A 57,671-nucleotide genomic window follows, 5' to 3' on the forward strand; every position below is an offset into this window, starting at 1 on the left:
CGCTGTTCCTTCGTTGAATACAGGAGTGGCACTCTTGTACACTCCGTCCTCAGCTACTCCTGTAATGGTAGGCGGGGTCCTGTCGATCGTGAAGTTTACCGTCGTTTCATTCCCCGCTGCATCCGTGACGACTAGCGTGTATGCACCTTCAGTTACAATAACAGTGCCGCTTATAAATGCTACCGTATTCAACTTCACCGTTCCTTCGTTGAATACAGGAGTGGCACTCTTGTACACTCCGCCCTCATCTACTCCAGTAATCGTAGGCGGGGTCTTATCGATTGTGAAGTTTAACGTCGTTTCATTCCCCGCTGCATCCGTGACGACTAGCGTGTATGCACCTTCAGTTACAATTACAGTGCCACTAGTAAATGCTACCGTATTCAAGTTCGCTGTTCCTTCGTTGAATACAGGAGTTGCACTCTTGTACACTCCGTCCTCAGTTACTCCAGTAACGTTAGGTGGGGTCTTATCAATCGTAAAGTTTACCGTCGTTTCATTCCCCGCTGCATCCGTGACGACTAGCGTGTATGCACCTTCAGTTACAATAGCAGTGCCGCTTGTAAATGCTACCGTATTCAACTTCGCCGTTCCTTCGTTAAATACAGGAGTTGCACTCTTATACACTCCGCCCTCATCTACTCCAGTAATCGTAGGCGGGGTCTTATCGATCGTAAAGTTTACCGTTGCATTATTGCCTGCTAGATCGGTGACGATTAATGTATACGTTCCATCCTGTGTGATATTTGTGCCACTGGTATAAGGGCTCCCATTAAGCAATCCGCTACCTTCAGTAAACATAGGATTAACTGTGCTATTATATACGTTGTTATTCACTACATTCGTAATAACAGGAGCTATTGTATCTACTGTAATTGATTTGCTAATTGCAGAACTTAAATTACCGACTCTATCTTTATATTGTACATATACGGTTTTGACTCCCTGTCCAGCCGGTAGAACCCATAAAAGCCCATTCAAGTCAGCGATATTAAACCAAGCGGTATCCCAAATACCGTTGGTATTGGAGAGACGTGCCTGCTCAACTCCTGAGCCGCTACCATCTGTATAGGTTCCTTTCAAAGTGACAATGTCTGATTGCGTCCATGCAGCACCATTATTAATACTCAGTGTACCTGTCGGGGCTGTCTGATCCAATAGAATGGTCTGAGAATAATTGGCTGAGACCCCACTGTTAGAATCCCGCAACTGCATATAGATGGTCTTCGCCCCATCCCCTCCACTTAGACTGAATGTTGCTGTATTGCTGAAAGGCAGCCAAGATGCCGCCGATAAATTGGCAGCGCTATCGGCAAATCTCATATGGGTAACATTATCGCCTACATCAGAATCAGATCCTGCAACAGATAAATTTACGGTGCTGACGCTTGTTGCTGCTCCATCCGCAATTGTAAAAGAGCCCGTAGGCGGGGTATTAACCGGTCCAGTCTCATAAGTAACGACTAGCATCGGACGGAATGCAGCATTCGAAGCTTCAACGGAATAAAATAAAAATCTCCCGCTATCTGGATCTGCTTCATTGCCGTTAAGTGTAAAAGTTACTTTGCGGTCAGAACCATCCGTAAAGGCATCGACAGCACTCTTCACGTTGAGTGTAATCGTTTGATTCTCAAGATAAGTGCCCATCGGCACTTCCGCAGTGCTTTTCGCCGTAAATTTATCTGCATAAGGGCTATTTGTATCTATGGAGGGGAAGGTGCCATTAAAATTATGGTCCAAACTATTCGCAGCAGAGCCCCTTACCTCCATGTACAGATTGTGGTTTGGAGCTCTTAATACAGTAGCAACCGTTACGACCAGCTCTGCTGAGACAATAGGCCCATCTGGAGCGCCTATATTGAAAGATGCGGCCATTCTATTGCGCACATTGACGAAGCCGTTATTATTGTTCATGCCGACATAGAGAAATCCATTGCCGTCATTATCGTAGATTCCGTTATATTCCGCTTGACCATTTAATTCCATCGTATCAGCAGTTGCTGTAAAGGTCTTTGTAACTATTCCAACTGCTGCTTCAACTCTACTAGGTACCAACCCCGGTGTAATTATCGTGAATACAATAGCAAAATTCATTAAAAGAATAAGAATTCTTTGTTTCACTACTTCTCCCCATTTCTTCAAAACTATTAATTCGCTATTTCTTTAGCATATTCCTCAAATATTTACATGTCAATTTTTATTAGATATCAATACTATAATGAATATACCCGCCTATCGCACAGTATGAGGAAGTTACAAGCTTCAATCTCACACGTCCCTAATTATTCGTTGTTACATCTGAATATCATCATTATGCCATCAGCTCCTGTCGCATATGCTTATTAGAAGTTAAGAGAATAAACTCTAAATTCAGTAGACAGCAAAAACCCCTTCCTCACGAGGAAGGGATTCTACATTGGGTAAAAGCAAACCGTGACTGTTTAAAACCACTAATGCGGTTGTGGATTTACATGGTGGAGGGGAACCTCGCCTTTGCAAAACCACAATTCGTTACTTCAGATTACCTCCAAAGCGTAACCACAATTAGCCTTCCACATATTGCGCATCAAAATGCTCTGCTATTTCTAACATTTTCTGAAAAATGATCTCGTGCGATACGGCTACATACAGATCACCCTCATAATATCGGAATGGAATTGTCGCTTCTCCTAGATGCCAAAGAAAAAATTCACCCGGAATTGTCATTGTCGTATCAGCCGATCGGAAAGAATACTGCTCTGCATATTCAAAGTCCGGCTGCGTTTTAAAATAGCCTTTAAATTCATCTAAAGACATAGCTTGATCAAGACTATTGCCTTCAGCATTCCTCGTAATTCGATATCTAGTATTCATTTAATACCCCCACTGCATTTAATATATTAAACCTATTGTATACGATGCAGTAAGAAAGTGCACAGCCTATCATCTTTGATTTTAAATAAAGCAAAAACCCAACCTCTCGCGGTTGAGTTTTACATAGTGGAGAAGAAGCGTGGCTGTGCAAAACCACATGAGGCGTTATATTAATTTGTATTTATTAGACCGTTCTATAAATCTTTCCCCTATCAGAAAATAAGAAATGATCTTAGGTCAATGACCCAAGATCATAATTTAGTATTTCCACTATTTTCCTTGAAATCTTTTCTTCAACATTTCCAACTTCTGATCCATATCCAGACCATCCTCATTAGCCTGACCCTGCAACGCTTCGACTTGGGTCTGGGTCTTGGTTGCCGATTGCTGTTTTGGATTTTCTGTAAATCTTTTCGGAACAGGACGTTCCTCGAATAATTTTACACTACGGTTTTCTGCACGAAGTCCATCGAGAGAGAACCCGAATTTAAACTGTACGTCCTTGCCATTATGTATACTTCCTAATTTAGGTGATGTTTCGGAAGGCTTCACGAAAATGATAAATTGCAATTGCTTACCAAACTTATCGTAAGGGATTATATAACTTCCAGAGTCCTCTTTAAATTGAAATCGTCCTTTTATATACGCCAACTCATCATTTTTCCAAATATCCTTTCGATCAGCCAACCTGTTTCTACTTATGAGCCTTCGGATACCGTGCTCAACTCCATAAAACTCATAAGAACGCGTTCTTCCTGGTAATTGCCTTGAACTTTTACTACAATCGTCAATGTAATTTTTCGCTTTTTCTTTTGAATTGAAATCACCCTCGAACGCCATCAAAACTTGTATCATATACCGGTATAGTTTGACTTGGTGATTCTTTGGGTTTACACTGTGTAACCAATCTACAAACGACTCAATAGAGCTCAATGTACGGCTACCAGAATAACGAGCCACTTTGAACCACAATTTTAAATCCCGCTCATTATCCGGGTTTTTGTATAAACTGGATTCAAATAAACCGATAAACTCATCCAATTTCTTGGGAGGCACATTATGCAATCCGTCATAATTGAGTTCATATAAGTACACCATTCGTCGGCAGGCGTGTAAACAACGGGAGGTATCATCAATTTGCTTAGCCTTATCATATTCATTTCGCCATTCCATCAAAGACTTGGGAATATCGCCGAAGAACTCTTTCAACTCGATGCGAAAATTTGCAATTTGACGTAGTTTATCCTCTGCCACGTTATAAATAGCATACTCCTCCATCTCGTCGATCAATTCCCCGGCAGTATTGATGAAGATGTCAATCCACTCCGCACCAATCATTCCAAATTTTCGCGCCTCATTCAACACCTTCATATACATTTGCAAACTAGACAAGCAAGCATATTCCTTATTATTGATTTTGCCATGTAGGCTTGTCTTATCAAAAAAACTTTTACTTTCCGCTACCAATTCCATCACATTAGCCCAGAAATCACCTGACAAGTCGTCTTCTCGATTTTCACGGAACAAATCGTACAACTCTTGTCGGACGCACATACCTAATATATGATATAAGTTTGGATCGGGAGAATCATCCCTTTCCTGTATATCAATCGCTTGTTTTGCATAATACCTGGCCTGCTTATAATCACGCTTTACATACGCAAAATATCGCGCCGTATGCCCAAAGAAATGTGCGTCGTTGGGAAACAAAGCCATCAGTTGTTCAAATATCGGGTAAACATTCTCGTCATGCAAAATAAGAATCCCCATCAAAGGAGAAAATTGCTTATGGATTTTTCTCTTATCATCAGCAACAACATCATCGGTTTCATATGGAGCTATTCCTTCTTTTACATCGATAAACAATTGTTGCAACAAACGGCGCGCCGTTTCTTTCTCTCCCATATACTCATACACCGCATTAATTAGCTCATTACAATAAGCCGGAAGCCGTCTCACCCACTGGCCGTCGTACCGTTTCGCAGTCAATAACCACTGAAGCAGTTCTTTCGCAAGCAAGTAATGTCGAATGCTGTAATAGGTCAGGTTTTTTTTTGTAAACTTGTAGCTGAGTCCCTCATACGCAATCGGGAATAACTCCCCTCTATGATCCTTTCCGAACATTAACCGTGAGAGAAACGACTTAGGAAGACCAGAATCAATAAAATAATTGGAAAGGGCAAGAAAAACGAACGCTGACTCCTGTGCCCCATCGAATGTATCAATAAACTCCTTGACATAGTCCTTAACTCCAATAAATTCATCTTTGTAGATACTTAATCCGACTAAAAACGGACATATATCATTACGGTCATACTTGTTGTTGATGAGTTCGCTGAGTTCGTCATCATTCATATCCAGCAAGCGACGCGTTCCGCCCATTTCATCGTACGATAAAAAAAGTCGATAATGGTTTATAAAAGATAAGATATCGTCCTTGGTATAGTAGAATAGTTTTAATGTGTTCGGGCCGCTAGTATTGTCTTCCCTCCTACCTATAAATAGCAACACTATAGGCAACGTTGAAGCAAACACCTCAGTACGGATTGACTCGATCTGCGCATTGTTCACATACTCTTCATCAATGACGATAAGTAGTCTTTTACTACTACTGGCATAAATATTTCGCACCGTTATCATAAAGTAATTAGGATCATAATGCTTGAGATAGAGCACAGGATACTTCGTATGAATATCCCAAGCAATCACTTTGGCGGCTGTCGTTCCTCCGAATCCAGGACGGTGTTTTATGTAAAACTCACCTGCGGTTTGTCCATCTTTGCCACCATTTTGTAAATACATTAGAATTTCTTTCCCAAATCTCCGAACAGGTTCCGTCTTGACGACATCTCCATTGGCAATAATGTGCCAATCGACTTCACCGCCCTTTAAAAATTCTGTACGCAGACCTTTATAGTCGATATTCTCAGTTGGATCAATAAAATCAAAATGTAACACATCAAAAAAAGCGGAGGCTTCCTTGTATACAATGGCAGTAATTTTCCCATCGTTCGCTGTTCCCTCCAAATACGGTATACGATATTCTTCCGTCGACTTGTTCAAGGCAGTTATTTCCGTATATTCACATAATACTTGCAGAACGTGCTGGAGTTGCCCTTCAACGACCACCAATGTTCCGTCTACAGTCCGCTCGGCTTTCATGCGTAACAATTGGCTATTATTAAGATTGACAAATACGATTTTATAAACTATCCCGCTTCGACGGAAAATTCCAGATATACTAGCAAAGAAATCCTCGTCGTAATCCATTAAATAAACGATAGTCATTTCGACGTCTCTCCCGTTAATGAAACGGTTTACGATGGTTTCAAGCTGATTTTCCCCGGAATGAAGTGTTCTATTTCTTGCCGACCACTCCCCAAAGCGGCTTGAAAGTTCATTGTTACTGTACCTTGGCGCCATATTATTGGAGTTGCCGTCTGCAAAATAATAGACTAGGGGCTTCACCATAAGGTCACTCGTTTGAACAACACTCAACATTTCCGGAGAAAAATCAGCAATATTATCCTCTTCCACTCGGAATGCTTCCCGCAAACCTCGTTGTTCGGATTGGCAATCAAAATCGATAACGATATTCCATGGCAGTCGCGTTAGAGCCTCTAGTTCCGCCTTGCTACAATCGTGCATCGGACCTGTTATTAAGACAAATGTGTGGTCGACAAACTGAAATCCTTCATTGCATTCCGCTAGAAATTTATGCAGGTCAAAAGATTCATCGATATTCGGGAACTCAACTAGTTGGGTCTGCGCGTCGATATATGTGCGAATAAAGCGCCTTGTGTTTAGAATTAGACGAGGAATGGGGTCAACATCGGGAAAGTTGTAATTATGAACCATCTTGTTCCGTGTATCTCTATATTTCAATATAAATTGTAAATCGATTCCGGCTTCCAGTGGACTTGGTGTTAAATGTCGCAACGACAACTCGATCAATTGGTGGAATTGTAAATGCTGATCCGTGATTATCCCATCACGAATCAACGGAACTTTCAAAAGCGCTTCAATAGCAGTAAACAGCTGGTTTGCTTGATTGAACTTCTGGATTTTGGAGGCTGCGTTTGGGTCGATATTCGTGAGTCTACGAATTCCTATGTATTCTTGAATAGAATTGTTGAATAATTCTATAATATCTTTAACATTCTGATTCATATCCCATCTCCTATAATCTATTAAATTAAAACGTTCGAACCAAGTAATACAATATTTCCAGCTGAGGCTACTACATACAATAAGTCTTTTGAAATAATATATACGACAAAATCCTCCATTATCCTTTTTATGAGAAAAGTCTCCACATTACTTAGTTTTCTTACAATCCCATAATCGCGTATATATCAAATTAGTGGCCATTGAAACTAAGCACTCCCTTCTTCTTTTTATCGCTTTTTATGATACTGGAAAAATTAATTACTATAATATATTAGCAAAAACCACAACCTCTTGCGGTTGTGGTTTTACACAGTTGAGGCGAGGGGAGTCAAACCCCTGTCCGAAAATCACGCCACACGGCTTTCTACGGGTGTAGTCACAGACTTGATGTCACCAACAAAAAAAGCGACCTTGATAGGTCGCAGGCAAAGATATAATTCGTTTGGATGCATTGATTTATTCCACCAATTCTCCATTAATAAACGTCATCGATTTATCTTTGAATTCTAGGATGAAAGAGTGTTGATAATCAGGATCGCTACTGATCTGTGTCCCTAGCATATACTCGTTACCGACATTATCAAAAGGGTTATAAAGCACACCTTTAGGGGTGTATCTTGATTCATAACAAATGACATTACCATTTTGATCATAAATAAATTTACCTTTTCCCGTAACTAGCAATTCCTTGCCGTTCTTCAAAGTTAAATGAACCTCAAGATTACCATTGCTCTTATCATAAACGATATTTACATCCTCAGATGACACTCTAGTCCCAATAGCGAAGAGCCAAATAACAGCTACAGCAAGTAAGAGCACCGCAGATATAGAGAGAATAATTATCCTTTTGTTCATTTTTTTCACTTTTTTTAAGTAATTAAGTTTTTCAGCCTCATCTTTATCAACTAAGGGCATACAGAGACCTGCTTCCTCAGTCATTTCTCGATGAAACTGGCGGCATGCCTCGCATGATTCCAAATGTTTATCGATTTCTTCATTACTGTTTGAAGAAGTTAGCCTTTCAATATAGGAAGGCAACAGATCCCGTATTATATCACACTTCATGACGGTCTTCCTTTCATCAATTTTTGTTTTCCTCGGTAAAAGGTAACTCTTGCCCACGTTTCATCTCTACCGAGAATTTCTCCTATCTCTCGAAAGCTAAACTCTCCGGTCAAACGCAGGTACAATACTTCTTTAGTATTCGGATCGAGTAAATGAAGCCGTTTGAATAAGTCCATTTTGTTCTGAGCCAAAATAAACTGTGATTCTGTGGAATTTGAATCAGTAGAGGAAGGATCCCCTTCTAATAGGTCAGAGGGCCTCTTCCGCTGCTTGTCCAGCTCTTGGTACCAAACATGCTTAGCAATCTGACAAAGCCAAACGTATACTTTACAGCTTCCATCGTATCTATGTATCGACTTTATTGCTCTATAAAAGGTTTCTTGGGTGATCTCTTCTGCCAACAAGTGATTATGACAAAAGCTGAATACGAATTTATATACTTGGGTCGAATATGTCCTGTATAATTCCTCGGTGTCCTGCAACTGTTCACCTCCTCAAGTTATATATCCATGAATGATGATAAACGTTACAACATATTTTTGAAATCATCCTATTTTTCTAAACAACTTCAATTTTCCTTATACATGTGACAAATTTCGTTATAAACATATCTAAAACTTTGAATAATGAAGATAGACAATATTTGCTGTTAATATATATTTTGCCGCGAGGTTGAGTAAATGGATTGATAAAAATTACCTGTTTTGGGTTATGTCACCAGCATGTCCTATAAACCCCGTCACAACAAGTTTCTTTACCCAAATTTTACCTTCAATGAACCCAAAAAAATGAAAAAAGACCACCTCGCGAGGTGGTCTCACTGATAGTATTGGTAAAGGGGAGGGTAGTCGTATCCTATTAAATGCAGAACGATTTTCTTACACTAGTATAATATGCATTATTCTAGAGAACCAAATATGGATGTTCACGCTACTCCCACAGCTATTGAACAATTAATTTAAATATCTACTCCCTCAAATGAATCCCTGTCACCTTACTCGCCAGGTCCACCTGTTCATGATTAAGCTCCACCTTAACAACACCTCTCCGACGCTTTTCACGCCATATTGCAAGATCCTCATCTGAATCTAACATTAACTCAGCAATTTCTAAAGCACGGTCAAATATATACTTAGACGTGTATAGAAGCGAATAAATACCCCTACCTCCTGGAATAATCGCGCTTTCCCGCTTGAGCCATTCCTGTACCGTAAACTTTACATATAGCTTCTCTTCCGCACCTCTTCTTGCTGGTCGTTCCAATATCTCCTTACGTCGTAACACTTTCCAATTAACTACTTTGCCGTACCAGTTTACACCCACTTCTCCACGTGCAAGAAACAGATTCCGTGATTGGTACATTGCTACGTATTCGATCTGTGTTAATAAGGATTGATCAGCAATGTTTTCCAATGGTACATGATAATATTTGTACTTCAATGCATCTTCTAGCTGCGAAACTTCCCTAAGCGATCCTACCAGAACATTTTTACCGGACAATTTGTTACGATAATATTCCTTCGTTCCTCTTGGACGAATTGAACGTTCATAAGCTTTTTCTGGACTATCTAAAATTATCTCATCCAAGAAACTTTCCATCAGCGAGGTAGAGTTAGGCAAGAATGGAAATGCACCTATGTTAATTAATTCAATACTCTTATAAAACCGGTGCTCCCGGAATTGCTCCTCATTATGATATGGAAACAATACAAATGCACCAAACATACTTCGTTCGAGCTCACGACTTTGGGTTTCCGTATAGACAATAGCATCACGGTACCTATGCATTGTGTTAATATCATCTTCTTCTGGCCCTGGTATCTTGTACTTTTCTTGGTATAAAGTACCTTCATATGCTGGATTTAAGCGATACTTGGCATCAAATATATACTTATATTCCGCCTCAGAATCATTCTTCTTAAGTGTAAGCACATTATCTGGCCTTTGACCCAAGGTCTCACAATGATCACCTTTAGGAAGCGCATTATAATAAAGTGTGAAAATCTCCCCGTTCTTAGGGTTCCGGTAAACCATTTTAGCTTGCTGTGACTTATCCAATGTAACGAATATGCCTGTACGATTCACCTTAATAATATCTTGCTTCAGCAGTTCATATTTTCGCGCAAGGAGGTCGTGGATTTTAAGAAAACACCAATATTCGTACAACTGCGCTAAATCTTTCATGGATAATCGGAACAGATCACTTTGAATTGTTAAACCCTTCATCAGCATCAAGTAATTTCGATAAACTTCTCGATAACCCGGAGCCATATGTAAAACAAGCGATACTGATATCTGACTCATGTCACCAACATTCAAGAAATCCAATTTTAATAATCGCTGAATTTGCGTTTGCATAAAATTTAAACGTTTTTCCAAAATAGGATCCTGTTCACGTTTTTTTTGGGATAAACGAGTTTTTAAACTTTTAAGTTTAGTGGTGATACGCAACAACACCCATCGAACAAAACGATTTTCCATCGTGTCGTAATTAACTTGTCGTTTTGGTTCCAACACATGACTCGGGTAAAATAATTTCCCCTTCAGAGAAATGCTTCCGAGCTTCTCATCAGGAGCAAGGAGATGTGGACGCTTTGACAAAAAGTTTATATTGTCTCTACCTACCTTCTTAGCCCTTGCCGCTTCCACTACTCGCTTCTCGCACCCAAGCTTGGAATGAGGCGCAGAGTTGATTCGCTCAACAGCCTGGACCAGTTGGCCGAACACATGTTGGAGGATAGTGAAAAATTCGGTTAAACTTTGTTGCTTTGTTTCTCTAACCCCGGTGAGACTATAGGTTTTTCGTAGAAAATCAAAGGACAAATTATAGATCTGTTCATTCACATCACGTAAAATCATTTGATAGTCATGCTTATAGTCGATTTTTGAAGGGAAAATCTCGAGTTGCAATTGAAAGATGGGTTGCCCGTTTAATCGAAGTTCTATTTCTGTAAGCCCGACTTCATTCTGGAATTTTAACAAGCCGGATAAAATCATTTTTCCTAATGGTTTAATTGCCTGTCTCAGATATACATTTTCATGGTGAAATGTTAATGCTACATCTTCTTTTTTCTCGATTACTAATTCATAATTCTGCGTTTCAAAAAAAATCGGAAAGCTCTGGTTTCCGATTTTCCAGAGATATAATTCTCTGACCTCAGGATTAAACACAGAAATACTTTCAATCGTTAGGTATGAAGACAGAGTGGATACCTGTAATCCAGCATCCACCCATGCCTCTTCATTTGTTCGATGCAACTGCAAAGACTCCACCGTTGGATGAAACGGTTTGCCTTGAATATATAAATTAAATAAGTTCGTCTCTACGCGAAGGAGCTCAACACTTTGACTAAGAGAGCCAATATGAGGTGAAGCCATCTTCCTCCAACCTCCGTAACATAAACGCAATTTTCCGAGCGGTTTGCGGATGCTGCGCTTCTTCTACCGTTTGGTTTGAACTCCATCTCATATATACAACCGAGGCATCCTCCATTAGCTCTGAAATCGGCAATGTACTTCCTAGTGCAACCTGCATAAGCTGTAGTAATACACGTTTTACAGAAAAACTACTTCCTTGAACACGCGGTAATATCTTTTGAAGCAGTTGTTGATCAAATGCCGCATCCTCGCTCAGTAACTGAAACCTTTTATTATAAATAATGTAAAAGCAGACCGCATCCCGAATTCGAAAGCCGACTTGAGAATGGATTTCTTCTAGAACACTATTAATCTTTACAAGCTTTTCAGTTGTTCTATGTATCAAATCACGGTGGTCTTGATATACATCGACTAACTGCAAATACTCGCTCCGCAAGAAGAAGTTATCTGCTGGAATAGCCCCTACATCATTTGAAGAATCAAACTCAGTATCTGGAAACTGACTTAAGCAGATGTAGTTAAATTCAATCGCGTTCGCACGGTCGAGCACTTTTTTACTGAAAGGATGTGTAGTCTCATCCATGTTCACAGTGCCAACCAAATAGACATTATCCGATAGGGCCAAGTTTCCATACAACTTTTGATCCTCTGAGCTTAGGGATTCTGAAAAGATTAAAGGTGCCGTCACTATGCGATTATTTTTCCATTCTTGGGTCTCAATGATACTGAGTACATCACTGAAATAATGCTCTACTCTGGCTAAATTCATTTCATCTAAACAAATAAAATAGGGTTTGTGATAATTTTCTGCTTTTGAAGCCTCTATCAGAACGTTCGCCAACTGTCCAGGGCGAAAAACTCCTGATAAATCTTTATATCCGAGTAGATCCGATGGATCGCTCCAATCTGGTCTTACTGGTATAAGTGAAAACTGCTTATTTTCGATTGTGGCACCAAGAGCCTCTGCAAATAACTTAACAAGCTTGGTTTTCCCCGTTCCTGAAATACCAGCCAGAATGACAAAGGGTTTAGTCTTTAATGATAAATAGAGGTTCTCAATTAACGATCCTGGATAGTGAAAGCCCTTCTGATTAATGTATGTCTTAATTCCCTCTATCCGTTCAGGTATCGTTAGAGTATCCAAAGGTTCATTCTCCTTATTTGGGCTCGTTACTGTCTCTGCGTAAAGCTTATAGTTCGACACCATATTTTCTAGATCAGAAATAAGTTGATTCTCCTCAGGAATATTGTCCCTCTCGTAACGAATGTACGCGACAGTCGATACTTGGTAATCACGTCCCAGACCGCTGGATGTTAAATGAATATTATCATCCTTTTGCATGTATTCAAGCGGTAGTAACTCTCTCATTTCTCTTACTTTCTGCTCGAGGTATTGGTACCCCTCCTTCCTGCCCCGATCTCTAAGCGGTAATGTAACGCCCTGAGCCAATGTCAAATAAACCGAGTTCATATCCTCAGCAAATAAGTACACTACGTATTCTCCGTATTGCGTAGTTTCAGTTATTCGCTTATCTAGAATCGCAAGCCATGGGATATTCGCCCAGTTCCCTTGTCCGATTGAACCCTGTACTTTATACTTTTCATCAATGAAGGATAGCCTCTTAATATTTGTTGGTAGAGTCTGCCTGAGCAAAGCACCCAGTGAATGATTAGTAAACACTTGAGTTTTAGCATTTACGTAACTATTCATAATCTGTGTAATAGATTGTTTGAGCGATATGGGTGCAGCCAAATTGTTATTATAGTTGTCCAATTCTGTTAAGGCATATCTATGCAATTCCTCCATCATACTCTCGTTCATATAATCCCAGATAGTCGATTTAAATGAAAGTGTCTGTCCTTCGCTATTCTCCTCTAGTATAGATGACAACGCTTTAATTGGTGTGTAAAGTAACGATTTGGTTTGACTCAATGTAAACTCTGACCAATTCGAAGCTATTCCACTTGGTGGGCTATCTACTCTTTTACCATCTATAATACTGCTCTGATAATAAGCTAGGAATCGTCTAACGACATTATCTAGTAAAATAGCTTTATTAAGGGTAACTCGATACTCATCTATTATGGAAAGGATAAGAACCATTTTATAAGACTTCTGCTTATTTCTAAATATTGAGGATAACTCCATGGGCAGTGGCATTTATGTTTCCTCCATGACTATGAATTCGTATTAGTCCTATTATACTATAAACAGAAATTCCCTTGGGATTTGATCTTGTTATAACGTCAATATTTTATAGATATACACCTCTAATATAGTTCATGGTCATCAATAGTACACATCGGTAAACACGGTTGGGCCTTTAAAGTATTGAATGAAACCACTTTGTTGGTTTGATGCTTGAGAAACCATTTAATACATCCCGTAATGTCTATTCTTGTTTTAGTAATTTAAACTTCTGATCCCTTGTTCTTTCTTTTAATAAAAGAGAAGGTCAGTCAACCTTCTCATCCTTTAGAACACGAAAAAAAGCGACCTAACACGGTCGCTTTTTTCATAATTTGGTGGAGGCGAGGGGATTTGAACCCCTGTCCGAAGATCACGCCACGCGGCTTTCTACGGGTGTAGCTGCAGTTTTGATGTCACCTAAGGAGTCCCCCTGCAACGCGGTGCTCTATAGGTCAGCCTGATTATCTTCTTCAGCACACCCCAGGCGGAGATGTGACAGCGTATCCCACTAAAGTTGGGCCCTCATCCCGGTACATGGGCGATACAGAGCGAGAGCACGCGAGCAGGTTATTAAGCTGCTACAGCGTAGTTTGTTTGTTGTTTGCCATTTAATTGGCTTTAGCGTTGATGAAGCAGACGACTCCCTGCTACCCGCTGGCACGCGCTCGTCCAATCCCCGTCGAATCCATAAACGCCCCCGTATGGCATAAACGTTGCGTATGCTCTAGCTGCTCGCATCACTGCGAACACCGAACAACCAACGATTAGCACAACAATCGGGAACTCTGGATTGAGGCGATGCAGACTGCACGAGACAGTTACATCTGAAGCAGCAACCATCAATCATTGCCGCCAGCAATCAGTTGCTTTCAGTTTCACCTAAAAACGCAACCTTCATGCTTATTCAATCTTTGGCAACCCACCGTTGCCGTAAAACAAGTATACCACGTTCATCAAGCGATTGCCTCAGTTTGTTGCTGGCAACACTGCTCATTCCACCCATGGAATCAACGGCTTATCTTACCAGCTTCTTCATCAGCTTATCTTGCCACCTTCTGCTTCTCCCGAAGCACACGCTGGATATCGCGCTGCGCATCGCGCTTGGCGGCCGTTTCACGCTTGTCGTATTGCTTTTTACCTTTGCCGAGTCCGATTAGCAGCTTCGCATAACCGTTGCGCACATAAATCTTAAGCGGCACAATCGAGTAGCCTTCCTGCTTCGACAATCCCAGCAGCTTGTGAATCTGCGCCTTATGCAAGAGCAGCTTGCGAGCCCGGGTCGGATCGGTCGGGTTATGAATATTGCCTTGCTCAAAAGGACTGATGTGCATGTTATGAATAAAAATTTCGCCGTTGCGAATCGTCGCGAATGCATCGCTTATATTCGCCCTGCCGTTACGCAGCGACTTGATTTCCGTCCCCAGCAGCACCATGCCTGCCTCGAAGGTCTCCTCAATGAAATAGTCATGGGAGGCCTTTTTATTTTGGGCGAGCTGCTTGCCGTCATTTTTTTTAGCGCCCACGCTAGTTCACCTCGTTTCCTGTATCTTCAAGACCAGCGTCTGTTGGTTCATTGTAGCAACTTTACATTTGAAAAGCAACATTTGCCCAAGGTACATTTCCTTTTAAAATGTACTCCACCCGCAGCCTCCAAAACGATCCCCGCCGCAAGCTTAAAATAAGCAAAAGACCGCCACCGACACGAGGTCGGGGACGGTCTCAACGGGGTTAAGCTACTACAGCTTAACTACGTTTTCAGCTTGTGGTCCGCGGTTGCCTTGAACAACGTTGAACTCAACGCGTTGGCCTTCTTCAAGAGTTTTGAAACCTTCGCCAACGATTGCGGAGAAGTGTACGAATACGTCGTTTCCGCCTTCAACTTCGATGAAGCCGAAACCTTTCTCAGCGTTAAACCATTTAACTGTACCTTGTTGCATGTGGAATTACCTCCAAAAAGTTATTAATATGCGCCTGTTTCGTTAATAAACAAAAAATTCACACATTGGAAAGGGTTTCATGACTCTAATGACACCCTTTTCAATACGTGAATTCAGGTTCATATCATCGATTGCCTTGAGTATACTATTCCAGCCGCCAAAAAGCAAGCGACAAGCTTAAATATATTTTCCCATTATCCCCAGAAGGCGGTACCTTCAACCATTTCGGCAAAAGAAAGAAGGTAACGCCTTGCAATTTCCTTATCTAGAAATACGCTCCACATAAAAGCTCTTAAGCATAAGCTTTATGCCAAGCTTCACAACAACAGCAAGTCTTATACAGCTCCTCTTAACATCAACCCTACTACCGCTTTTTGCGAACAAAAGCTGCAGTGGCGTTATTCAAATCGCCTTTTTTCTTGCGCTTTTTCTTTTTGGCAGCTCCGCCTTCGCCGCTCGAAGCTCCTCCGGCCTCGCCGCTTGCGTTAAATACTCCGCTAGTCGTCGTATTTTTACGACGCCCATCGCCGCCCTTACCTCCGGAGCCGCCACCGCTGCGTTTGGCACCGCCGTGGCGGTTGCCGCCGGCATGGCCCTCACGTCCACCCTCAGAGCCGCCTCTTCCGCGTCCATCCCTGCGCTCATCGCTGGATGAGCCGCCGCCGCTGCGGATCGGCAGTCCCCACATGTCCTTGCGCACAGCCTTTCCATCAGCCTCAAGCTCAGCTGCACGCTTATCAATCCATGAGCTATCGTCGATAACATCGCTTCCGCCCCACGGATTGCCGTTTCCGCCTCCGCTTGCTCCCTCAGACTGTCCACGCTTGAACCTGCCGGGTCTATCGTTACCACCGCGTGAAGAAGCGCCCCCGTGCTGACGTCCACCAGCTTGCTCACCCGCTTGCGAACGACCTCCGGCTCCGCCTTGGCCGCCACGACCAGAGCCGCCACGCTGATCTCCAGCCCGGCCTCTTCCTCTGCCTGCATCGCCCGTACCGTTTCCACGGCCGCCTTTCCCGCCGGGACCGCCACGTCCTTCCGCTCCCTCTTTACCGGCTCCGCTGCGTCCAACTGCACCATCTCTGCCGGCTCCGCTACGTCCGGCCGAGCCATTTCTGCCAGCTCCACCGCGCCCTGAAGCGCCGCCGCTGTCTCCGCTGCGCCCGCCAAATCCGCCGCCGGAGCCGGGGCGTCCGCCACGGTTGCCGTATCCTCCCCGCTTGCGGCCTACGCCGAAGCCCGCATCCGCGACGCCCTTATAGCTGCCGCGAGGCTTCATATCGACCATCTCAAAGTCCATATTGTACTCATCCATGTCGACGCGTGCGACACGAATTTTGACCTCGTCGCCAATGCGGTAAACCTTCGAAGTACGCTCACCGATTAGCACCATATGCAGCTCGTGGAAATGGTAATAGTCATCCGTCAAATCGCTGAGGCGGATAAGCCCTTCCACCGTATTTTCCAGCTCGATGAACATCCCGAAGCTCGTTACGCTGCTAATAATGCCGTCAAATTCTTCACCGACTTTATCCAGCATAAATTCGCATTTTTTCAGCTTTTCCGTATCGCGCTCAGCATCGACCGCCACACGTTCCCGCTCCGAGGAATGTTGAGCGACATCCGGCATACGAGCCGTCAGCGCCTCATGCCGGGCCTCCGTCAAAGCGCCCCCACCCTCGATAACCTCGCGAATTACACGATGAATCACAAGATCGGGGTAACGTCTGATAGGAGAAGTGAAGTGGGAATAAAACTCCGCTGCAAGGCCGAAGTGGCCGAGGCTTTCCGCATCGTACTTCGCCTGCTTCATCGAACGAAGCATCATCGTCGAGATGACCGTACCTTCCTTCGTTCCTTGAATCTCATCCAGCAGCGTCTGCAAAGCCCGAGGATGAACTGAGTTGCCTTTGCCGCCCTTCACCACATACCCAAAGTTAGCCGCAAACTGCATAAAGTTCAGCAGCTTCTCTTGGTCCGGGTCTTCGTGAATCCGATACAAAAACGGCACGCGCAGCCAGTGAAAATGCTCGGCAACCGTCTCGTTCGCCACAAGCATAAACTCTTCAATGATTTGCTCCGCCACGGAACGCTCACGCTTGACGATATCGACGGCTTTGCCGTTTTCGTCCACAATAATTTTCGATTCCTGAAAATCAAAGTCGATCGCACCGCGCTTCATCCGCTTGGAACGCAGCCTCATCGCCAGCTTTTCCATCAATTCGAACATTGGAAGCAGCTCGGCATAACGCTCCTTCAGCTCCGTTTCGGGCTCCTCTTCCGTTGCCTTCAAAATACGACGCACATTCGTATACGTCATCCGCTCTTTCGTGCGAATTACACTCGTAAAAACATCATGTTTGACCCGCTTGAGCGTCTTCGCATCAAACTCCATCTCACAAGAAAGCGTCAACCGGTCCACCTGCGGATTCAAGGAACAAATCCCGTTCGACAGCCGGTGCGGCAGCATGGGAATGACCCGGTCCGTCAAATAAACGCTGCATCCTCTGCGGAACGCCTCTTGATCCAGCGCGGACCTCTCCCGCACATAATAGCCGACATCCGCAATATGAACGCCAAGCAGGAAGTTGCCGTTGTCCAGCACCTTCACATGTACAGCATCGTCCAAATCTTTGGCATCTTCGCCGTCAATCGTCACGATGACTTCATCGCGCAAATCGCGCCGTCCCTGCTCTTTAATCTCTGCCTCTGTAATAACGTCAGGCGCTTCCTCCGCCTCAGCCATCACTTCATCCGGAAATCCTTCCGGCAGCTGGTGCTTGCGGATAATAGACAAAATATCGACGCCGGGATCATTTTTGTGGCCCAATATTTCCAAAATCTCGCCTTCCGCCGCGCTCCGCCCCTCAGGATAAGTCACAATGCGAATGACTACCTTCTGCCCGGTAACCGCTCCTCTGAAACCGCCCTTCGGGATAAAAATATCCCGGTTAATCCGTTTGTCATCCGGAATGACAAATCCGTACGCCTCATGGTTTTCAAAGGTGCCGACGATCTGCGTCACCGCACGCTGCACGATGCGGACAACCTCGCCTTCCATCCGTCCGCCGCCTTCGCTTTTGGACGTAATGCGAACGAGCACGATATCCCCATTCATTGCGCTCTTCAAATCGTTGGCGTGGATATAAACATCGGGATGCTCTTTTTCATCGGGCAGCAAAAAAGCAAAGCCCTTAGCATGAGCCTGCAACTTGCCGCGCAGCAAATTCATCCGTTCTGGAACGCCATAGCGTTCATTGCGCGTACGGATGATTTTCCCTTCGTCCTCCAGCTTATTGAGCAGCTTCAAAAAATCCTTGAACTCTGCCGCTCCCTCGATGCCGAAGTGTCCCTCCAGCTCTTGGTACGTCATTGGCTTATAAGCCGTCTCTCTCATAAAATCAAGCAGTTCCTGCTCGTGATTTATCATTAATCCGCTTTCTCCTCAAATACCGCCCACTATGACCAAAAAAACGGCGGTTGATAGATTACCATATACCATGTAGTATACACGAATTGAAAACATCACATCCGTATTTCTGCAAAATCAAACGGGCGCCCACTCGCCCCTAAATCTGCTTACCCGCGAGTGCGATGGAATAACCACCAAATCGCACAAACAGCCAGCGAGATTGGAAGCATAAACCAGACTCCGGCCAGCCTGTAGCCCGCGACAAGCGACCAAACCGTAATATGCGGAAGCAGCAGCCAAAAGCGCGACAGACGAACGGCTTTTACAGACGAGGCATACTCCCAGCGAAATTGGCCGATAAACTCTTCCTTATACCACTGTTCCCACTGCATGCGCAGCCAAGATACTCCCATAATCAAAAATCCGGCGATAAGAACAAAGCTTGCAGACGGCGGCACGAGCGTAGAAGCATAGGTGGTTAAAGACAAGTACCCCGGCCATATTTGCCAGGACGCTGGCGTCCGCAAAAACGATTTTATCCGCATTTCTGCCAAAATCGTCCCTGAATCGGCTTTCTTCCTAAACAGCCTGCCCGATCCTCGGAACCATATTGGACGCTTCAACCGAACGACCGGTTTGGCAGGAACAACCTGACTCATCAACAATGCAGTGCTGCCCAGTCTGGCTTCCCTCTCCCTCTTTACTTCCTCCTCATAACGAACTCCGGTACGAAGTGCCAGCACCAGCAAAATAATAAAGATTAGGCCACTAACCGCCCACATAACAATAAAATCGGCTGTTCCGGGCTTCAGCATTAGAGCCTGAAGGAAATAGCCGAGCGCAGCAACAAGCCATAAAAAGAAATGCAACCCTCCTTTTCTCCAACCGCGAACCCTGTCAACCACAAGATGCACCGCTATGGACAAGGAGTAGCCGATGACTAAAGAATAAACATATAAAGCGAGCACTTGAACCAACGTCATCCCGCTATCTTTCAACAAAAAGGGAAGCAGCAGCAAGTTTGGCAAAAGCAAAAGAACCGCCTGCTTCAAAAAAGAAAAGATCATGCCAAATCGTTTGAATAAACGAAGCCACGCCGGCCGCTGCAGCAAAAACAGTCGATCGGCTTCCTCCACAAAGGTTCGAATTCGAAAAAAGCCCATCATTCCAACCATTACGGCAAGCAGTGCTAACGGCCATGAAACAACGGAAGCCCACCCCGGCATCTCCCGCCACAAATCCCGATACAAGCCTCCTCCGATCAAAAGGCCCGGTATCGCAATATAAATCCATACCGTCCAATCGAGCACGCTGCCCCACACTTTCAGTTGTACGCTGCCGTAATGCTTTAAACGTTTGTAAAATACGCTCCCCGGACTTATCATCGCGCTGCCCCTTACGTCAAAGCAAGGAAGCATTCCGACAACGCCGCGTCTTCCGTGCATCCTGCAATCGCTCTAATCTGGTCTAGCGTACCTTCAGCAACAGCCGCCCCTTGATGAATCAACACAAAGCGGTGTCCGATTTTTTCGGCGGTATCCAGCACATGCGTCGACATCAGCACGCCCGCTCCCCGCTTAAGCTCCGACATTAACAGATCGAGAAAATCGCTCGTAGCTCTAGGATCAAGCCCGACAAAAGGCTCGTCTACGATGTAAACATCCGGCTCCAGCATGAAGGCGATAATAAGCATCATTTTTTGCTGCATCCCTTTGGAAAAATGAATCGGATACAAATGCTTCTGCTCTGTAAGTCTGAACCGTTCCAGCAGCGGCACGGCCTTAGCCTCAAACTCCGGCTCCGCTATCTCAAATACCGAAGCGGCAAGCCTCAAATGCTCCCATAACGTCATATATTCGTAATAAACCGGCTGCTCCGGCACGTAGGCATATCGTTTATTTTTGCCGCCAAACTCCACTTTCCCTGACACATTAGGTACTAACCCAAGAATCGTCTTAACGGTGGTGCTTTTTCCCGCTCCATTCGGGCCAATCAATCCGACGAGCTCCCCCGGAGCCACCTCAAAGCGGATATCCCGGATCGTCGGTTTCCCCTCTTCATATCCCGCTTTCTCTATATCTACATTCAGAACTGTTAAATGGTCCTCGGTCTCGTTTAATTGGCCTGCATTTCCGGTTTCCCCCAGCATGGTCTCATCCTCCACAGTCAGTCGATTCTGATTCAAATCCGAACGGTTCATAATACGGACAATGACGAGGCAGGTAACCGCTATTTAGCAAAAAACGCCAAAAAGAGCGGAGAATAATCTCCGCTCTTCGTTGTATACGTATTATTTTTGCACGAAGTAAGAAACAACCAGTGACAAAACAAAAAATCCAACCGCAAACGCAACTGTCAGACGCTGCAAGAACAGGTCCAAACCGCGCGCTTTCTGTTTACCGAACAAATGCTCAGCACCGCCAGTAATCGCCCCGGACAAACCAGCGCTCTTACCCTTTTGCAACAGTACGACTGCAATAAGTCCAATAGAGAACAATACAAGTAGGATCTTCAATGTGATTTCCATTCCATCCACCTCCAGCGTATCCGCTCGTAAAAACACATAAGCTGATTGTAACATAGCTGTATAGCTTTTACAATAGGACTGGCCTAACAGCGCCCCTTCAACAATACCCCATTTTTTTCAAATAGATCATATTCGCCATCGCGCTATTAAGCGAGTTGTCTGCAAAATGCTCCTGTTCCACATACATATACTCCACCTCGGCTTCATCCACCGCTTTAAGCAAGCGATCGTAATCGACCACTCCGGTTCCAATCTCAGTGTCCTTCCTGCCTTGTTTAAAATCGCGCAAATGAACGAGAGGCACCCTGCTTTTGTGCTTGAGCAAATATTCCGCCGGATCGTATCCCGCCATAAAAATCCATCCCAAATCCAGTTCCATATCCATAAGCGCGGGAGGCACCAGCTCCAGTATCCGGTCAATGGCAGGCTTTCCATCTACCAGCTTAAATTCGTAGTCGTGGTTATGAAGAACAAGCTTCATCCCGGCTTCCCTCGTTTGCTCACCGCATCTGATTAGAACGTCCGAAAGAAACTTCACATCCTCCATAGAGGGCTGCTCTTGCATCGGCACCCACGGCACAACGATGTATGAGACGCCAAGCAAACCGGCCGCTTCGATATCTTTGGCGAAGTCCTTGCCCAGCTTCCCTAACGTCTTAAAGTTTAACGATACAAATGCGGAGGGAGCGACTAGTCCCAGCTCGTCCAGCTTCCTTTTCAGCAACGAAGGCGGCGCGTTAAAATAACCGATTGTCTCCACCGCTTTATAGCCCATCTCCGCCACCTTCTCCAGCGTGCCGAGCAAATCGCGTTCCGCCTCATCCCGCACCGAATACATTTGCAATCCGGCCACCGGCTTGCCCATCGTCGCCACCGCCTCTACCTATTTGATCTCCATCGCTTGACCCAATTGACGCCAAAACCGCTTTTTTCATTATGCGCCTGATGAGGGCGATGGATACTTCATAGATCAGTGCCAAATAGGTTAAGGCTGCTTCTTTACTTCGACTCCCGTAAAATGTGCCGGATTGTCTGCACGCTTTCCGGTAGAAGAGGCTCCATAAAACTGCCGTTCCTTCTCACTCCGGAGCCAAAATGCACTTCGCTTACACCCGTTTGACGGACTACCTGCGCGATGTTGTCCGCATTCAGACCATACCCTGCGAGGATGCGAATTCCCCCTAAGGAGTCAGTCGCCTCCCTCAACTCGCGCAATCGCTCAGCCGATTGCGGCGCCGGTTTAACACCGCCCGAAGTGAGCACCCTGCTGATTTGCGGATATTTTGCAAGCTGCTGGAGCGCTGCAAGCTGGTCCTCCACCTCATCAAATGCACGGTGAAAGGTCACATCCAGCCCTTCGGCCGCTCGCAGCACCTCCTCCAAACCGCGAAAGTCCACTTCGCCTTTTTCCGTCAGCATGCCGACCACGATCCCTGCCGCTCCCGCATCGCGGATTGCCTCCACATCCCGGATCATGATGGCATAGTCGGCTTTGCTGTAGCAAAAAGATTGACTATGCGGCCGTACCATCGCATTAACTGGGAGCGAAGATGCGCGCACGGCCCTCTCCACCAGTCCTACGCTAGGCGTCAGCCCTCCTTCGGCTATCCCTGTTACCAGCTCTATCCGGTCCGCACCGCCCTCAGCAGCTGCTTCCACATCCTCCGCCCTAATCGCGATAACCTCTATCAACATAATATGTGCCGCCCCTTTGCTTAGCTTGTTTCACTGCCTGTTGTCTCAGCTTTGCACTATCCGTTATTGCCCCGTTCCAGCAAAGCTTTAAGATCGAAACGATCCTCACGAGTTACTCCAGCAATATAGCCAGGGCCAAGCAGCGTAAGTTGAGCCAAATAATGCGCCATTTCCTTGGGTGGGATTCTCATTCCGGTTTCGAGCCAGTTTTGAATGACGCCAAGATGCGCGGAGCTGACGTAAGCGGTCAAAATTGGGGCCGGCACCGGAATTTCCGCACCAATTATGCTCAAGATGGAAGCTCCCTTTTCTTTAATAACGTCCTTCAGCTTTTTTTGAAAAGAAGGATTACCCCTCGGTCCCAAAATGACGCGCATAAAAGCCCCGTTTTGCTGCACCGTCTCAAACAGCTTCTCTACAAAGGGCAAAAAATTCCACTTATCCTGGGGATGCTTATGCACATTTGCCACGATAGAAAAGCTCGAAGCAGCGATTTTCGCAAACTCTTGAATAACTTCTGCTTCACTTTGCTCCAATAAATCATATTTGTCTTTGTAGTGGATATAAAAGGTTCCCCGATTAATGTCGGCCCTTTCAGTCAAATCTTTTACCGTTATGCCGTCAAAGCCCTTTTCCTCCATGAGCTCCGTTAGTGCATCTCGTATTAAACGTTTCGTTCGCAGCACGCGCCGATCGGGAGATTGATTTTCCGTGTGACTTTCCATCATGAAACATCCCTTCTCAACAGATTAATCCAACGTGTTGATTAAACGTCATCTTGCCCGATACTGCTTATTGCACTCTTTATGTAAGTCATTATAATCTACATTGTGACCATTAATCAACACGATGTACATTAAGTCACACTGGCCTAAATACAAGATTCAATAAAAAAAGGAGTGGAACCAATGAAGCTTTTTAAAAACAAATTGTTTATTGCATCGCCTATTATCGCCTTGATTGTGATGTTTATTTTTTCTTTAACCGCTTATCCCGCCGCAAAAATGAAGCCGACCGACCTCCCTATCGCCATCGTCAATCTGGACGAAGGTGCAGTCTTGCCGGACGGCCAAGTTTTGAAGCTTGGCGACAAAATCGCAGGACAAATCCGCAGCTCCGCCGGCGCCGGTGTCAACGCTCATGCAAGCGCACAGACCAATACGCAAAGCAGTGGACAAAGTAATGCACAAGACGCAGCCTCCGCCGAAAAAGGGGCGTCTCCCGTAAAGTGGATCCCGCTCGCCAGTATGGAGGAAGCCCGAGAAGGCATGAACGAATGGAATTATTATGCCGCGATTATTATTCCTAAAGATTTCAGCATCAAGCAAGCTTCACTCCGTTCCCCAAACCCGCAATCCGCAGAAGTTGAGGTTTGGATTAACCAAGGGCTGAACGGGACAGCTTCATCGATGGCAACCGGAATGCTAAACGGTATGTTGATCTCTATGAATCACTCTGCAAGCACCCAGCTTATTGAGGAGTTGACGAAAAAAGGAGCCATGTTGACGCCTCAGCAAGCGGCAATTGTCGCTAATCCGATTGTCGGCAAAGTAACGAATATCAACGAAATCGGCCCTAATGCGGCGAGGGGCAACGCTCCCATCACTTTGTTCCAGCCAATTTGGATGGCGAGCATCGCCGGAGCAGCCTTAGCGACATTAGCAATAGGCAAGACGCTAAGCGAAGGCAAAGTAGGACGCAAGGAAATAGGACTTGCGAGATTGTCTCAGCTGTTATACGGCATCCCACTGGCTTTGCTTGCGGGCTTCGGCATGGCATGGCTAGCCGATGGAATGCTGGGACTGAATGTTCCGAGCATCTCCGATTTGGGATTGTTTTTGTCGCTCTCTGTGCTCACTTTCTTCGTTATGATTTCTGCTGTCCTCAGCTGGACCGGAATTCGTGGAATCGTCATGTTTGTACTGCTCCTTTTTTTCGGAGCCCCGCTGCTTGCATTGCCGGAACCGTTTATGAACGGCTTTTATCGAGATTGGATTCATTCGTGGCTGCCAATGCGGTTTATGGTCGATGGAGCGAGAGATCTGTTCTTCTTCGGAGAGGGCTTTAGCTGGAGCGGCCCGGTTGCTGTACTGACGTCCATTGGAGCCGGAAGCTTAGTGGTTCTTTTCTTGTCGATCCTCAAGCCGTCGAAAGGCGCTGCGGCAAAGCAAGATACGAAGAGTCAGGCTGCCGTCTAAAGAAACCATTTATCCATCAAGCGATTGACTAAAGAAAATCGACTAGCCCAAACCAAACAGACAACGGATATTAGCCATTTCCCTAAACAATCCACGAATAGAGAACCCAAAACAAAAAGAGCATGTCCATCAGGACATGCTCTTTCTTATGACTAAGCGGCTAAGCCGCTATGTCTTATTTGAAGTTTTTCAAGTTGTAGAACGCTGCTTTGCCGCCGTATTGAGCTGTGGAGCCCAATTGGTCTTCGATGCGAAGCAATTGGTTGTACTTCGCTACGCGGTCCGTACGGGAAGGAGCGCCTGTTTTGATTTGACCAGCGTTTGTTGCAACTGCGATGTCAGCGATTGTGCTGTCTTCGCTTTCGCCGGAACGGTGGGAGATAACGGCTGTGTAGCCAGCGCGTTTCGCCATTTCGATCGCGTCAAACGTTTCTGTAAGCGTACCGATTTGGTTAACTTTAACAAGGATGGAGTTGCCCACGCCTCTTTCGATACCGTCGGACAGACGCTCAGTGTTTGTAACGAACAGGTCGTCGCCAACCAATTGAACTTTGCCGCCCAGCTTGTCAGTAAGCAGCTTCCAACCTTCCCAATCGTCTTCGGAGCAGCCGTCTTCGATCGATACGATTGGGTACTTCTCAACCCACGAAGCAAGCAGGTCTACGAAATCAGCAGGAGTGAAGGATTTGCCTTCGCCAGCAAGCACGTATTTGCCGTCTTTGAAGAACTCAGTGGAAGCAACGTCCATACCGAGGAATACGTCCACGCCTGGCTTGTAGCCTGCGCGCTCGATAGCGGAGATGATTGTTGTGATTGCTTCTTCGTTGGAACCAAGGTTAGGAGCGAAGCCGCCTTCGTCGCCAACAGCTGTGTTCAAGCCTTTGTCATGCAATACAGCTTTCAGGTTGTGGAAAATTTCCGCGCCGATGCGAAGAGCTTCTTTGAAGTCAGCCGCGCCAACAGGAAGAACCATAAACTCTTGCACGTCGATGTTGTTGTCGGCATGCTCGCCGCCGTTGATAATGTTCATCATTGGCACTGGAAGAGTTTTTGCGTTGAATCCGCCAAGGTAAGTGTACAAAGGCACGTCCAAAGCGTCAGCAGCTGCGCGAGCTACAGCCATGGAAACAGCCAGAATAGCGTTAGCGCCAAGCGTAGCTTTGTTTGGAGTTCCATCCAAAGCGATCATTTTACGGTCGATTGCCACTTGATCCAAAGCGTCCAGACCGATAATTTCAGGTGCGATAATAGTGTTTACGTTCTCGACTGCCTTAATAACGCCTTTGCCGAGGTAACGGGATTTGTCGCCGTCGCGAAGCTCAACTGCTTCGTAAGCGCCAGTGGACGCGCCGGATGGAACGATGGCGCGGCCTTTGCCGCCGGACTCAAGAGCTACTTCTACTTCTACTGTTGGATTGCCGCGGGAATCAAGCACTTCGCGTGCGTATACGTCAACGATGATTGACATGGGTGAACACTCCTTTTTTTCGTTAAAATATAATTTGCCGTTCTTTTAGTCTACTATTTTTGGCTAACCAATGTCGAGCCTGTCATCTCAGCCGGCTTCGCCAGCGCAAGCAGGTCAAGCATAGTTGGTGCAATATCGGCCAAAATGCCGCCTTCACGCAGCGATGCCCCTTCTTTCGTTACGATAAAAGGAACCGGATTCGTCGTATGAGCCGTATGCGGACGGCCGTTTTCGTCGAATACCATATCGGCATTGCCGTGGTCCGCCGTAATGAGGCAAACTCCGCCTTTGGCCAGCACCGCTTCTACCACTTTGCCAAGGCACTCGTCTGTCGCCTCGACCGCTTTGATCGTCGGCTCCAGCATGCCGGAATGTCCGACCATATCCGGGTTGGCAAAGTTAAGGATGATCGCGTCGTGCTTATCCGCTTCGATTTCGCGAACCGTCGACTCCGCCAGCTCGTATGCGCTCATCTCCGGCTGCAAGTCGTAAGTGGCAACCTTAGGCGATGCGATCAGCACGCGAGTTTCGCCCGGAAGCTCCTTGTCGCGGCCGCCGCTGAAGAAAAACGTAACATGCGGATACTTTTCCGTCTCCGCCGTTCGCAGCTGTGTCTTGCCGTTTTGCGCAAGCACCTCTCCGAGCGTGTTGTCGAGATTTTTTGGCGAGTACGCCACATAGCCGCCAACCGTCTCGCTGAACAACGTCAGGCAGACGAAATGCAAGCCTACCGGATGGTTTTCGCCACGGTCGAAGCCGCGGAAATCGTCATTCGTAAATACTTGCGACAACTGGATTGCACGGTCTGGACGGAAGTTGAAAAACACAACCGCGTCTTCGGACTCCACAAGACCTAACGGCTTATTGTCGCCACCGACGATAACCGTCGGCATAACGAATTCATCATAAACCGATTTTTCATACGATTCAACAACCGCCTTAATAGGATCGGTGTACTGAGGGCCCTCGCCGTAAACCATAGCGCGGTAAGACTTCTCTGTACGCTCCCAGCGCTTGTCGCGGTCCATCGCGTAGTAGCGGCCTTGCACCGTAGCGATGCGGCCTACGCCGATTTCTTCGATCTTCGCTTGCAGCTGCTCCACATATCCTTTGGCGCTGTCCGGCGATACGTCGCGGCCGTCGAGGAAGGCATGGATGTAAACATCCGTCAGCCCTTCTTTTTTAGCCAGCTCCAGCAGAGCGAACAAGTGAGCGATGTGGCTGTGTACGCCACCGTCGGACAACAAACCGTACAAATGCAGCTTTTTGCCACGCGACTTCACATGATTAATCGCCCCAAGCAGCGTTTCGTTATCAAAAAATTCGCCGTCGCGAATCGATTTGCTGATGCGGGTCAAATCCTGGTATACGATACGTCCCGCGCCAATGTTGAGATGACCGACTTCGGAGTTGCCCATTTGCCCCTCCGGCAAGCCAACCGCTTCTCCGCATGCCGTCAAAGTCGTATGCGGATATTGCGACCAATAACGGTCGTAATTTGGCTTGTTCGCTTGAGCAACGGCGTTGCCTGTCACATCATCGCGAAGGCCGAAGCCGTCCAAAATAATTAATGCTACAGGTTTGCGGGCAGCCATCTTACTTGGCCCCCTCGATCAGTGCGATGTAGGAAGCAGGCTCAAGGCTCGCTCCGCCAACAAGCGCGCCGTCGATGTCCGCTTGGCCTAGGTATTCCGATACGTTGTTCGGCTTCACGCTGCCGCCGTATTGGATGCGAACTTTAGCCGCTACCGCCTCGTCGTACAGACCCGCGATTACGCTGCGGATGTAGCCAATGACGTCTTGAGCGTCTTCGGAAGTCGAAGATTTGCCCGTACCAATCGCCCAGATCGGCTCGTAGGCAACAACCACTTCAGCCGCTTGTTCTGCAGACAGACCTTGGAACGCGCCTTCCGTTTGCACTTTGCATACTTCTTTCGTTGCGCCGGATTCGCGCTCTTCGAGCTTTTCGCCTACGCAAACGATTGGAGTCAAGCCGTGTTTGAATGCCGCAACCGTCTTTTTGTTGACGATTTCGTCCGTCTCGCCGAAGTAAGCGCGGCGCTCGGAGTGACCGATAATAACATATTTAACGCCAAGGTCTTTCAGCATAAGGCCGCTGATTTCACCTGTAAAAGCTCCGTTGTCCTCAAAGTGGACGTTTTGCGCGCCGATTGCGATCGACGTTCCTTTTGCCGCTTCAACAAGCGCCGGCAGTGCAGTGAATGGAGCGCAAATGACGCTTTCCACGCCCGCTACTTCCGCTTTGCCTTTCACTTCTGCAAAAAATGCCGTTGCTTCGGAAACCGTTTTGAACATTTTCCAGTTGCCTGCAATGATCGGTGTTCTGCTCATTTCAAGACCTCCTGATTTTGTCTATAGTTTTGATCATAAAATGACTTGATGGTTACAATTATTTATCGTTAAGTGCAACTACGCCTGGAAGCTCTTTGCCTTCCATGAACTCAAGGGAAGCGCCGCCGCCTGTGGAAATAAAGTTCATTTGGTCGGCAAGACCAAACTTCTCAGCTGCTGCTGCGGAATCTCCGCCGCCGATTACTGTGTAGCCTGCTGTCTCAGCAGTAGCTTGCGCTACAGCGCGAGTGCCGTGGGAGAATGGCTCGATTTCGAATACGCCCATCGGTCCGTTCCATACAACAAGCTTGGAGTTTTTGATTACGTCAGCATACAGCTCGCGAGTTTTGGGTCCGATGTCGATGCCTTCCCAGTCAGCCGGGATGCTGTCAACGTCAACGATTTGCGTGTTCGCGTTTGCGCTGAAATCGTCAGTCACTACGATGTCGACTGGAATCAGGAAGTTTTTGCCCAGCTTTTTCGCTTTCTCAATAAACTCAAGAGCGAGGTCAAGCTTGCTGTTGTCTACGAGCGATTTGCCGATTTCATGGCCTTGAGCTTTGAAGAACGTGTAGGACAAGCCGCCGCCGATGATGATGTTGTCAGCGATTTCGAGCATTTTATCGATAACTGCGATTTTGTCCTTTACTTTGGAACCGCCAACGATAGCTGTGAACGGACGCTCAGGGTTGTTCAGCGCTTTGCCTAGAACTTCAAGCTCTCTCTCCATCAACAGGCCGGAAACGGCTGGGAGGATGTGAGCGATGCCTTCTGTAGAAGCGTGAGCGCGGTGTGCCGCTCCGAATGCGTCGTTTACGAACAGGTCCGCAAGTTTGGCAAAAGCTTTTGCCAGCTCAGGATCGTTTTTCTCTTCGCCCGGATAGAAACGAACGTTTTCAAGCAATAACACGTCGCCGTTGTTCAAAGCCGCTACTTGCGCCTCGACAGCTTCGCCAATCGCTTCATTCGCTTTTGTTACCGGCTTGCCGAGAAGCTCGGATAGACGAACCGCAGAAGCTGTGTGACGCAGCTCTTCCACTACTTCACCGTTCGGACGGCCAAGGTGGCTCGCCAGAATGACTTTAGCGCCTTTTTCGATCAAATAGTTAATCGTAGGCAGCGTTTCACGGATACGCTTGTCGTCCGTAATTTTGCCGTCTTCGATCGGCACGTTGAAGTCCACACGTACAAATACACGCTTTCCTGCCAATTCCGCTACATCGCGTACACTCTTCTTGTTCATGGTTGGAATCCTCCCCAATAGTTGGTATGTCTATGAAAAAAGGCGCCCCTCCGGTTAGAAAGGAACGCCCATAGGTTTAGGACCTGCGAGGGCGCAAACCTAGGGCCGAAGCTCTCTGTAACGAGCCGCGGCCCACAGCTTTTTTACCTTACAGACCTTTGCTTGCGATATAAGCAGCAAGATCAACTACGCGGTTGGAATAGCCCCACTCGTTGTCATACCAGGAAACGACTTTAACCATGTTGCCTTCTACTACCATAGTCGACAAAGCGTCGATTGTGGAGGAAGCAGGGTCGCCATTGTAGTCGCTGGAAACAAGCGGCAATTCGTTGTAGTTCAAGATGCCTTTCAAAGCGCCTTCGGAAGCTTCTTTGAACGCTGCGTTTACTTCTTCAACCGTAACGTTAACTTTAAGCTCAGCAACAAGGTCTGTTACGGAAACGTTAGGTGTAGGAACGCGCATAGCCATACCGTTCAGCTTGCCTTTCAGCTCAGGCAGAACAAGGGATACCGCTTTTGCAGCGCCTGTGGAAGAAGGAATGATGTTTTCTGCAGCAGCACGAGCGCGGCGCAGGTCTTTGTGCGGAACGTCCAGCACGGATTGGTCGTTAGTGTAGGAGTGAACAGTTGTCATCATACCTTTAACGATGCCGAATTTATCGTTCAAAACTTTTGCAAAAGGAGCAAGACAGTTGGTTGTGCAAGAAGCGTTGGAAATAATAGTGTGTGCAGCCGGATCGTATTTGTCTTCGTTTACGCCGATAACGACAGTGATGTCTTCGTTAGAAGCTGGAGCGGAGATGATAACTTTTTTCGCGCCGCCTTTAAGGTGAAGCTCAGCTTTTTCTTTCGCTGTGAAGATACCAGTGGACTCCACTACGATTTCAGCGCCTACGGAACCCCAAGGCAGGTCTGCAGGGTTGCGCTCAGCAAATACTTTAATTTCTTTGCCGTTAACAACCAAAGCGCCCTCTTTAGCTTCTACTGTTGCGTCAAGAACACCGTGAGTTGTATCGTATTTCAAAAGATGAGCCAGAGTGTTTACGTCTGTCAAATCGTTTACTGCTACGATTTCAACTTCGGAATTGCCTAGTGCAGCGCGGAATACGTTACGACCGATACGTCCAAAACCATTAATACCAACTTTAACCATGTGTGTTTCCTCCTAAGCGTTATTAAAATGCAAAATATATTTCAAGACGATTCGCAGCCATAATTAGATAAGAAGCCGTTCCTCGTCATGATGCCCATCTAGCGGATTGCGATTTCTTTCGAAAGCCTAGCTTTCTTCTATAAAAGCAACCATTTCTACAGCTGCCGCCTCGTCCGTGACAAGCACGTCGTTATGTCCGAAGCGCATGACCGCCGCTATCGCCTCGCCTTTTCCTTTGCCTCCTGCGACGCCGATAACAACTTCAGTTTTCACAATATCCTCAAGGCGTAACCCTACCGTTTGCATTTTGTGGACGACGGCCCCGCTCCGGTCAAAATAAAACCCGAACGCTTCAGCCAGCGCGCCTTCCGATGCAATTGCCGATACGGCATCACCCTCAAGCCTTCTTCGCCGAGCCATCACCATAGCGTCGCCAATGCCGTGAACGACAATACGCGCGCTGCGGATCACCTCGACAATTTCACGGATGTTCGGTTCCTGCATAAGCGAGGCAAAAGCTTCCTCTCCCAAATGATCCGGGACATGCAGCAGACGATATTGACCGCCCGTTCTCTTAGCCATCGTGGACGCTAGAGTATTCGCTTGATAATCCAAGCTTTGCCCGAGTCCTCCTCTGGCCGGTACAAACCAGACATCTTTGGCGGTTGCCGAAGCTCTCAGTCCATTTGCCACTTGGGCAATTGTCGTTCCGCCTGTAACGGCTACAACGTCGTTTGGCCTGAGGACGCCCATCAGCACTTGGCCGGCCGCCCGTCCCAGCTCCCGTTTCGCCTGAATCGACGATTCGGAATCTCCCGGCACGATGACCACTTGCGACAGTCCATAAGCGCCTCTCAGCTTTTCCTCCAGCTCCGACAAGCCAAACATCGACTTGTAAAGCGGCTCCAGCTGTTCCAGCAAGGACTTGCCAAGCTCACTGATTTTCATGCCTGCGGCGTGAATGTCCAGCAAACCTTGTTCCTTCAAAAAATCCGTTTCCGCCCGGAGCACTCTCTCCGTCATATCCAGCGTGCTTGCCAGCGTTCGACGGCCAATCGTGTCCGAAAGCATAACCTGATGCAGGATCATGTACCGCTTCCTCATGACATCCAGAAGATCCGGCACAAGCTGCTGCTGCAGTTCAATGAGCTGTCGCATTTGTTACCCTTCACTCCATCGGTCATTAACGTCGGGCTTCATGAAACATGCCGGAAGTTATTTTTCTTGTCCTGAGACAAGGATCAAACTTCTCGATAGTTGATTGCTTATTATGGGACTGATTTCGTCCCGCATGTTCATTTTAAGTCCCACCTTTATTCTAACGAAAAATCGCCTCAGCCGCAAGTGCTCCCGTCCAATTGAAAACGATTTCCGACACCTTTTTTATAAATTAAATTTTGACAGTTGTCTTGCTTTCGCTTCATAAATATCATATAATCATTTTTGCTACTGTTTTTTGAGCAATGCGCCCGTGGTCCAATGGATATGACGTAGGCCTCCGGAGCCTGAGATCTAGGTTCGATTCCTAGCGGGCGCGCCATACTTACAATCGACCAAGCTGTCCGATGCTATACATCGGGCGGCTTTTTTTGTATATCCCGAACTCGTGTATACAGCAAGGGGCACCCTTCCAAAAATGCTCTTTGACTATCTTTGACTTTTACATATCTATCCGTTATTATAGGAATACGAATTCCAGATTCATGCTTTTACGTTGACGAAGGAGGCTTGGTTAGAGATGAATTTTGTGCCTATGGTAATTGAACAAAGCAATAGAGGGGAACGTTCTTACGACATCTACTCCCGTTTGCTGAAGGATCGCATTATTTTCTTGGGCTCAGGCGTAAACGATGTAGTGGCCAACTCCATCATCGCACAAATGCTGTTCCTTGCGGCGGAAGATCCGGATAAAGACATTTCCTTATACATCAATAGCCCAGGCGGCTCCATTACAGCCGGCATGGCGATTTACGATACGATGCAATACATCAAGCCGGACGTTTCCACGATCTGTGTCGGCATGGCCGCTTCTATGGGAGCGTTCTTGCTCACTGCCGGAGCGAAGGGCAAGCGTTACGCGCTGCCGAACAGCGAAGTGATGATCCATCAGCCGCTAGGCGGCGCAGAGGGACAAGCAAGCGACATCGAAATTCGCGCCCGCCGCATTCTGAAGATGCGCGACAAGTTGAACACGATTTTAGCGGAGCGTTCCGGTCAGCCACTCAGCCGTATCGAGACGGATACCGACCGCGACTACTTCATGAGCGCTTTTGAAGCGAAGGAATACGGACTCGTGGACAAGGTTATCGAAAAGGTATAATGATCGCGAATAGACTCTACACATGAAAAAGCTTTCTAGCCGGGTTAAACCGGTTAGAAAGCTTTTTTGCTTGATTCTATCTGTCGTAATAGCCCGGCGCAAAAATGACCGCTGTCGAAAAGTAATAATGCCGCTTCTCAAGCTCCTGATTCTCTTGACTCATCTCCAAGAAGCTCTCGTTATTTAAGCAATCGTCGGTGAACACATTGGGCCTCCATAAGTTCAGCCCCGCTTCATTAAATGTAAAAGAGTATCCTATCGCTGAATCTTCATCACGCACAAACGAGTACGTTTTATCGATTGCCGCCGCCAGCTTGTCCGCTTTTGTCCGAAAAATATCGATTCCTTCAAATAAACAAACCATTGCATCGTCATGCAAATTTTCAATCGCCATGAAACAAACTCGATCCGACTCATCGTACTCTATCGTCGCAAACAGCATCTCGAAGTAGCTTGGGTTAGCGGGATTGTCATCCCATCTTAAATGGGCATAACGCTGAAACGTTGCCTCTACCTCAGTCTTGCTCATTCCCAGTTTAAATGGACCGATCCCCGTTTGGGGCACGATAGTAATCGGTGCGATTTCCTTTGTCCATTGTTCGGTATCAAAAGGCCGGTGACCGCTATATTCCTCCGCAAGCTTTGGAGCGGGTGGATCATCGAGGCCGTAATACGCTTTTAAACGTGCGATTTCTTCGTTATTTGGGTTAGTCAAAATATCTCCTCCTAAGCTGTGTCTAGGTTGCAGTCGATTGATCAACAATCTCGAATTCACTAATTCGGAATTCTATAATGTACTGTTGAGAGCACTGGTTGTGGACTCCGCATCATCTCTACTACCCTTTCCTGTTCTGATTCTAACAAGATGTACGCAAATAATGGATATTAAGTTGTCATATCGTTAAATTTTCAATCCACTTTTACTCATCAGCATAGAGAGTCGAACAATTCTGCCCCTCCGCTTATCGCAGGGCTTGCTCGTCTTTTGAATTGTGATCTTCATCACTTCGAAATAGAGGCGCGGATGCTATAGTGGCATCACAAATACTGCAGCCCTTTGCGCTGTAGGCATATATCGCGAGGTGCTTCGGGATGGAGACAGAACTGCTGTTGAAAGTTGAACAATTGGCTCTCAAAAAACGCAGCCTTTTCAAGCAAAACATCTGGCATTCATTAGCCCGCTCTTTACTTGCCGGCATGTTTATCGGATTCGGTGTTATCGTTTCATTTAAGACGGGCGGCTACTTCTACGCAGCTCATTCCCCCTTCGCTTATCCAGCGGCGGCGCTCACCTTTGGCGTAGCGATTATTTTGATCAGCTATGGAGGGGGCGATCTGTTTACTGGCAATACGTTTTATTACAGCTATGCCGCAGTGCGAAAAAAGATGAAATGGCGGGATACCGTCAAGCTTTGGGGGCTTAGCTATATAGGGAATTTTCTTGGAGCTATTCTCTTCGCCGCCTTGATTTGGGGGACTGGATTGTTTGCCGATCCCGACGCAAACCGTTTTTTTCTTGAGGTGGCCGATAAAAAAGCTCATGCTCCTGCGCTTCAGCTTTTTTTCCGGGCCATTCTTTGCAACTGGCTTGTCTGCCTTGCTTTTTTTGTACCGATGGGTTTCAAAAGCGACGGGGCCAAAATGTTCACGATGATGCTGTTTGTATTCACCTTCTTTATTTCGGGATACGAGCACAGCATTGCCAATATGAGCACCTTTTCCATTGCGCTTGTTCTCGGCTATCCAGGCATATCGCCAGGCGATGTTATCCACAATCTGATTCCCGTTACATTAGGCAATTTGATTGGAGGGAGCTTGCTCATGGCAGTTATGTACGGTTATGCGAATAAACCTTACCTAAAGGGAGACGCCCTTTAGCCTGCAATTAGCTTAGCAAGCATATCTCCTTCCTTTCATAACTACACAAAAAACAGCCTCCCATTGTTTAGGGCGGCTGTTTTTGTTAATGGATATTTAAAAGTTTAAATAATGATTTTATATAAGAAAAAAGCGATAAGCTCATTCAGCACATTTAGTTGTACCACAAACCACTAAACCGCGCCAAAAGCCCATTTCGGCACATCTAGTTGTGCCACAAACCACTAAACCGCGCCAAAAGCCCATTTCGGCACATCTAGTTGTGCCACAAACCACTAAACCACGCTAAAAGCCCATTTCGGCACATCTAGTTGTGCCACAAACCACTAAACCACGCCAAAAGCCCATTTCGGCACATCTAGTTGTGCCACAAACCACTAAACCACGCCAAAAGCCCATTCGGCACATCTAGTTGTGCCACAAACCGCTAAATTCGCATCTCAATAGCTAAAAAAAACCGCCGTCCGTTCAGCCGGGCGGCGGTTTTCCAGCTATTGAGACATGAAAAAAGGAAGTAGGTTCGCCACGCTGTCTCCATGCGCAGTGTACCGCTTCCTTCCTCTTATTGGTTCTCTAGCTCTTCCTTGCTGACCAGTGCGACTAAAGCGTTTACAGCCTGCTCCGAATCCGAACCGTCTGCACTTATGGAAATTTCGGTACCCGAGCTGATTGCCAGACTCATGATACCCATTATCGATTTAGCGTTAACTTTTTTGTCATCCTTCTCTACAAATACCTCGGAGGAGAACTTGTTCGCTTCTTGAACGAATAACGCCGCTGGTCTTGCATGAAGGCCAGTTTTCAGACGAACGACAACCGGTAGCCTTGTCATAGAAATCATACCCCCTATATTTTGCTAAAGCTTTATCTCGTGGGAAAAAGTATAAGCCAATTACATATTATTATAACATTATACGAGCCGATGCACTAGGCAAAAGTTGTCCCGCCCCGTATTTTTTCGGCTAATTCGTCGATTTTGCGAAGTCGGTGATTTACGCCCGATTTGCTCACTTTGCCTCTAAGCATTTCCCCTACTTCCGTCAAGTTGAGGTCGGGATGCTGCAGCCTGATTTCGGCCACTTCCCTTAGCTTTTCAGGCAGGCTCTCCAGCCCCACTTCTTTTTGCAAAAGCTTAATGTTATCAATTTGGCGCACCGCCGCACCGATCGTTTTGTTCAAATTGGCCGTTTCGCAATTGACGATCCGGTTGACCGAATTGCGCATGTCGCGCATAATGCGAACGTCTTCAAACTTGAACAACGCTTGATGCGCCCCGATAATATTGAGCAGCTCGATTATTTTTTCGCCTTCTTTGATATAAAAAATAAATCCTTTTTTACGCTCGATACATCTCGCGTTCAAGTCGAATTTATTGGCGAGCTCCACCAGCAAGCCGCAATGTTCCTCGTACATTGAAGAAATTTCAAGGTGGTAGGACGACCCTTCCGGGTTGTTCACCGATCCTCCCGCGAGAAAAGCTCCCCGCAAATACGACCGTTTGCAGCAAGGCTTGCGGACAATATCCTTATCGATCCCGTCATTGAACATAAAGCCTTCCGAGACGATGCGGAGCTCCTTTAATATTTCCTGCACCTGGGTCGGCATACGGACGATGTAGACGTTGTTTTTTTTCAGCCGCATTTTTTTGCGGACCAGCAACTCTACGTGCACGTCAAAATGCTTTTTGATCAGGGAATAAATCCTTCTGGCAATGGCCGCGTTTTCTGTCGAGATGTCCAGAACGACCTTGCGGCTGGATAGGCTGACCGAACCGTTCATGCGGATAAGAGCCGACAGCTCGGCACGTTCACAGCAATTGTCCGCTTCGATTAACGTCAGTTCCTTTTTGGTTTGCGCCGCAAAAGACATTCTTCCTCACCTCTTTCGTAACATCCAGTTCTCCACTAGTTTATAAATATGATGGCTGAGCCGCTCGGCATCGTGCCGCAGGAAAGTTCGGAACAAAACGAGCTTGTCGGCAATGACCTTGTACCCTCTGCTCTGCACTTCCTCCATATCCAAATGAACGGCTTTCGCCCCCAACTCGGCATATTGACTCTCCACCTGCGGCGGAATTTCTCCATCGTTGACAATGACATAATCGAATAAATGATGGCCAATATGAGCGTGAATCGCATCCAAATGCGCGCTCACCGTATAATTGTCTGTCTCTCCCGGCTGCGTCATAACGTTGCACACAAACAGCTTAACCGCTTCCGATTCTAAAATTGCCTGCGCAAGCTTCGGAACCATCAGGTTCGGCATAATACTCGTATAAAGACTTCCCGGCCCGATCAAAATGGCATCCGCGGTCTCGATCGCCTCCACCGCTTCGGCCAGAGGCTCCACATCGGCAGGCTCCAGAAACACCCGCTTAATCGCTTGGCCCGCTTTCGGAATCATCGATTCCCCCGTCACAATAGTGCCGTCCGCCATCTCCGCTTTCAAAACGATAGCCCGGTCGGCGGCCGGGAGCACGCGTCCCCTAACGGCCAGAACCTGGCTAAGCTGGCGGATTCCCGTTACGAAATCGCCGGAGATATCTGTCATGGCCGCTAGCATAAGATTGCCAAGACTATGACCAGCCAGCCCCGTTCCGGTAGGGAAGCGGTATTTAAGCACCTCTGTAAGAAGAGGCTCCGCGTCCGCCAGCGCCGTCAGCACGTTCCGAATGTCTCCCGGAGGCGGGATTTGCAGTTCGTTGCGCAAAATGCCGGAGCTGCCTCCATCATCGGCTACCGTCACGATGGCCGTAATATCAAGAGGTTTCTCCTTAAGGCCGCGCAGCATAACGGACAGCCCCGTCCCTCCGCCGATCACGACGATTTTGGGGCGTCTGACCACTTTCTGTATTGTCTGCATGCTCTCACCCCGCGTCAATGCTTATCACGCTCGGAGTCTCGATGGCTGACCCGGACTCGCTCCGTGTCGCTTGCGCCGAGCATTCGCCCGAGATACTCCGCAATTGCGACGGAACGATGCTTGCCGCCCGTACAGCCGATTCCGATCACAACCTGGCTTTTGCCTTCCTTACGATAAAGCGGGATAAGAAACTGAAGCATATCGAGCAGCTTGCTTAAAAACTGCTGAGTCTCCGGCCATTTCATCACATAGTCGTACACATCGGGATGCTGTCCGGTATTGGGACGCAGCTGCTCCACATAATGCGGATTCGGCAAAAACCGAACGTCATAAATGAGATCGGCATCAATCGGAATGCCGTATTTGAATCCGAATGAAGTCACATTAACCGAAAGATTGCTTTGCTCTAAATTTGTAAAATGCGAGATAATTCGTTCCTTGAGCTGCAAAGGTTTCAAATTGCTCGTATCGATCACTTGGGAAGCGGAGCCTTTCAGGTCCTCCAACATCCGGCGCTCGTTGTGGATTCCTTCAAGCGGAAGTCCTTGCGGAGCAAGCGGATGGCGTCTGCGGCTTTCCTTGTATCTTTGAACAAGCACTTCATCTCTAGCATCCAGGAACAAAATTTCACAGCTAATCGTATGATGATCTTTAATATAAGAAAGAGATTCCGACAGCGCCGTAAAAAACTCCCTGCCGCGCAAGTCGATCACTAGCGCCACTTTCCCTATCTTACCGTTGGACTGCTCGATTAATTCCGCAAACTTTGGAATAAGAACAGGCGGCAAGTTGTCGACGCAAAAAAAGCCAAGATCCTCAAGACTCTGGACGGCGATCGTCTTGCCTGCGCCCGACATGCCGGTTATGATCACAAGTTTTGCCAGTGTTGCAGTCGTTTCCATGAGCCAGCACCTACTATCCTCTTAGAATAAGTCCTGCCGCTCCTACTACTCCCGCATTGTTGCCAAGCTTGGCAGGAACGATCTTCACGCCTTCTTTTGCTTGGTCAAGCGTATACTTCTCGAATACTTCGCGGATTTGGTCGAACAGGAAATCTCCCGCTTTGGACACGCCGCCGCCAATAATGAAATATTGCGGGTTCAGCAAAATCGCCACCGTCGACATCGATTTGCCCAAATAATAAGCCGCACGGCTGACGATACGCGCCGCCACTTCGTCTCCGGCTTTTGCCGCGTCAACAACATCCTTAGCCGTAATTTGATCCAGCTCGGACAAAGTTGTGCGGTCGCCGCGCTCAACAGCATCTTTAGCCATGCGGATAATGCCTGTAGCGGAAGATACCGTTTCCAAGCAGCCCATTTTGCCGCAGCCGCATTGAATCGCTTCAAGATCCGGCACGATAGCAGCATGACCAAGCTCGCCCGCCATGCTGGCGAAACCTTCAACAATGCGCCCGCCAATAATAATGCCACCGCCTACACCCGTTCCAAGCGTGTAGCAGACGCAATTGTCGATGCCCCTGCCCGCACCGGCCCATGCTTCGCCCAGCGCCGCTACGTTCGCGTCGTTGTTGACTTTAATCGTTGTTTGAAGCTCTTTTTCCAAATAGCCTTTTACATCCGTGTTCTCAATATATAAGTTAGCGGAATATTTAACGAATCCTTTAGGGATATCCAGGAATCCGGCAATGCCTACGCCTACGCCGTCTACCTGCTCCCATTCGAATGGGGACTCCTCTACGATCTTCCGCGCATAAGTAGCCATATTATGAAGGATGACGTCCGTTCCTTTCCCCGTGCCCGTCGGTCCTTCGTACGTGTGGAGAAGCTGCCCCTCCACATCGCAAAGGCCCACCTTAATTGTAGTGCCGCCGACATCGAGTCCAATGTAAATCTTCTCAGACATGAAAAAGCCACCTCGTTCATAAAGTTAACGTTCTCTGTACCAACTATAAGCGTTGTTACCCCTCTGGTCAAGCGCAACTCCGCATCGCGAACCCTTATGCCGTCTGGCATTTCTATGCAGTTTCCGATCCTTTAGGCGGTATGCGAACATGCCGATTTTCGGCTAGCGGACAGAGCAAAAGGAGCAGCTATTCGCCGCTCCTCGCTTTTTTTGCTATTTGACCGATTGGCTCCAGTCCTGGGTCGCATGGCCTTCCAAGAACCGCTCACAATCAAGCGCCGCCATACAGCCGCTGCCCGCTGCCGTAATGGCTTGGCGATACTTGTTATCCTGCACGTCTCCACATGCGAACACGCCTGGTACGTTCGTTTCGGAGCTGCCCGGCTTCACTGTTATGTAGCCATGTTCATCCGTATCGATCTGTCCGTCCAAAAACTTCGTGTTCGGAGTATGTCCGATCGCAATAAAGATACCGTCAGTGTTGATCACTTCTTCTTCACCGGTTTCGTTGTTGCGCACCTTCAGGCCGGTAACGCCCATTCCTGTTGCGACTACCTCAAGCGGCGTACGGTTCAGGCTCCAGCTAATCTTTTCATTTTCCTTCGCGCGGTCCTGCATAATTTTGGAAGCGCGCAGCTCGTTGCGGCGGTTAACCAGTTCTACGCCCGACGCAAAGCGAGTAAGGAAGCTTGCCTCCTCCATAGCCGAATCACCGCCTCCGACGACGATGATCTTTTTGCCGCGGAAGAAAAATCCGTCACAGGTTGCACAAGTGCTTACGCCTTTGCCAACGTTGTCCTTCTCTCCCGGAATGCCCAAATATTTAGCCGATGCGCCCGTGGAAATAATTAAGCTTTCTCCAACGATTTCGCCTTGTCCTTCAACCTGCAGCTTGAAAGGACGCTCGGACATGTCCACGCTGTTCACCCAGCCCGTCAAAAACTTTGCGCCAAACCGCTCGGCCTGCTTTCTCATGTTGTCCATAAGCTCAGGCCCCATGATGCCTTCCGGAAACCCCGGAAAGTTTTCCACTTCTGTAGTCGTCGTCAGCTGTCCGCCCGGCTCAGGACCTTCAATAATAAGAGGGTTCATATTAGCTCGTGCCAGATAGATTGCTGCGGTCAGTCCGGCAGGACCGGTACCGATAATAATGGATTTGTACATTTCAGTCACCTCATGGACAAGTAATCGTTAATCTTCCTTTATATCCTGCAAAGAAAACACGGAGCTGATCGTTCTCATCTTCTCCTTAATGCCGCACACCTCGTCAATCAGCTTTACATGTTTGCTGACCGTAGCGATAGACGTGCCGTACCTCAAGGAAACCTCATGGTACGAAATTTCACGACGATGCATTTTGGCCGTTAAATATTCCAGCGCTGCCGCCCAGCCATCAGGCTTCGTCAACTTCGGAACTTCCGGGTATACACGCGTCAAAAACTCAACCCATAAAGTCATCATATCATGCTGCTGCACCAGATCATAATGTTTGCTCATGCGGCTGATAGCCGCCTCGGCTACCGCCTGCCATTTGTCATCCCACTCCGGCAGCTGGGAAGGAACACGGTTAGGCTCGATCACCGTTTCTTTTCCTTCGAGCACCGCTTGAAGAGGCTCCTGCACGCCGATTGTACGGAGCACAAACACCGCGATTTTTTTCAAATAGTCGTCTTCATCCTGTTCCATAAGAAATGCCTTAAGCACATCTTTGACCTCGTTGTCTCCAATCATCCCAAAAGCCTGAATAACTTGCAGCTTCGTGTTCTGATCGCCGTGTCTGAGCGCCCAGAAGAAGCTGGAGCGAACAAGCGGGTCGCGCTTCAAATGATCCGGCATGCCATCCGTCGATTTCTCCCACAGCTTGAACTGTTCCTCGAACGGCAAGTGGTAATGATAGCTGATGGGCGATGCATGGCTGCCGTTACGCGCTAAAGCCAGCTGCTCCATATAATAATGAGGGACGTCCGAGGCAGGATCGAGCTTCATCGTTCCTCTCCAAAGACGCTCCGCCTCTTGCCATTTGCCGGTGTTGTAAGCTGCTACGGCTGCGTAATGATGCAAGCAAGGGTCTTGATTGACCTCCGAATCTTTGATCAATCGGCTGAAATGGCGGAATGCCGCGCCATGCTCCCCTAGTATGCCCATCGTCGTCGCCAGCTTGAACACATGCTCCTGATGGAACGGCACGGTTTTGGACAATTGAAGCGCTAGCGGCTTCAGATTCTCCTCGTCTCCGGAATGCTGATAGAAAATAGCAAGGTTGCATAAGGCGTGAAGATTGCCGGACTCATGCTGAAGCACGCCATGAATCGCGTCCATCGCTTTGTCAAACAGCCCCATATAATAATAAGCAAGCGCCAAATTGTTGCGAGCTGCCAAAAAGTCCGGCTGGCTTTCCGCAATTTCTTCCAAAATGCGAACGGCTTCGGTAAACTTCCCCTCTTCAAGCAGCGCCCTAGCCTGATCGTGCTCTACCATCCCTTTGCGGGACTTAATATTTTTCAGCGGCATTGGACGCTCCAGCTCAAAGTGCAGAAGATCCATCATCTCTTCCGCCTCATCGAGATATTGTCCGTCCGGATCTTCCTGCAAATAAAGAACAAGCGCTCTTTCCGCCAGCTCGTACTTTTCCATATTGGCGTAATTGTTAGCCATATAGAAATGACATTCCGTCATGCTGGGATCAAGCTCTTCCAATATCCATTTCAATATTTCATTGGACTCCTCGTATTTACCCATTTCTGAGAGAATACCCGCCATATTGCAATGGTTTACGGGATTTTCCGGTTCATAATGGGCGGCTCTGCGAAAATACTTCAGTGCCTTGTCGTAATGGAACCGGTCCAGCGAACGGACCGCGCGTTCGAAAAAAAACGTAGCGTCCCACTGTACGGGAATAACCTTTGCTTCTTCTCTCTCATTCACCGCCACAAGTTTTTTTCCTGTCATTCGCGAGGGCACCTCCTAGAGCGTATGCGAAGCCAGATTCGATTCATACCATCGTCCGGCGTATCTTTTTATCGATTATACCATAGCCCCGCCCTCCTCAACACGAAAGAATCTGGCAGCTCGTTAATGCTGCACGACGATTGTTGGAAAATACGAGGGACAAACTAAAAATCGCGGCCGGCACCAAGGCCGACCGCGATTTCGTACAAACTCTATACACTGCAATCCGTTAGCTACACGCCTTTGTTCTTAAAGAGCGTACTAATGGAACCGCCGTCCAAAATAATGCGGGTCGCTTCCGCGAGCAGCGGAGCAACAGACAAAATTTTAAAGCGCTCCGGCGTTGATTCCGGCAGCATGATGGAATCGGTTACGATAACTTCTTTAATATTGGGATGATCCAAACGCTCAATAGCGGCTCCTGAGAAGAGCGGGTGCGTCGCGCAGACGTATACGTCTTCCGCGCCTCTTTCCTTCAAGCCTTCGACAACGTTGACGATCGTGTTGCCTGTATCAATAAGGTCTTCAATAATAATAGGCGTCTGTCCAGCGACATCACCGATCACGTGCGTGATGGATGATTCGTTGTGGGCAGGACGTTTCTTGATCATAATGGCAAACGACGTATCCAAGTAATTGGCGAGCTTCTCCGCTGTGGAAGCACGGCCTGCGTCCGGCGATACGACTACCGGATTTTTAATATTTTTGGACTTGAGATAGTCGCTGATCAGGTCAAGCGCCGTCATGTGGTCCACCGGGATATTAAAGAAGCCCTGAATAGCCGGAGCATGAAGATCGATCGTGATGACGCGCGTTGCGCCAACGGTAGTCAGCACGTCCGCCAGCATCTTTGCCGAGATCGGCTCCCTTGGAGCAGACTTGCGTTCTTGGCGGGCATATCCGTAGTACGGCATAATAATGTTAACCGTTCTTGCGGAAGCGCGTTTCGCCGCATCGATCATGACAAGCAATTCGACAAAATGCTCGTTGATGGGATGCGAGAACGACTGAACCAAAAATACATCGCAATTCCGAATCGTTTCCTCGTAGTGAACGTAAATTTCACCGCTCTTGAAACGAGACAGCTTGATTGCACCTAGGTTCAACCCCAGCTCGCTGCTGATTTTTTGAGCCAATACCGGATTTGACGAACCCGAAAAAATACGCACCTTGTCGCTTAACATGATACCCTCCTGAGCGTTTTAAACCAATTAATGTAGAACTTCGTTCCGTCTTACTTGTCCTATTATACATTGATTTACCGATAATTCAAAAAGGTATTCGAACTATTTTTCGACAAAGTTATGAAAAGGTTGTCATCTCATCTTATTGGTCGTCGGTTTGCCGTGTCTGCCTGCCAGTTCGGTCATAATATCGTCCAGCGGAAGTCCTCTCTCTCGCAGCAGCACCATAAGATGGAAGATTAAATCGCCCGCTTCGCTGCGCAGCTCATCATTGTCTCCGTTTTTGGCGGCAATAATGACTTCGGCGGACTCCTCCCCAACCTTTTTCAAAATTTTGTCTAAGCCCTTATCGAACAAATAGGAAGTGTAAGCACCCTCTGTCCGCTCAGCATGGCGCTGCGCAATAATGCTTTCCAATTGGCCGAGAACGGCAAATCGATCTGATTCTTCGGGCGAACCGCTTTGGCTCGCCTTCCCCGGCTCGTCCTCTCCAAGCGCAATCTCTTGGTAAAAGCAGCTGTAAGAGCCCGTGTGACAAGCAGGTCCCTTCTGAACAACCCGCACAAGCAGCGTATCGCCGTCGCAGTCATACGACATCTCTACAATTTGCTGAGTATGCCCGCTTGTCGCCCCCTTGTTCCACAGTTCTCCTCTGGAGCGGCTCCAAAACCATGTAGAACCGGTTTCAATAGACAGCTTCAGCGACTCCGCGTTCATATAAGCCAGCATAAGCACTTCTTTGCTCTGCGAATCCTGTACGATGGCCGGGACTAGTCCGCTAGCGTCCCATTTAATTCCGTTTATGATCGATGTAGACGTCATCCTCTCACCTCGACTCCTTTCCCCCGCAGATCGTCTTTCACTTGCTGTATCGTCATTTCCTTGTAATGGAAAATAGTAGCCGCTAAGCCGGCATCGGCCCGTGCATCTTGGAATACCTCATGAAAATGGCCGACTTTGCCCGCGCCTCCGGAAGCGATCACGGGAATGCCAACGGAATCAGAAACGGCGGCCGTCAGCGGAATGTCAAATCCGTCTTTGGTGCCATCGGCGTCCATGCTGGTCAGCAGCAATTCGCCCGCTCCGAGCCGCTCTGCCTCCCGTGCCCATTCCAACGCTTTAATGCCGGTTGATTTCCGTCCCCCATGCGTATACACTTCCCACTCGCCCCATTCGGGATTGAACTTGGCATCGATAGCGACGACGATGCATTGCGAGCCGAACCTCCGCGCTCCATCCGATACTAATGCTTTATTTAAAATTGCCGCTGTATTGATGCCGATTTTGTCGGCCCCCGCCCGCAGCAGTCTCGTCATATCGTCGACATGGGCAATGCCGCCTCCGACCGTAAACGGAATCGTAATTTCTCCCGCCGTTCGCTTCACGACTTCGATCATCGTAGCACGTCCCTCGACGGATGCCGATATGTCCAAAAAGACGAGCTCGTCCGCTCCCTCTCGGTCATAAGTCGCGGCAAGCTCGACAGGATCGCCCGCGTCGCGCAAATTAACGAAGTTGACGCCCTTCACCACACGTCCGTCCTTCACGTCCAGACAAGGAATAATGCGTTTGGTCAGCATGTTGTCCTCTCTCCTCTCTTCCTCCGCGCCGGTTAACGGGATGCGGCTTGTTCAGCCGATGCGTTTTTCGTCAAAGCCAAAAAATTGCCGAGCAGCGCCATGCCAAGCTCTCCGCTTTTTTCCGGGTGGAACTGCATGCCGTATACATTGTCCCGACCCACTATCGCCGTAACGGGTCCAAAATAATCCGTCGTCGAGAGCAGATCCGATTGAAGCTCCGGCTTCGCGTGAAACGAATGGACGAAATAAACATGCCCTTCCCCAAGTCCTTCGAACAAGGGACAATCTCCTTGTACAAAGGACAGCTTATTCCAGCCCATATGAGGAATTTTGAAGCTGCCGCTAAATCGGATCACTTGGCCTGGCAGGAGGCCTAGGCCTTTATTCTGACCATGCTCGGAGCTTTCGCTAAACAGCAATTGCATGCCGAGGCAGATGCCAAGCAGCGGTTTGCCCGTTGCCGCAAAATCAGCTGTTATCCGGTCGAGACCCGTATCGCGCAAGTTTTGCATGGCATCGCCAAAAGCGCCTACGCCGGGCAAAATAACGCCGTCCGCCTTCAAAATTTGCTCAGCGTCCGCCGTCACAACCGCCTCGTAGCCTAGGCGCTCCACCGCTTTGCTTACGCTATGGAGATTGCCCATGCCGTAATCGATAATTGCGATCATCCTTAGAGAACTCCCTTCGTTGAAGGCACCCCTTGTACGCGAGGGTCGATGCTGGTCGCTTCGTCAAGTGCCCGTCCAAGAGCTTTGAACACCGCTTCGATCATATGATGCGTATTTTGGCCGTAGTGGACGATAACATGAAGGGTAATTCGCGCTTCGAGCGCAAGCTTCCACAAAAACTCATGAACAAGCTCCGTCGAGAAGCTCCCCACTTGAGACGAAGGATATTGCGCACGGTATTCAAAATGAGGCCGGTTGCTCACGTCGATCACGACTTGCGCCAGCGCCTCGTCCATTGGCACAAATACGCTCGCATAACGTTTAATGCCGCGTTTGTCGCCCAACGCTTCGCGCAGCGTCTGGCCGAGGCAGATGCCGATGTCTTCTACCGTGTGATGGTCGTCGATATCGATGTCGCCTTTAGCGTCAACCGTTAGATCGAATTGTCCGTGCTTGGCAAACAAATCTAGCATATGGTTAAGAAACGGCACATCCGTTTCCAATTTCGCTTGGCCCGTTCCGTCCACGGCAAATGTCAGCGCAATATCCGTTTCGTTCGTTTTTCTCGCAACTGATGCCTCGCGTGCGGCGGCATTTCCTTGTTCTGTCATCGTAAACCCTTCCTTCTTATATATTGAAATAAACGATTATGAAAACAAATAATTGAAATGCGGCAGACTACTTTCCGCCTTCCTTCTTCAATCGGTATTCGATCGCTCTCGCATGGCCCTCTAGCCCTTCATGCCTCGCTAAAGTCATAATGCTTTCCCCATTTTTCATAAGGGCTTCTTTACTGTAGAAAATAAGGCTGGACTTCTTCAAAAAGTCGTCGACGTTAACGGGCGAAGAGAATCTCGCCGTTCCATTGGTCGGAATAATATGATTCGGCCCCGCGAAATAATCGCCTACCGGCTCCGAGCTGTACGGCCCTAGGAAAATAGCGCCTGCATTTTCGATAAAGCCAAGCCACTGCATAGGATCTTCCGTTAATATTTCCAAATGCTCGGGAGCCATTTTGTTAATCGCATCGATTCCTTCTTTAATAGAATCAACTAGCAAGATAGCTCCAAAGTTGTCGATAGAGCTTCTAGCGATCTCTTCCCTTGGCAATTCGGAAAGCTGGCGCTCCACCTCTTCCGCAACGGCTTCCGCAAGTTTAGCCGAAGGAGTGACCAATATGGACGAAGACATCTCGTCATGCTCCGCCTGCGACAGCAGATCGGCCGCAATGTATGCGGGATCGGCGTATTCGTCGGCCAAAATAGCGATTTCGCTAGGTCCGGCCATGCTGTCAATGTCAACGGCGCCATAGACGGCCCGCTTCGCAAGCGCCACAAAAATATTGCCCGGCCCGCAAATTTTATCGACCGGAGCGATCGTTGCCGTGCCGTATGCAAGCGCGGCAATCGCTTGCGCCCCGCCGACCCGGTACAGCTCCTTGACGCCGGCCTCCGCGGCGGCTACAAGAATATACGGGTCGATTCCTTCTTTGCCTCCGGTAGCCGGCGGCGTCACCATCACTATTTCCGGTACGCCGGCCACCTGCGCCGGAATCACGTTCATGAGCACGGACGATGGATACGCCGCTTTGCCGCCGGGCACATAAACGCCCACTCGCTTCAGCGGGCGCAAAATTTGCCCAAGCAGCGTACCGTCCGGCTGCGCATCCATCCATGAGTTTCGCAGCTGCTTCTCATGGAAACGGCGAATATTGACGGCCGCCTCCCTAAGCGCCGTCAAAAACCCGGCGTCTACGTGCTCGTAGGCCGCCTCAATTTCCTCTTGCGTCACGCGTAACTGAGACGCGTCCAGCTTCGTCTTGTCGAACTGCTCCGTATAACGCAGCAGCGCCGCATCTCCTTCCGCCTTGACGTCTCCGACGATCCGCAAGGCCGCTTCATTTTGCTCCGGTGTTCCGTACTCCACCTCGCGCTTCAATCCGAATTGCTCCGCCCGCATAATTCGCATGCTTCATCGCTCCTATCTCTGCAAGCCCAGAAGGGCCGGTTGCATCCTATCGTGAATCTATTACATATACTCCTAATCCCGTAGTAATAATCCCGCGCGCAGTAAGCTCTCAAAGCCTGCAACGCCAAAGCATCTCCAAGCAAGCTACACTTTTGCCCCGATCACAGCTTGCAGTTTGTCGCATAGGCTTTGGATGCTGTTGTTTTTCATCCGGTAGCTGACTCTGTTTGCAATAAGGCGGCTCGTAATGCCAAATATCGTTTCCATCTCCACGAGTCCGTTTTCCTGAAGCGTCTGCCCAGTCTCAACCATATCGACGATTCGGTCGGCAAGCCCGATCAGAGGCGCCAGCTCGATAGAACCGTTCAGCTTAATGACTTCCACCTGCTGCCCCCGCTCGCGAAAATAAGCCGAAGCTACCGCTGGATATTTTGTCGCTACACGAGGATGAATCGCCGGCTTCCAATCCGGCAGCCCGATAACCGACATCCGGCATTTGGCAATGCCAAGATCGAGCAGTTCATAAACATCCCTGTTTTCTTCCATTAAAACGTCTTTGCCGACAATTCCGATATCCGCAACTCCGTATTCTACATAGGTAGGCACGTCAACCGGCTTAGCCATAATAAATTCCATGTTCGCTTCCGGCAATTCAATAATAAGCTTGCGCGTATCGTCGAAGTCGCTAGGAATAGGCAGGCCAGCCTCGCGGAACAGCTTAGAAGCCTGCTTATAGATTCTTCCTTTGGGCATCGCCACTTTTAAAATTTCTTTTTCGCTTTCGCCGCTCACTCTCCGCTTCCCCCTTCCGCTTTGCCGCCATACGTTTCAAGAGCCGTATACCGCAATCCTTTATAATAAAAGGAGGACGCTCCCGCATCGTACCCGATTTCCCCAGCGAGCTCGCGGGCAGACTCTCCTCTTTCTGTCACAACCATCGTACCGCTCGCGCGCAGTTGCTGGGCACGAGCCAAAGCTTCATCTCTGCCCTCCGAATCGTAGACGACAAGCGTCCGCTCCTCGTCCGTCTCTGTCTCCGCACCGAGCAGCTCCAAAACTCTGGTCGTCTTTAAAGCAAAGCCCGTTGCCCCTGCCGGACGGCCAAATTGCGCCAGCAAATTGTCATAACGGCCTCCGCTAACGACCGGAAATCCGATATCCGCCGCATACCCTTCAAAAGTCATTCCCGTATAATAGGAAAAGTCGCCGATCATCGTCAGATCGATCATCACATGCTCGCTTACTCCATAAGCTTTAAGCGCATCCCAAATTTTGCACAGGTGGCCTATCGCTTCTCTACCCGTCTGGTCTGAGCTAAGCTGCAACGCCTGCTCGCAAACCTCGCTGCCGCCCCGCAAGCGCAAAATACCTTCCAACTCACGGCGGACCGGCTCATCCAGCGGCAGCATGCGCAATTGCTCGCGGTAACCGACGTAATCCCTTCCAAGCAGGCAAGCTTTGAGCAGCTCCTGATCCTCAGAGCGCCCCTTTAGAGCCTCCTCCAGCAATCCATTCAAAAAGCCTACATGTCCAATCGCCATTTTGAATCGTTTCACTCCGGCCGCTTTTAAAGAAGCGATTGCCAGCGCCACAACTTCCGCATCGGAATCCGCCGAGGAGTCGCCGACCAGCTCTACCCCGGTCTGGTAAAATTCCGCCTCTCGCCCAGCCTCTTCTTCAATAGAACGAAACACATTGGAATGATAGGAAAGTCTAAGGGGGAAATCGGATTCCTTGAGCAGCGACGAGACGACACGGGCAATGGGTGCCGTCATATCGGAACGAAGCACCAGCGTTGTCCCCCGGTTATTGAGCAGCTTATATAGTTTCTGATCGGAGGTGGAGCTTGCCACACCTACAGTATCGTAATATTCCATAGTTGGTGTGATAATTTGCTCGTAGCCCCAACCGCGCATGCACGCGAGCACCTCGCGTTCAATTTGGCGCAGCTTGCGAACCGCATCCGGCAAATAATCTTTTACGCCGATCGGCTTTTCGAACATTTTTGGTTTGGACATATGAGTCCTCCTTCTAATACTTCATTACATTAAAGCGATACCATGTTACCTTGCTAACAAAATAAAGACTAGTCGTTATCGTAGCACGATCCTCCAATATTCGTCAAGGCAGCAGCTCCCTATTCGAACCTTCCTGCTCTTGCATACGAAAAAAAGAATGTCCTTCAAGCTTGTCCGCAGACCGCCTTTGCCGCATGCCTGTCATTTCGCTTGTTGGACATTCTTTGTCTCTTCATCTGGTTCCTTAAGAGTGTGTTGTCTGCTCCGTACGCCGTTCAATCAGCCTCATAGGATTGCCGCCTACAAACGCGTGTGCCGGAACATCCTTATGGACAAGAGTGCCGGCCGATACAATGGCGTGGTCGCCTATCGTAACCCCTGGCAAAATCGTTGTATTCGCTCCGATCATGACATTCTCGCCGATTTTCACATCTCCAAGCCTGTATTCCTTAATTAAATATTCATGAGTTAGAATCGTTGTATTATAGCCGATAATCGTATTGCGCCCTACGGAAATCCGTTCCGGGAAAAACACATCTACCATAACCATTAGCGCAAAAGCGGCATGCTCTCCCACTTTCATTCCAAGCACATGGCGATAAATCCAATTTTTCCACGACAAAAAAGGGCAATAGCGCGCAATTTGAATAAAAATAAAATTGCGCACTCCCTTCATTTTGCTAACCGTCGAATAGATTTGCCATAAAGAATTGGGGCCTTCGACTGGATATCGTTCAACGTTTCTCAAACCATTTCCCGCTCCGCTCCGGCGAAAGCATACAGCTCCCGCATATCGTCAATCACATAATTTGCCCCGGCGTCTCTCAGCACTTGTCCTCCCTTAAGGGACCAAGCCACTCCGACCGCAATCGCTCCGGCTGCCACAGCCGACTGCATGTCCACTGTGCTGTCGCCTACCATAATGGTAGTGGCAGGATCGGCGCCTAGCAGCTCGATCGCTTTGAGCACTGGCTCGGGATGAGGCTTTGGATGGGTGACATCATCAATCGTCACAATCGCATCGATATAATCGAATATGCCGACAAACTTCAGACCTCTTTCCGTTGTTAGCCGCATCTTCGTCGTGACGACCCCGATTTGGACTCCGCTATTGTGCAGCTTCTCGAGCACTTCGTTTACGAACTCAAAAGGCTTTACCAGCTCATCATGCAAACGGAGATTGATTTGCCGATAGGAGGCGACCAGATGCGAAACATCCTCGAGCCCAGAGAACAACTTCATTTGATCCGAGAGCGGCTGCCCCATGCTTGGGATGATCTGCTCTCGGCTGAAACCTTCCGGCGCCGTCCCCTCCAGCGATTCCAGAAACGAACGGATAATCAATTCATTTGTATCCAATATCGTGCCATCCAAATCGAACAGCATCGTACGAACTTGCTTCATAGCTGTTTAACCTCCTAGTGCTGTAACGCTTACGCTCCCTTGGAATCGGCTGCATCCGGCTGCCCTAAGCCGTTGCGCTCCGGTTTGGTCGTGACGATAGGATCGGAGTAATAGACCGGAGCCGTTCCGTTCACTCGTCTCCAAACGACGAAGATAATCGCACCGACTACTAGCAGCAGCGCTATCAATTGCGAAATACGAATATTTCCATACGCCGGGTCCAAGTACCCCGGATCGAACACGCCGTTCATTGGCGCCCATAAGCCGTCAACGATGGCAGCCAGCCAGCTTGGTCCCATAAAGGCCAGACTGTCCGTTCTCAGCGCTTCAATAAAGAAGCGGCCGATAGAGTACCAAATGAAGTAAGCGGCCATAAGCTCTCCCGCGCGAAGAAACTTTTGGCGGCGCAAAACAAACAGAACGCCCAAACCAACCAAGCTCCACAACGATTCATAAAGGAAAGCCGGGTGGCGGAAAGCCCCCTCGATAAACATATGATCCACGATGAACGAAGGAATATGCAGCGTATTTCTCAAAAATTCCTCAGTTGTTGGACCGCCATAAGCTTCTTGGTTCATGAAGTTGCCCCAGCGGCCAATCATTTGTCCAATTAATAACCCCGGAACGCTAATGTCGACAATACGCCAGAAGCTGTACCCTTTATAGCGGGAATAAATAATTCCGCATATAAAAGCTCCGATAATCGCTCCGTAAATGGCGATGCCGCCCTCCCAAATTTTAAAGATGGCCAGCGGATCGCCCTTATATTCATCCCATGTAAATGCTACATAATAAATACGCGCCGCAATAATGGCCGATGGCGCTCCAAGCAGAAGCAAATCCATAAAAAATTCCGGCTTGATACCAAAACGCTTGCCCTCCCGCACTGCAATAAGCAGACCGGCTAGCGCTCCAAGTCCCAAAATGAGACCGTACCACCGAATAGACAATGGTCCCAGCTCGAATAAAACCGGATCAATGGCTAACGATTGCATAATTGTCATCGACTCTCCTTTTTCATAATGAACAGTGGCATTTTCAAAAAATTAAATGTTTACTCATGGTGTGGAATAGAGCTGGTTCAAGAGCAATCAGTCGAAATCGTCCATATCGTCGGCAATCGTTTCCGTTAATTTGTTCGTAAACTGCAATGCCGCATTGTAGCCCATCCGCTTAAGGCGGAAATTCATAGCCGCCACTTCGATAATGACGGCCAAGTTGCGGCCCGGTCTAACCGGGATCGTCACAAGGGGTACGTCCGTATCTATAATTCGGGTCGTCTCCTCGTCGAGACCAAGCCTGTCGTACTGCTTATCCTGCTGCCAATTTTCCAGCTTAATAACAAGCCCGATTCTTTTTTGAGTACGGACGGCACCCGCGCCAAACAGCGTCATCACGTTGATAATGCCGAGACCGCGAATTTCAAGCAAATGCCGGATCAGCTCCGGGGCCGTACCGTGCAGCTGGCCGTCCGATGTCTGGCGAATTTCAACCGCATCGTCGGCAATTAGCCGGTGGCTTCGCTTGACGAGTTCAAGAGCCGTTTCGCTTTTGCCTATGCCGCTTCCGCCTGTAATCAGCATTCCCACTCCATAAACGTCAACCAAAACACCATGAATGGTAGCTGTAGGAGCGAGCTTATGCTCTAGAAAATCAGTGATCCGGCTGGACAAAATCGTAGTGGCAACGTTGCTTCGAAGCACCGGAACCTGCGTCTCGTTCGCTTGCTCGATAAGCTCCTTCGGAGCCTCCAACCCTCTGGTCAAAATGATGCACGGGGTATCTTCATGGCACAACCGGACCATCCGGCCCTTGCGCTCCTCGCTGTCCAGCATGTTGAGAAACGAAATTTCCGTACGGCCGAGCAATTGAACGCGCTCTCTTGGGTGATAATGGAAGTAGCCTGCCATCTCAAGGCCTGGCCGGTACAAATCGTCTACTGTAATATTGCGTTTCAGACCGTCCTCGCCAGCTACGATTTCAAGCTGAAACTGCCGGACGAGCTCAGATACTTTCACTTTTTTCGGCAATGTATGGACCTCCTTCACATGCGTGCAGCCGTGTTCTATTTCATACTTATGTAGTTGCTTTTTTCCAATGTCTTCATCGTAATGCAAAAAGACGCCGAACGCAACGTTTCCGCCGTTCAGCGCCTTCTTGATTTTTTCAGTTCTATTGTTTAATCTTCACTTCAATATCCTGCAAAACGTATCCAAGGTACTGTCTAATGTTAAACGTAAGAGGCTGCACGTAAGGAACGTCTGGAACATTGAAATCATAATAAATGATTCCTCCCGAATCAATCCTCATGTTAGCATAAGCTCCATCCGGAAGCGGGTATTGTTTACCGTTTCCATCACGAAACGTTCCGTTATGCTCAAACAAGACAGGGGCCCAGTGGTACTCGCTTGGATCGGTTAGTGTTAGCTCAAGCTCTATCCCTTTGCTCTTGCCTCTGTTGTACACGCCTTTCAATATCAATCTGGAATCGGGCGCGCTAATCGTTTCTCCTGTCTCTGTGTTTACGCTCATGGTAAGCCCCTGATCCGACATGTAGATGCCGGATAATTTTAACGTCAATTCCTTCGGTTTCTGGAAATAGCTGCTTTGGAAGCGTTGGGTGATCTCACTGTTCAAGTCCCCCATGCCTGCATTAGACGTGTAGCGTCTTCCTCTTTCATCAACAAGCTCCAAATCTATAAATCCATTTAGCCGTTTGGTGTTGTTTTCATTTCCCTTGAACGTAATCGACACTTGAAGAGGCGAGATAACCGCTTCTTTGATCTCGATTTGCTGGCCTCCCATTTCAATCTTATGATTAATAGCGATACGCTCTTCTAAATTGGCAAACCGCTCATGATCGATAGGCACCTGCACTTTCAGCCACTCCTGCCCCACCTGCATCTTAAACTCAATCTCTTTCGGGATCGCAACGCCCGGAGACATCATAATATCGAGATAATCCTGCACAGCGTCGGAGTCACCCTTCTCTTCCCGAAAATAATGATAAGATGAGATGACCGCTTGGATTCCCTCTCCGTTTTCATCCTTCAGCTCATAGTCGCGAAAAGTGTTATCGTATTTCTGAATGCCCGGTCCTTCAACCGTATAAAACAATACCATTCTTTGCGAGTCCGCCATCACTCCGTTTACGGTAAACTTGTAGCCGTTTTTTTCATCCGAACAATTGACCGGCTGGATAAATTCATTTGAAAGGGCCGCTGAAAGAGACGGATCAAACGCAATCAGCTCCACAAAACCTCCGAAACCCGGAATTTCCTTCATCACAGCTGCAAAAGCCGGAGAAATGCGGACAAAGGCGGTGAGCATAAGCAGCATACAAACTACGGCAGCCCCCATCCCCATACTCAGCCTTTTTCTTTGAAAGCGAACCGCTCTTCTTCGCCCTTGCTCCATTCCACTTTTCAGAGCTGCATCCAGCTCTGCCAGCTTTTCCGGATTAGTTTGATCCAGTGCTCCTTGAAGATGAGCTTCCACTTCTTGTTTGTCCCGCATCAACCAGTCCATCGTCTCGCTAAGCTCCGCTTCCCAATCTGCCTCATCCCCGCTCTCTGGAAGAGAATCGGGCACTTCATGTTCATTGCTTTGAGGGAACGTTGTCTCATGACTGCTATGCTCAACCTCTTTCCCATCCCTTTGCCAAAAACGTTTCATGATGCGCCTCCTCCTCCCCTGCTTCCATCTCTTTTTTCAACAACTTGAGCCCCTTATGCAGCCACGTTTTTATAGTCCCGTCAGGCTTTTCTAGCAAATCCGCTATTTCCGTAATCGTCATATCCCGGTAATATTTAAGCGCTACGACCATCCGCAAATTTGGAGGCAGCTTTGCCACACTGCCGGCCATGCCGATCCGCTCTGCCGGATCTTGCCTCGGAGCTTCCCTCTCCAACAAGCTCGCTGGCGTAGGACGTTCCCGCTTTTTCTTCTTTCGCTCATCCATGCACACATGAATCAAAATACGAACCATCCAAGTCGCAAAATACTTGTCTTCCCGTAAAGTACGGCGTTTGATCCAAACCCGGCACACCGTCTCCTGAATGGCCTCCAATGCATCCTCTTCGTTTCGCATATACGCATAAGCTATCCCGTAAAGCTTCCCTTTTTCTCTTTCGATCCGATTCCAAAGAGCTTGTTCATCCCTTCGGATATCCCCCTCATTGGGGCCCTCGTTGTCCATACTTCCCCTCCTGCTCGGCACTTCGTTTCGTTATGTACTCATTAGACAGTCTAGCGGCTCAAACGGTTTTCTTTTTTTCATGAAAAAATAAAAAAAGAGCCTCCGGCAAACCGGAAGCTCTTCGTTATTCATATTATTAGCCTTCGAAAATGTTCAGTTCAGTCTCTTTGTCGAACAAGTGCGTCTTGTTCATATCAAGAGCCAGCTTCACGCTTGCGCCATCACGAACGCCAGCGCGTCCGTCTACACGTGCGATAACCGTTTGGGAACCGATACCGTTCAAGTACAGGTACATTTCGTGACCAAGGTTTTCAGCAACCTCTACATTCGCATTAACGATTGTATTCGGGGAAGCCTCAAGGAATACAGGCTCTTCGTGAATATCCTCAGGACGAATGCCTAGGATCACTTCTTTGCCGATGTAGCCTTTGGAACGAAGAGCAGCCGCTTTGCCTTCAGGTACAACTACGTCAACGCCAGCAGCTTTGAAACGTACAGTACCGCCTTGCTCAGCCAGTGTACCCGCTACAAAGTTCATGGACGGAGCTCCGATAAAGCCCGCAACGAAAATGTTTACTGGGTGGTTGTAAAGCTCTTCTGGGGAAGCCGTTTGTTGAATGAAGCCGTCCTTCATAACAACGATACGGTCGCCCATCGTCATAGCCTCGATTTGGTCATGCGTTACGTAGATAGTCGTAGTCTCAAGGCGCTTAGTCAGCTTGCTGATTTCTGCGCGCATTTGACCGCGAAGCTTAGCGTCCAAGTTGGAAAGCGGTTCGTCCATCAAGAATACTTGCGGCTCACGAACGATCGCACGGCCTAGGGCAACACGCTGGCGCTGACCGCCGGACAATGCTTTAGGCTTACGGTCGAGCAAATGCTCAATATCAAGAATTTTAGCAGCTTCACGAACGCGTTTGTCGATGTCTGCTTTTTTGAATTTGCGAAGTTTAAGACCGAATGCCATGTTTTGGTACACGTTCATGTGCGGATACAAGGCATAGGATTGGAATACCATCGCGATATCGCGATCTTTAGGAGCAACGTCGTTCACAAGACGGTCGCCGATGAACAATTTACCTTCCGAGATTTCCTCCAGACCTGCAATCATACGGAGAGTTGTCGATTTACCGC

Annotated in this window: 47 protein-coding genes, 1 tRNA gene, 1 other RNA gene and 1 pseudogene (1 of these 50 cut by a window edge); 4 read left to right on the forward strand and 46 right to left on the reverse strand. The window is 47.9% G+C overall.

Going from position 1 to position 57,671, the window contains the following annotated elements; translation table 11 throughout:
• From ACFQZE_RS17095 to ACFQZE_RS17175, 17 genes and pseudogenes are all read right to left on the reverse strand, one after another.
• Positions 1-2,121, reverse strand: a pseudogene (locus tag ACFQZE_RS17095) (hypothetical protein); the annotation flags it as partial.
• Positions 2,122-2,544: 423 nt separating this feature from the next.
• Positions 2,545-2,853 carry a hypothetical protein gene (locus ACFQZE_RS17100; protein ID WP_379359158.1) on the reverse strand — a complete coding sequence of 103 codons (309 nt, stop codon included), beginning with the start codon at positions 2,851-2,853 and terminating at the stop codon, positions 2,545-2,547.
• 270 nt (positions 2,854-3,123) lie between these two features.
• Entirely contained in the window at positions 3,124-7,023 is a 3,900-nt protein-coding gene (locus ACFQZE_RS17105) for a hypothetical protein (protein ID WP_379359160.1), read from the reverse strand.
• Positions 7,024-7,479: 456 nt separating this feature from the next.
• Complete coding sequence (locus tag ACFQZE_RS17110) at positions 7,480-8,088, reverse strand: zf-HC2 domain-containing protein (RefSeq protein WP_379359162.1); 609 nt, start codon at positions 8,086-8,088, stop codon at positions 7,480-7,482.
• Positions 8,085-8,570 carry an RNA polymerase sigma factor gene (locus ACFQZE_RS17115; RefSeq protein WP_379359164.1) on the reverse strand — a complete coding sequence of 162 codons (486 nt, stop codon included), beginning with the start codon at positions 8,568-8,570 and terminating at the stop codon, positions 8,085-8,087. Before ACFQZE_RS17115 ends, ACFQZE_RS17110 begins: the two co-directional genes overlap by 4 nt.
• Positions 8,571-9,054: 484 nt before the next feature.
• The gene (locus tag ACFQZE_RS17120; protein WP_379359167.1) at positions 9,055-11,466 is read right to left on the reverse strand and encodes a DUF2357 domain-containing protein; all 2,412 of its coding nucleotides are present in this window, start codon (positions 11,464-11,466) and stop codon (positions 9,055-9,057) included.
• Positions 11,438-13,627, reverse strand: coding sequence for an MrcB family domain-containing protein (locus tag ACFQZE_RS17125; protein ID WP_379359169.1), 2,190 nt, complete (start codon positions 13,625-13,627; stop codon positions 11,438-11,440). Before ACFQZE_RS17125 ends, ACFQZE_RS17120 begins: the two co-directional genes overlap by 29 nt.
• A 363-nt stretch (positions 13,628-13,990) precedes the next feature.
• Positions 13,991-14,356, reverse strand: a transfer-messenger RNA (tmRNA) gene (gene ssrA, locus ACFQZE_RS17130).
• A gap of 341 nt (positions 14,357-14,697) precedes the next feature.
• The gene (smpB, locus tag ACFQZE_RS17135; protein ID WP_379359171.1) at positions 14,698-15,180 is read right to left on the reverse strand and encodes an SsrA-binding protein SmpB; all 483 of its coding nucleotides are present in this window, start codon (positions 15,178-15,180) and stop codon (positions 14,698-14,700) included.
• Positions 15,181-15,393: 213 nt separating this feature from the next.
• Positions 15,394-15,594 (reverse strand): cold-shock protein, encoded by a 201-nt coding sequence (locus tag ACFQZE_RS17140; protein ID WP_012772186.1) that lies wholly within the window; start codon positions 15,592-15,594, stop codon positions 15,394-15,396.
• A 364-nt stretch (positions 15,595-15,958) separates the two neighbouring features.
• The gene (gene rnr / locus ACFQZE_RS17145) at positions 15,959-19,024 is read right to left on the reverse strand and encodes a ribonuclease R (RefSeq protein ID WP_379359174.1); all 3,066 of its coding nucleotides are present in this window, start codon (positions 19,022-19,024) and stop codon (positions 15,959-15,961) included.
• A 149-nt stretch (positions 19,025-19,173) separates the two neighbouring features.
• Entirely contained in the window at positions 19,174-20,451 is a 1,278-nt protein-coding gene (locus ACFQZE_RS17150; protein WP_379359176.1) for an ABC transporter permease, read from the reverse strand.
• On the reverse strand, positions 20,403-21,155 hold the full coding sequence (locus tag ACFQZE_RS17155) for an ABC transporter ATP-binding protein (protein WP_379359178.1): 753 nt from the start codon (positions 21,153-21,155) through the stop codon (positions 20,403-20,405). The genes ACFQZE_RS17150 and ACFQZE_RS17155 overlap by 49 nt, the downstream gene beginning before the upstream one ends.
• A 141-nt stretch (positions 21,156-21,296) precedes the next feature.
• Positions 21,297-21,533, reverse strand: coding sequence for a preprotein translocase subunit SecG (secG, locus tag ACFQZE_RS17160; RefSeq protein ID WP_197938459.1), 237 nt, complete (start codon positions 21,531-21,533; stop codon positions 21,297-21,299).
• Between the two features lie 97 nt (positions 21,534-21,630).
• On the reverse strand, positions 21,631-22,398 hold the full coding sequence (locus tag ACFQZE_RS17165; protein WP_379359181.1) for a sugar phosphate isomerase/epimerase family protein: 768 nt from the start codon (positions 22,396-22,398) through the stop codon (positions 21,631-21,633).
• A 134-nt stretch (positions 22,399-22,532) separates the two neighbouring features.
• Entirely contained in the window at positions 22,533-23,228 is a 696-nt protein-coding gene (locus ACFQZE_RS17170) for a copper homeostasis protein CutC (RefSeq protein WP_379359183.1), read from the reverse strand.
• Between the two features lie 56 nt (positions 23,229-23,284).
• Entirely contained in the window at positions 23,285-23,956 is a 672-nt protein-coding gene (locus ACFQZE_RS17175) for a TetR/AcrR family transcriptional regulator (RefSeq protein ID WP_379359185.1), read from the reverse strand.
• Positions 23,957-24,136: 180 nt separating this feature from the next.
• On the opposite strand from ACFQZE_RS17175, the gene ACFQZE_RS17180 reads away from it, so the two are divergent.
• Positions 24,137-25,426, forward strand: a complete 1,290-nt coding sequence (locus ACFQZE_RS17180) for a YhgE/Pip domain-containing protein (RefSeq protein WP_379359187.1) — start codon at positions 24,137-24,139, stop codon at positions 25,424-25,426.
• Between the two features lie 175 nt (positions 25,427-25,601).
• Here ACFQZE_RS17180 and eno read toward each other — a convergent pair whose 3' ends face one another.
• From eno to ACFQZE_RS17210, 6 genes are all read right to left on the reverse strand, one after another.
• Positions 25,602-26,894: a phosphopyruvate hydratase gene (gene eno, locus ACFQZE_RS17185; protein ID WP_379359189.1), complete on the reverse strand. Its 1,293-nt coding sequence runs from the start codon at positions 26,892-26,894 to the stop codon at positions 25,602-25,604.
• A 53-nt stretch (positions 26,895-26,947) separates the two neighbouring features.
• Complete coding sequence (gene gpmI / locus ACFQZE_RS17190) at positions 26,948-28,489, reverse strand: 2,3-bisphosphoglycerate-independent phosphoglycerate mutase (protein ID WP_379359191.1); 1,542 nt, start codon at positions 28,487-28,489, stop codon at positions 26,948-26,950.
• Position 28,490: 1 nt separating this feature from the next.
• A complete protein-coding gene (gene tpiA / locus ACFQZE_RS17195; protein WP_379359193.1) occupies positions 28,491-29,246 on the reverse strand; it encodes a triose-phosphate isomerase in 756 nt (251 codons plus the stop codon).
• Positions 29,247-29,304: 58 nt separating this feature from the next.
• Positions 29,305-30,489, reverse strand: coding sequence for a phosphoglycerate kinase (locus ACFQZE_RS17200; protein ID WP_379359195.1), 1,185 nt, complete (start codon positions 30,487-30,489; stop codon positions 29,305-29,307).
• A gap of 148 nt (positions 30,490-30,637) precedes the next feature.
• Positions 30,638-31,642 carry a type I glyceraldehyde-3-phosphate dehydrogenase gene (gene gap, locus ACFQZE_RS17205; RefSeq protein ID WP_379359197.1) on the reverse strand — a complete coding sequence of 335 codons (1,005 nt, stop codon included), beginning with the start codon at positions 31,640-31,642 and terminating at the stop codon, positions 30,638-30,640.
• Between the two features lie 126 nt (positions 31,643-31,768).
• Positions 31,769-32,800 (reverse strand): sugar-binding transcriptional regulator, encoded by a 1,032-nt coding sequence (locus ACFQZE_RS17210; RefSeq protein WP_379359199.1) that lies wholly within the window; start codon positions 32,798-32,800, stop codon positions 31,769-31,771.
• 307 nt (positions 32,801-33,107) lie between these two features.
• Here ACFQZE_RS17210 and ACFQZE_RS17215 point away from each other — a divergent pair.
• Positions 33,108-33,182: transfer RNA gene (locus ACFQZE_RS17215), tRNA-Arg, on the forward strand.
• A gap of 198 nt (positions 33,183-33,380) precedes the next feature.
• The gene (clpP, locus tag ACFQZE_RS17220) at positions 33,381-33,962 is read left to right on the forward strand and encodes an ATP-dependent Clp endopeptidase proteolytic subunit ClpP (protein ID WP_379359201.1); all 582 of its coding nucleotides are present in this window, start codon (positions 33,381-33,383) and stop codon (positions 33,960-33,962) included.
• Positions 33,963-34,038: 76 nt separating this feature from the next.
• On the opposite strand, the gene ACFQZE_RS17225 is transcribed toward clpP, so the two are convergent.
• Positions 34,039-34,677, reverse strand: a complete 639-nt coding sequence (locus ACFQZE_RS17225) for a hypothetical protein (protein WP_379359203.1) — start codon at positions 34,675-34,677, stop codon at positions 34,039-34,041.
• A 377-nt stretch (positions 34,678-35,054) separates the two neighbouring features.
• On the opposite strand from ACFQZE_RS17225, the gene ACFQZE_RS17230 reads away from it, so the two are divergent.
• The gene (locus ACFQZE_RS17230; RefSeq protein ID WP_379359205.1) at positions 35,055-35,840 is read left to right on the forward strand and encodes a formate/nitrite transporter family protein; all 786 of its coding nucleotides are present in this window, start codon (positions 35,055-35,057) and stop codon (positions 35,838-35,840) included.
• Between the two features lie 562 nt (positions 35,841-36,402).
• Here the strand turns inward: ACFQZE_RS17230 and ACFQZE_RS17235 are convergent.
• The 22 genes from ACFQZE_RS17235 to ACFQZE_RS17340 all read right to left on the reverse strand — a co-directional run.
• Positions 36,403-36,672, reverse strand: coding sequence for an HPr family phosphocarrier protein (locus ACFQZE_RS17235; protein WP_197938437.1), 270 nt, complete (start codon positions 36,670-36,672; stop codon positions 36,403-36,405).
• Between the two features lie 95 nt (positions 36,673-36,767).
• Positions 36,768-37,709, reverse strand: coding sequence for a DNA-binding protein WhiA (gene whiA / locus ACFQZE_RS17240; RefSeq protein WP_379359207.1), 942 nt, complete (start codon positions 37,707-37,709; stop codon positions 36,768-36,770).
• A gap of 6 nt (positions 37,710-37,715) precedes the next feature.
• Complete coding sequence (locus tag ACFQZE_RS17245) at positions 37,716-38,702, reverse strand: gluconeogenesis factor YvcK family protein (RefSeq protein ID WP_379359209.1); 987 nt, start codon at positions 38,700-38,702, stop codon at positions 37,716-37,718.
• A gap of 14 nt (positions 38,703-38,716) precedes the next feature.
• Entirely contained in the window at positions 38,717-39,604 is an 888-nt protein-coding gene (gene rapZ, locus ACFQZE_RS17250) for an RNase adapter RapZ (RefSeq protein ID WP_379359211.1), read from the reverse strand.
• Between the two features lie 13 nt (positions 39,605-39,617).
• On the reverse strand, positions 39,618-40,568 hold the full coding sequence (locus ACFQZE_RS17255) for an ROK family glucokinase (RefSeq protein WP_379359213.1): 951 nt from the start codon (positions 40,566-40,568) through the stop codon (positions 39,618-39,620).
• 213 nt (positions 40,569-40,781) lie between these two features.
• Positions 40,782-41,732 (reverse strand): thioredoxin-disulfide reductase, encoded by a 951-nt coding sequence (trxB, locus tag ACFQZE_RS17260; RefSeq protein ID WP_379359215.1) that lies wholly within the window; start codon positions 41,730-41,732, stop codon positions 40,782-40,784.
• Between the two features lie 27 nt (positions 41,733-41,759).
• On the reverse strand, positions 41,760-43,517 hold the full coding sequence (locus tag ACFQZE_RS17265) for a tetratricopeptide repeat protein (protein ID WP_379359217.1): 1,758 nt from the start codon (positions 43,515-43,517) through the stop codon (positions 41,760-41,762).
• 233 nt (positions 43,518-43,750) lie between these two features.
• Positions 43,751-44,701: a ribose-phosphate diphosphokinase gene (locus tag ACFQZE_RS17270; RefSeq protein ID WP_379359219.1), complete on the reverse strand. Its 951-nt coding sequence runs from the start codon at positions 44,699-44,701 to the stop codon at positions 43,751-43,753.
• Between the two features lie 132 nt (positions 44,702-44,833).
• Positions 44,834-45,523 carry a bifunctional phosphoribosyl-AMP cyclohydrolase/phosphoribosyl-ATP diphosphatase HisIE gene (hisIE, locus tag ACFQZE_RS17275; RefSeq protein WP_379359221.1) on the reverse strand — a complete coding sequence of 230 codons (690 nt, stop codon included), beginning with the start codon at positions 45,521-45,523 and terminating at the stop codon, positions 44,834-44,836.
• A complete protein-coding gene (hisF, locus tag ACFQZE_RS17280) occupies positions 45,520-46,281 on the reverse strand; it encodes an imidazole glycerol phosphate synthase subunit HisF (RefSeq protein ID WP_379359223.1) in 762 nt (253 codons plus the stop codon). The genes hisIE and hisF overlap by 4 nt, the downstream gene beginning before the upstream one ends.
• A 32-nt stretch (positions 46,282-46,313) precedes the next feature.
• On the reverse strand, positions 46,314-46,949 hold the full coding sequence (gene hisH, locus ACFQZE_RS17285) for an imidazole glycerol phosphate synthase subunit HisH (RefSeq protein ID WP_379359225.1): 636 nt from the start codon (positions 46,947-46,949) through the stop codon (positions 46,314-46,316).
• Positions 46,950-46,951: 2 nt separating this feature from the next.
• Positions 46,952-47,560, reverse strand: coding sequence for an imidazoleglycerol-phosphate dehydratase HisB (gene hisB / locus ACFQZE_RS17290; protein WP_379359227.1), 609 nt, complete (start codon positions 47,558-47,560; stop codon positions 46,952-46,954).
• Positions 47,561-47,627: 67 nt separating this feature from the next.
• Positions 47,628-48,917, reverse strand: coding sequence for a histidinol dehydrogenase (gene hisD / locus ACFQZE_RS17295; RefSeq protein WP_379359229.1), 1,290 nt, complete (start codon positions 48,915-48,917; stop codon positions 47,628-47,630).
• A 144-nt stretch (positions 48,918-49,061) separates the two neighbouring features.
• Complete coding sequence (hisG, locus tag ACFQZE_RS17300) at positions 49,062-49,670, reverse strand: ATP phosphoribosyltransferase (RefSeq protein ID WP_379359295.1); 609 nt, start codon at positions 49,668-49,670, stop codon at positions 49,062-49,064.
• 35 nt (positions 49,671-49,705) lie between these two features.
• Positions 49,706-50,935, reverse strand: coding sequence for an ATP phosphoribosyltransferase regulatory subunit (locus tag ACFQZE_RS17305; protein ID WP_379359231.1), 1,230 nt, complete (start codon positions 50,933-50,935; stop codon positions 49,706-49,708).
• Positions 50,936-51,179: 244 nt separating this feature from the next.
• Positions 51,180-51,683, reverse strand: a complete 504-nt coding sequence (locus tag ACFQZE_RS17310) for an acyltransferase (RefSeq protein WP_379359233.1) — start codon at positions 51,681-51,683, stop codon at positions 51,180-51,182.
• On the reverse strand, positions 51,680-52,339 hold the full coding sequence (gene ppaX, locus ACFQZE_RS17315; protein WP_379359235.1) for a pyrophosphatase PpaX: 660 nt from the start codon (positions 52,337-52,339) through the stop codon (positions 51,680-51,682). Before ppaX ends, ACFQZE_RS17310 begins: the two co-directional genes overlap by 4 nt.
• Positions 52,340-52,368: 29 nt before the next feature.
• Positions 52,369-53,334 carry a prolipoprotein diacylglyceryl transferase gene (lgt, locus tag ACFQZE_RS17320; protein WP_379359297.1) on the reverse strand — a complete coding sequence of 322 codons (966 nt, stop codon included), beginning with the start codon at positions 53,332-53,334 and terminating at the stop codon, positions 52,369-52,371.
• A gap of 96 nt (positions 53,335-53,430) precedes the next feature.
• Positions 53,431-54,369, reverse strand: coding sequence for an HPr(Ser) kinase/phosphatase (gene hprK, locus ACFQZE_RS17325; protein ID WP_379359237.1), 939 nt, complete (start codon positions 54,367-54,369; stop codon positions 53,431-53,433).
• Between the two features lie 142 nt (positions 54,370-54,511).
• Positions 54,512-56,014, reverse strand: coding sequence for a DUF4179 domain-containing protein (locus ACFQZE_RS17330; RefSeq protein ID WP_379359239.1), 1,503 nt, complete (start codon positions 56,012-56,014; stop codon positions 54,512-54,514).
• Complete coding sequence (locus ACFQZE_RS17335; RefSeq protein WP_379359241.1) at positions 55,977-56,537, reverse strand: sigma-70 family RNA polymerase sigma factor; 561 nt, start codon at positions 56,535-56,537, stop codon at positions 55,977-55,979. Before ACFQZE_RS17335 ends, ACFQZE_RS17330 begins: the two co-directional genes overlap by 38 nt.
• Before the next feature lie 136 nt (positions 56,538-56,673).
• Positions 56,674-57,671 carry the 3' portion of an ABC transporter ATP-binding protein gene (locus ACFQZE_RS17340; protein WP_379359243.1) on the reverse strand. It continues 124 nt past the right edge of the window, so 998 of the gene's 1,122 nt are visible here — the last part of the coding sequence; the start codon falls outside the window, past its right edge; it ends in the stop codon at positions 56,674-56,676.

The sequence above is a fragment of the Paenibacillus sp. GCM10027627 genome (assembly GCF_042675505.1).
Classification (GTDB): Bacteria; Bacillota; Bacilli; order Paenibacillales; family Paenibacillaceae; genus Pristimantibacillus.

Coding starts and splice junctions, on each gene's coding strand:
- ACFQZE_RS17100 (WP_379359158.1), bottom strand. CDS start 2,853: ATGAATACTAGATATCGAATTACGAGGAATGCTGAAGGCAATAGTCTT.
- ACFQZE_RS17105 (WP_379359160.1), bottom strand. CDS start 7,023: ATGAATCAGAATGTTAAAGATATTATAGAATTATTCAACAATTCTATT.
- ACFQZE_RS17110 (WP_379359162.1), bottom strand. CDS start 8,088: ATGAAGTGTGATATAATACGGGATCTGTTGCCTTCCTATATTGAAAGG.
- ACFQZE_RS17120 (WP_379359167.1), bottom strand. CDS start 11,466: ATGGCTTCACCTCATATTGGCTCTCTTAGTCAAAGTGTTGAGCTCCTT.
- ACFQZE_RS17125 (WP_379359169.1), bottom strand. CDS start 13,627: ATGCCACTGCCCATGGAGTTATCCTCAATATTTAGAAATAAGCAGAAG.
- ACFQZE_RS17140 (WP_012772186.1), bottom strand. CDS start 15,594: ATGCAACAAGGTACAGTTAAATGGTTTAACGCTGAGAAAGGTTTCGGC.
- rnr (WP_379359174.1), bottom strand. CDS start 19,024: ATGATAAATCACGAGCAGGAACTGCTTGATTTTATGAGAGAGACGGCT.
- ACFQZE_RS17150 (WP_379359176.1), bottom strand. CDS start 20,451: ATGCACGGAAGACGCGGCGTTGTCGGAATGCTTCCTTGCTTTGACGTA.
- ACFQZE_RS17155 (WP_379359178.1), bottom strand. CDS start 21,155: ATGCTGGGGGAAACCGGAAATGCAGGCCAATTAAACGAGACCGAGGAC.
- secG (WP_197938459.1), bottom strand. CDS start 21,533: ATGGAAATCACATTGAAGATCCTACTTGTATTGTTCTCTATTGGACTT.
- ACFQZE_RS17165 (WP_379359181.1), bottom strand. CDS start 22,398: ATGGGCAAGCCGGTGGCCGGATTGCAAATGTATTCGGTGCGGGATGAG.
- ACFQZE_RS17170 (WP_379359183.1), bottom strand. CDS start 23,228: ATGTTGATAGAGGTTATCGCGATTAGGGCGGAGGATGTGGAAGCAGCT.
- ACFQZE_RS17175 (WP_379359185.1), bottom strand. CDS start 23,956: ATGATGGAAAGTCACACGGAAAATCAATCTCCCGATCGGCGCGTGCTG.
- ACFQZE_RS17180 (WP_379359187.1), top strand. CDS start 24,137: ATGAAGCTTTTTAAAAACAAATTGTTTATTGCATCGCCTATTATCGCC.
- eno (WP_379359189.1), bottom strand. CDS start 26,894: ATGTCAATCATCGTTGACGTATACGCACGCGAAGTGCTTGATTCCCGC.
- gpmI (WP_379359191.1), bottom strand. CDS start 28,489: ATGGCTGCCCGCAAACCTGTAGCATTAATTATTTTGGACGGCTTCGGC.
- tpiA (WP_379359193.1), bottom strand. CDS start 29,246: ATGAGCAGAACACCGATCATTGCAGGCAACTGGAAAATGTTCAAAACG.
- ACFQZE_RS17200 (WP_379359195.1), bottom strand. CDS start 30,489: ATGAACAAGAAGAGTGTACGCGATGTAGCGGAATTGGCAGGAAAGCGT.
- gap (WP_379359197.1), bottom strand. CDS start 31,642: ATGGTTAAAGTTGGTATTAATGGTTTTGGACGTATCGGTCGTAACGTA.
- ACFQZE_RS17210 (WP_379359199.1), bottom strand. CDS start 32,800: ATGCGACAGCTCATTGAACTGCAGCAGCAGCTTGTGCCGGATCTTCTG.
- clpP (WP_379359201.1), top strand. CDS start 33,381: ATGAATTTTGTGCCTATGGTAATTGAACAAAGCAATAGAGGGGAACGT.
- ACFQZE_RS17230 (WP_379359205.1), top strand. CDS start 35,055: ATGGAGACAGAACTGCTGTTGAAAGTTGAACAATTGGCTCTCAAAAAA.
- ACFQZE_RS17235 (WP_197938437.1), bottom strand. CDS start 36,672: ATGACAAGGCTACCGGTTGTCGTTCGTCTGAAAACTGGCCTTCATGCA.
- whiA (WP_379359207.1), bottom strand. CDS start 37,709: ATGTCTTTTGCGGCGCAAACCAAAAAGGAACTGACGTTAATCGAAGCG.
- ACFQZE_RS17245 (WP_379359209.1), bottom strand. CDS start 38,702: ATGCAGACAATACAGAAAGTGGTCAGACGCCCCAAAATCGTCGTGATC.
- rapZ (WP_379359211.1), bottom strand. CDS start 39,604: ATGGAAACGACTGCAACACTGGCAAAACTTGTGATCATAACCGGCATG.
- ACFQZE_RS17255 (WP_379359213.1), bottom strand. CDS start 40,568: ATGTCTGAGAAGATTTACATTGGACTCGATGTCGGCGGCACTACAATT.
- trxB (WP_379359215.1), bottom strand. CDS start 41,732: ATGTACAAATCCATTATTATCGGTACCGGTCCTGCCGGACTGACCGCA.
- ACFQZE_RS17265 (WP_379359217.1), bottom strand. CDS start 43,517: ATGACAGGAAAAAAACTTGTGGCGGTGAATGAGAGAGAAGAAGCAAAG.
- ACFQZE_RS17270 (WP_379359219.1), bottom strand. CDS start 44,701: ATGTTAAGCGACAAGGTGCGTATTTTTTCGGGTTCGTCAAATCCGGTA.
- hisIE (WP_379359221.1), bottom strand. CDS start 45,523: ATGACGTCTACATCGATCATAAACGGAATTAAATGGGACGCTAGCGGA.
- hisF (WP_379359223.1), bottom strand. CDS start 46,281: ATGCTGACCAAACGCATTATTCCTTGTCTGGACGTGAAGGACGGACGT.
- hisH (WP_379359225.1), bottom strand. CDS start 46,949: ATGATCGCAATTATCGATTACGGCATGGGCAATCTCCATAGCGTAAGC.
- hisB (WP_379359227.1), bottom strand. CDS start 47,560: ATGACAGAACAAGGAAATGCCGCCGCACGCGAGGCATCAGTTGCGAGA.
- hisD (WP_379359229.1), bottom strand. CDS start 48,917: ATGCGAATTATGCGGGCGGAGCAATTCGGATTGAAGCGCGAGGTGGAG.
- hisG (WP_379359295.1), bottom strand. CDS start 49,670: ATGCCCAAAGGAAGAATCTATAAGCAGGCTTCTAAGCTGTTCCGCGAG.
- ACFQZE_RS17305 (WP_379359231.1), bottom strand. CDS start 50,935: ATGTCCAAACCAAAAATGTTCGAAAAGCCGATCGGCGTAAAAGATTAT.
- ppaX (WP_379359235.1), bottom strand. CDS start 52,339: ATGAAGCAAGTTCGTACGATGCTGTTCGATTTGGATGGCACGATATTG.
- lgt (WP_379359297.1), bottom strand. CDS start 53,334: ATGCAATCGTTAGCCATTGATCCGGTTTTATTCGAGCTGGGACCATTG.
- ACFQZE_RS17330 (WP_379359239.1), bottom strand. CDS start 56,014: ATGAAACGTTTTTGGCAAAGGGATGGGAAAGAGGTTGAGCATAGCAGT.
- ACFQZE_RS17335 (WP_379359241.1), bottom strand. CDS start 56,537: ATGGACAACGAGGGCCCCAATGAGGGGGATATCCGAAGGGATGAACAA.